The 51480-nt window shown below is 40.0% G+C and carries 49 protein-coding genes and 1 pseudogene; 21 read left to right on the forward strand and 29 right to left on the reverse strand.

What is annotated here, in order from left to right:
• Nucleotides 1-132, forward strand: a pseudogene (locus tag BKL51_RS12055) (WD40 repeat domain-containing protein); the annotation flags it as partial.
• 172 nt (nt 133-304) lie between these two features.
• Here BKL51_RS12055 and BKL51_RS03860 read toward each other — a convergent pair.
• Nucleotides 305-1177: an AraC family transcriptional regulator gene (locus BKL51_RS03860; RefSeq protein ID WP_077465425.1), complete on the reverse strand. Its 873-nt coding sequence runs from the start codon at nt 1175-1177 to the stop codon at nt 305-307.
• Nucleotides 1178-1284: 107 nt separating this feature from the next.
• Here BKL51_RS03860 and BKL51_RS03865 point away from each other — a divergent pair, with 107 nt between their 5' ends.
• The gene (locus BKL51_RS03865; RefSeq protein WP_077465426.1) at nt 1285-1716 is read left to right on the forward strand and encodes an organic hydroperoxide resistance protein; all 432 of its coding nucleotides are present in this window, start codon (nt 1285-1287) and stop codon (nt 1714-1716) included.
• 259 nt (nt 1717-1975) lie between these two features.
• Here BKL51_RS03865 and BKL51_RS03870 read toward each other — a convergent pair whose 3' ends face one another.
• The 3 genes from BKL51_RS03870 to BKL51_RS03880 are packed head-to-tail and all read right to left on the reverse strand — an operon-like array spanning nt 1976 to nt 5361.
• Entirely contained in the window at nt 1976-3931 is a 1956-nt protein-coding gene (locus BKL51_RS03870) for an LTA synthase family protein (protein ID WP_077465427.1), read from the reverse strand.
• Between the two features lie 33 nt (nt 3932-3964).
• Nucleotides 3965-4633 carry a tetratricopeptide repeat protein gene (locus BKL51_RS03875; RefSeq protein WP_077465428.1) on the reverse strand — a complete coding sequence of 223 codons (669 nt, stop codon included), beginning with the start codon at nt 4631-4633 and terminating at the stop codon, nt 3965-3967.
• Between the two features lie 5 nt (nt 4634-4638).
• Nucleotides 4639-5361: a YwiC-like family protein gene (locus BKL51_RS03880; protein WP_077465429.1), complete on the reverse strand. Its 723-nt coding sequence runs from the start codon at nt 5359-5361 to the stop codon at nt 4639-4641.
• Between the two features lie 115 nt (nt 5362-5476).
• Between BKL51_RS03880 and BKL51_RS03885 the strand changes: the two genes are divergently transcribed.
• Both BKL51_RS03885 and BKL51_RS03890 read left to right on the forward strand, forming a co-directional pair.
• Nucleotides 5477-5827 carry a RidA family protein gene (locus tag BKL51_RS03885; RefSeq protein ID WP_077465430.1) on the forward strand — a complete coding sequence of 117 codons (351 nt, stop codon included), beginning with the start codon at nt 5477-5479 and terminating at the stop codon, nt 5825-5827.
• Nucleotides 5828-5932: 105 nt separating this feature from the next.
• Nucleotides 5933-6334, forward strand: coding sequence for a YhcB family protein (locus tag BKL51_RS03890; RefSeq protein ID WP_077465431.1), 402 nt, complete (start codon nt 5933-5935; stop codon nt 6332-6334).
• A 6-nt stretch (nt 6335-6340) separates the two neighbouring features.
• On the opposite strand, the gene BKL51_RS11855 is transcribed toward BKL51_RS03890, so the two are convergent.
• Nucleotides 6341-6481, reverse strand: a complete 141-nt coding sequence (locus tag BKL51_RS11855) for a hypothetical protein (RefSeq protein WP_158074916.1) — start codon at nt 6479-6481, stop codon at nt 6341-6343.
• A 28-nt stretch (nt 6482-6509) separates the two neighbouring features.
• Here BKL51_RS11855 and BKL51_RS03895 point away from each other — a divergent pair, with 28 nt between their 5' ends.
• Entirely contained in the window at nt 6510-7901 is a 1392-nt protein-coding gene (locus BKL51_RS03895) for a DegQ family serine endoprotease (RefSeq protein WP_077465432.1), read from the forward strand.
• Nucleotides 7902-8047: 146 nt separating this feature from the next.
• Nucleotides 8048-10687 carry a DNA topoisomerase (ATP-hydrolyzing) subunit A gene (gyrA, locus tag BKL51_RS03900; protein ID WP_077465433.1) on the forward strand — a complete coding sequence of 880 codons (2640 nt, stop codon included), beginning with the start codon at nt 8048-8050 and terminating at the stop codon, nt 10685-10687.
• Between the two features lie 55 nt (nt 10688-10742).
• Here gyrA and BKL51_RS11945 read toward each other — a convergent pair whose 3' ends face one another.
• A complete protein-coding gene (locus tag BKL51_RS11945) occupies nt 10743-10886 on the reverse strand; it encodes a hypothetical protein (RefSeq protein ID WP_164703637.1) in 144 nt (47 codons plus the stop codon).
• A 261-nt stretch (nt 10887-11147) separates the two neighbouring features.
• On the opposite strand from BKL51_RS11945, the gene queC reads away from it, so the two are divergent.
• The 6 genes from queC (at nt 11148) to rnb (ending at nt 16686) form a co-directional block, all read left to right on the forward strand.
• Nucleotides 11148-11834 carry a 7-cyano-7-deazaguanine synthase QueC gene (gene queC / locus BKL51_RS03905; protein WP_077465434.1) on the forward strand — a complete coding sequence of 229 codons (687 nt, stop codon included), beginning with the start codon at nt 11148-11150 and terminating at the stop codon, nt 11832-11834.
• Nucleotides 11827-12252 carry a 6-carboxytetrahydropterin synthase QueD gene (gene queD, locus BKL51_RS03910; RefSeq protein WP_077465435.1) on the forward strand — a complete coding sequence of 142 codons (426 nt, stop codon included), beginning with the start codon at nt 11827-11829 and terminating at the stop codon, nt 12250-12252. The genes queC and queD overlap by 8 nt, the downstream gene beginning before the upstream one ends.
• 6 nt (nt 12253-12258) lie before the next feature.
• The gene (locus BKL51_RS03915; protein WP_077465436.1) at nt 12259-12888 is read left to right on the forward strand and encodes a 7-carboxy-7-deazaguanine synthase QueE; all 630 of its coding nucleotides are present in this window, start codon (nt 12259-12261) and stop codon (nt 12886-12888) included.
• Between the two features lie 118 nt (nt 12889-13006).
• Nucleotides 13007-13762 carry a Nif3-like dinuclear metal center hexameric protein gene (locus BKL51_RS03920; RefSeq protein ID WP_077465437.1) on the forward strand — a complete coding sequence of 252 codons (756 nt, stop codon included), beginning with the start codon at nt 13007-13009 and terminating at the stop codon, nt 13760-13762.
• Nucleotides 13763-13854: 92 nt separating this feature from the next.
• A complete protein-coding gene (locus tag BKL51_RS03925) occupies nt 13855-14643 on the forward strand; it encodes an enoyl-ACP reductase (RefSeq protein ID WP_077465438.1) in 789 nt (262 codons plus the stop codon).
• A 63-nt stretch (nt 14644-14706) separates the two neighbouring features.
• Nucleotides 14707-16686, forward strand: coding sequence for an exoribonuclease II (gene rnb, locus BKL51_RS03930; protein WP_077465439.1), 1980 nt, complete (start codon nt 14707-14709; stop codon nt 16684-16686).
• A gap of 83 nt (nt 16687-16769) precedes the next feature.
• Here rnb and yfbR read toward each other — a convergent pair whose 3' ends face one another.
• From yfbR to BKL51_RS03975, 9 genes are all read right to left on the reverse strand, one after another.
• A complete protein-coding gene (gene yfbR, locus BKL51_RS03935) occupies nt 16770-17363 on the reverse strand; it encodes a 5'-deoxynucleotidase (protein WP_077465440.1) in 594 nt (197 codons plus the stop codon).
• Nucleotides 17364-17370: 7 nt separating this feature from the next.
• Nucleotides 17371-18393 (reverse strand): outer membrane-stress sensor serine endopeptidase DegS, encoded by a 1023-nt coding sequence (gene degS / locus BKL51_RS03940; protein WP_059365377.1) that lies wholly within the window; start codon nt 18391-18393, stop codon nt 17371-17373.
• Nucleotides 18394-19515 (reverse strand): bifunctional diaminohydroxyphosphoribosylaminopyrimidine deaminase/5-amino-6-(5-phosphoribosylamino)uracil reductase RibD, encoded by a 1122-nt coding sequence (ribD, locus tag BKL51_RS03945; RefSeq protein ID WP_077465441.1) that lies wholly within the window; start codon nt 19513-19515, stop codon nt 18394-18396. It abuts the gene before it with no gap.
• Between the two features lie 2 nt (nt 19516-19517).
• On the reverse strand, nt 19518-19967 hold the full coding sequence (gene nrdR / locus BKL51_RS03950; protein ID WP_077465442.1) for a transcriptional regulator NrdR: 450 nt from the start codon (nt 19965-19967) through the stop codon (nt 19518-19520).
• 62 nt (nt 19968-20029) lie between these two features.
• Nucleotides 20030-23425 (reverse strand): exodeoxyribonuclease V subunit gamma, encoded by a 3396-nt coding sequence (recC, locus tag BKL51_RS03955; protein ID WP_077465470.1) that lies wholly within the window; start codon nt 23423-23425, stop codon nt 20030-20032.
• 51 nt (nt 23426-23476) lie between these two features.
• Nucleotides 23477-23764: a DUF5374 domain-containing protein gene (locus tag BKL51_RS03960; RefSeq protein WP_077465443.1), complete on the reverse strand. Its 288-nt coding sequence runs from the start codon at nt 23762-23764 to the stop codon at nt 23477-23479.
• Complete coding sequence (locus tag BKL51_RS03965; protein ID WP_077465444.1) at nt 23757-24446, reverse strand: DUF2572 family protein; 690 nt, start codon at nt 24444-24446, stop codon at nt 23757-23759. The genes BKL51_RS03960 and BKL51_RS03965 overlap by 8 nt, the downstream gene beginning before the upstream one ends.
• Nucleotides 24446-25150 carry a type II secretion system protein J gene (locus tag BKL51_RS03970; RefSeq protein WP_077465445.1) on the reverse strand — a complete coding sequence of 235 codons (705 nt, stop codon included), beginning with the start codon at nt 25148-25150 and terminating at the stop codon, nt 24446-24448. The genes BKL51_RS03965 and BKL51_RS03970 overlap by 1 nt, the downstream gene beginning before the upstream one ends.
• Nucleotides 25151-25154: 4 nt before the next feature.
• A complete protein-coding gene (locus BKL51_RS03975; RefSeq protein WP_077465446.1) occupies nt 25155-25670 on the reverse strand; it encodes a type II secretion system protein in 516 nt (171 codons plus the stop codon).
• A gap of 198 nt (nt 25671-25868) precedes the next feature.
• Here BKL51_RS03975 and suhB point away from each other — a divergent pair, with 198 nt between their 5' ends.
• Nucleotides 25869-26672, forward strand: a complete 804-nt coding sequence (suhB, locus tag BKL51_RS03980; RefSeq protein WP_077465447.1) for an inositol-1-monophosphatase — start codon at nt 25869-25871, stop codon at nt 26670-26672.
• A gap of 204 nt (nt 26673-26876) precedes the next feature.
• Nucleotides 26877-28265, forward strand: coding sequence for a cytochrome-c peroxidase (locus BKL51_RS03985; protein ID WP_077465448.1), 1389 nt, complete (start codon nt 26877-26879; stop codon nt 28263-28265).
• A gap of 48 nt (nt 28266-28313) precedes the next feature.
• Here BKL51_RS03985 and BKL51_RS03990 read toward each other — a convergent pair whose 3' ends face one another.
• The 11 genes from BKL51_RS03990 to BKL51_RS04040 form a co-directional block, all read right to left on the reverse strand.
• Nucleotides 28314-29099 (reverse strand): Cof-type HAD-IIB family hydrolase, encoded by a 786-nt coding sequence (locus BKL51_RS03990; RefSeq protein WP_077465449.1) that lies wholly within the window; start codon nt 29097-29099, stop codon nt 28314-28316.
• A 55-nt stretch (nt 29100-29154) separates the two neighbouring features.
• Nucleotides 29155-29622 (reverse strand): rRNA maturation RNase YbeY, encoded by a 468-nt coding sequence (gene ybeY / locus BKL51_RS03995; protein WP_077465450.1) that lies wholly within the window; start codon nt 29620-29622, stop codon nt 29155-29157.
• 1 nt (nt 29623) lies between these two features.
• The gene (locus tag BKL51_RS04000) at nt 29624-30706 is read right to left on the reverse strand and encodes a PhoH family protein (RefSeq protein WP_077465451.1); all 1083 of its coding nucleotides are present in this window, start codon (nt 30704-30706) and stop codon (nt 29624-29626) included.
• 91 nt (nt 30707-30797) lie between these two features.
• Nucleotides 30798-33077 carry a bifunctional glutamate--cysteine ligase GshA/glutathione synthetase GshB gene (gshAB, locus tag BKL51_RS04005; protein ID WP_077465452.1) on the reverse strand — a complete coding sequence of 760 codons (2280 nt, stop codon included), beginning with the start codon at nt 33075-33077 and terminating at the stop codon, nt 30798-30800.
• 125 nt (nt 33078-33202) lie between these two features.
• Nucleotides 33203-33916, reverse strand: coding sequence for a TerC family protein (locus BKL51_RS04010; protein WP_077465453.1), 714 nt, complete (start codon nt 33914-33916; stop codon nt 33203-33205).
• A 69-nt stretch (nt 33917-33985) separates the two neighbouring features.
• Nucleotides 33986-35812, reverse strand: coding sequence for an excinuclease ABC subunit UvrC (gene uvrC, locus BKL51_RS04015; RefSeq protein ID WP_077465454.1), 1827 nt, complete (start codon nt 35810-35812; stop codon nt 33986-33988).
• A gap of 1 nt (nt 35813) precedes the next feature.
• Nucleotides 35814-36578, reverse strand: coding sequence for a 3-deoxy-manno-octulosonate cytidylyltransferase (gene kdsB / locus BKL51_RS04020; RefSeq protein WP_077465455.1), 765 nt, complete (start codon nt 36576-36578; stop codon nt 35814-35816).
• Between the two features lie 51 nt (nt 36579-36629).
• Nucleotides 36630-36797 carry a Trm112 family protein gene (locus tag BKL51_RS04025; RefSeq protein ID WP_198930107.1) on the reverse strand — a complete coding sequence of 56 codons (168 nt, stop codon included), beginning with the start codon at nt 36795-36797 and terminating at the stop codon, nt 36630-36632.
• Nucleotides 36798-36801: 4 nt separating this feature from the next.
• On the reverse strand, nt 36802-37800 hold the full coding sequence (lpxK, locus tag BKL51_RS04030; RefSeq protein ID WP_077465457.1) for a tetraacyldisaccharide 4'-kinase: 999 nt from the start codon (nt 37798-37800) through the stop codon (nt 36802-36804).
• Nucleotides 37801-37995: 195 nt separating this feature from the next.
• Nucleotides 37996-39744, reverse strand: a complete 1749-nt coding sequence (gene msbA / locus BKL51_RS04035) for a lipid A ABC transporter ATP-binding protein/permease MsbA (RefSeq protein WP_077465458.1) — start codon at nt 39742-39744, stop codon at nt 37996-37998.
• Between the two features lie 41 nt (nt 39745-39785).
• Nucleotides 39786-42167, reverse strand: a complete 2382-nt coding sequence (locus BKL51_RS04040) for a DNA internalization-related competence protein ComEC/Rec2 (RefSeq protein ID WP_077465459.1) — start codon at nt 42165-42167, stop codon at nt 39786-39788.
• 261 nt (nt 42168-42428) lie between these two features.
• On the opposite strand from BKL51_RS04040, the gene dksA reads away from it, so the two are divergent.
• The 3 genes from dksA to folK all read left to right on the forward strand — a co-directional run bounded on the left by dksA (nt 42429) and on the right by folK (nt 44886).
• The gene (dksA, locus tag BKL51_RS04045) at nt 42429-42866 is read left to right on the forward strand and encodes an RNA polymerase-binding protein DksA (RefSeq protein ID WP_077465460.1); all 438 of its coding nucleotides are present in this window, start codon (nt 42429-42431) and stop codon (nt 42864-42866) included.
• Nucleotides 42867-42957: 91 nt separating this feature from the next.
• Nucleotides 42958-44397: a polynucleotide adenylyltransferase PcnB gene (pcnB, locus tag BKL51_RS04050; protein WP_077465461.1), complete on the forward strand. Its 1440-nt coding sequence runs from the start codon at nt 42958-42960 to the stop codon at nt 44395-44397.
• 3 nt (nt 44398-44400) lie between these two features.
• The gene (folK, locus tag BKL51_RS04055; protein ID WP_077465462.1) at nt 44401-44886 is read left to right on the forward strand and encodes a 2-amino-4-hydroxy-6-hydroxymethyldihydropteridine diphosphokinase; all 486 of its coding nucleotides are present in this window, start codon (nt 44401-44403) and stop codon (nt 44884-44886) included.
• 42 nt (nt 44887-44928) lie between these two features.
• On the opposite strand, the gene BKL51_RS04060 is transcribed toward folK, so the two are convergent.
• Both BKL51_RS04060 and BKL51_RS04065 read right to left on the reverse strand, forming a co-directional pair.
• Nucleotides 44929-45909 carry an SEL1-like repeat protein gene (locus tag BKL51_RS04060; RefSeq protein ID WP_077465463.1) on the reverse strand — a complete coding sequence of 327 codons (981 nt, stop codon included), beginning with the start codon at nt 45907-45909 and terminating at the stop codon, nt 44929-44931.
• Between the two features lie 361 nt (nt 45910-46270).
• The gene (locus tag BKL51_RS04065) at nt 46271-46624 is read right to left on the reverse strand and encodes a DUF496 family protein (RefSeq protein WP_077465464.1); all 354 of its coding nucleotides are present in this window, start codon (nt 46622-46624) and stop codon (nt 46271-46273) included.
• Nucleotides 46625-46804: 180 nt separating this feature from the next.
• On the opposite strand from BKL51_RS04065, the gene serC reads away from it, so the two are divergent.
• The 3 genes from serC (at nt 46805) to tpx (ending at nt 49584) form a co-directional block, all read left to right on the forward strand.
• Nucleotides 46805-47899, forward strand: a complete 1095-nt coding sequence (gene serC, locus BKL51_RS04070) for a 3-phosphoserine/phosphohydroxythreonine transaminase (protein ID WP_077465465.1) — start codon at nt 46805-46807, stop codon at nt 47897-47899.
• A gap of 69 nt (nt 47900-47968) precedes the next feature.
• Complete coding sequence (gene hisC, locus BKL51_RS04075) at nt 47969-49078, forward strand: histidinol-phosphate transaminase (RefSeq protein ID WP_077465466.1); 1110 nt, start codon at nt 47969-47971, stop codon at nt 49076-49078.
• Nucleotides 49079-49086: 8 nt separating this feature from the next.
• On the forward strand, nt 49087-49584 hold the full coding sequence (gene tpx / locus BKL51_RS04080; protein WP_077465467.1) for a thiol peroxidase: 498 nt from the start codon (nt 49087-49089) through the stop codon (nt 49582-49584).
• 80 nt (nt 49585-49664) lie between these two features.
• Here the strand turns inward: tpx and serS are convergent, their stop codons facing one another.
• Entirely contained in the window at nt 49665-50954 is a 1290-nt protein-coding gene (serS, locus tag BKL51_RS04085; RefSeq protein WP_077465468.1) for a serine--tRNA ligase, read from the reverse strand.
• 248 nt (nt 50955-51202) lie between these two features.
• Between serS and BKL51_RS04090 the strand changes: the two genes are divergently transcribed.
• A complete protein-coding gene (locus tag BKL51_RS04090) occupies nt 51203-51421 on the forward strand; it encodes a YdcH family protein (protein ID WP_077465469.1) in 219 nt (72 codons plus the stop codon).
• The last annotated feature ends 59 nt before the right edge of the window (nt 51422-51480 follow it).

The raw sequence follows: 51480 nt of genomic DNA on the forward strand, positions 1-51480 counted from the left end.
TCCCAAAGCAATTTAAGTGCAGGTTCATCTCCTAAAGCGGGTATTTTGGTAATAAGTCAAGGTAGTGGAATTGCAGTTTTTCGCTATCACCCTGCAACAAAAGAACTAGAAAAAATCTGGGTGGCGGATTAATTAAAAGTGCGGTTGAAAATGAGGGTATTTTCTCGATATTATGTAAGCAGTTGTACAACACTGATTTAAAAGAAAGACGGCTTTTAGTCGTCCTAATTTTTTTACCATTGTTTAATCAAGGCTACCCCACTTTTAAAAGTATCTATAACATACAAACTCGATGATTTTACGTCTATGTGATGAGTCTTACTTCATCTTTTGGGCAACAGCCAAACAACCGTTTATATTCGCGACTAAATTGACTGGCACTTTCATATCCCACCTGAAATGCCGATTCACTTACCAAGCGATTTTCTTGCACAATCAACCGTTTGGCTTCCATTAAACGTAAAGATTTTTGATATTGAAGTGGCGACATCGTTGTGATTTTTTTGAAATGACTATGAAAACCTGAAACCGACATACCACATAATGCTGCAAGCGAATCAATCGTAATGAATTCTTGAAAATGTTTTCGCAGATACTCCGTTGCTCGGGCAATTTTATGCATATTTGAATCAATACTTGTCATTTGTTTGAGCTTTTTACCTTGTTCACCTGTCAGCAAACGATAGTAAATTTCTTGTTGAATTAAAGGTGCAAGAAAATTAATATCTTTTGGATTTTCATGTAAAAGCAAAAGTCGCTCAAAAGCCAGTTCTAGATTTTGATCGAGTTCCCATCTCCCAAAACCTTCCTTATTTTCATTTTTCGATATAGAAAGTGCGGTTTGTTCCAAAAGAATTTTTTGAACTGTTGGAATATCAATCTTCATCGACATCACTAAAAACGGTTCATTTACTGTTGCATGCTTAATTTCACCGCACATCGGTACATTTACAGGGCAGAACATATAATACCGACTATTAAATTGGTAATATTGATCACCAAGTTGAATGAACCTTTCACCATTTAATACAATGCAGATACTGGGTTCTTGAATAATACCTTCATAAGAAAAAGGTCGATCCGAATGACGGATAATCAAACCGTCAATCGGAGAAACATAGTTCTCATTATGAGGTATGACATTTAAAACTCGCTGAATAAATGAGGATGAAAACATAATAATTTGTAGAAATAGGCAAGAATCTTATAGAAATGTTATATCACTTCAAGCTTAAACTCAATAAAATAACCGCATCTTAAATGACTTAACAAAGAGGAAAAACGATGAAAATCTTTTACAAAACTTCAGCTACAGCAACAGGTGGACGTGATGGACACACTCAAGTCGATGATAGTTCAATCGGCTTCGATTTAGTTAGTTTCCAAAATGAAAGCGATAAGCACGGCACGAATCCAGAACAGCTTTTTGCGATGGGTTATGCTGCGTGCTTTGATAGTGCAATGAACCACATTGCACCAACACTGGGCTTAAAACCAACTAAATCTTCTACCAGCGTTGCCGTGGGAATTGGTCAGAAAGCAGATGGTGCGTTTGGATTGGATTTAGACATCTCTATTACTGTTGCAGGCTTAGACGAAGAAGAGGCGAGAAAGCTAATCACTCGTGCTCACGAGGTCTGCCCTTATTCTAATGCTATTCGTGGTAATGTTGATGTTCGCTTGCATGTGAATTTAATTCAAACATTTAATTTATAAAGTTATCATGGTGGGTCTTAATGCCCACCATGACATACAGAATCACTCGCGATATATTCTGCCGGAGTGAAAGAAAGCAAAATTAACTATCGATTAAATATAAAGATGGGTTACAGTTCCTTTTGCAATTGATAAATGAATAGTTATATAGATTAAAAAATCTCCATTGAGATAAATTTCAATGAAGATTCTCATATTTTTTAGTCGGTTAAATACTTGTGCAACTATACAATACTGTATTTTCTGACCGCACTTTATTTTATCTCACCAATTTACTCATTTTCATCTCCTGCTTTTCGTCTCCCGCTTGATACAAGCGGTTTTTATATAGATAACTTCCCAGCAAAGCATACGCCAGTGCTTCTTGTTTCATTTCTTCCGATACGCTTTTTTCCTTCAGCGTTTCAGTGGCTTTATCGTAATAATAACCTTGTGTAGCTTTATTTGGCATTTGAATAACCACATCACGGTTTCCTTTCATTAAAGCCTGTGTTTGATCAAATTGCATAATGGCACGATCAGGGTTGGTATTTTTGGTTAAATCATAACCAATCATAGGGTGATTACCGCTTACTCCCGCTAAGGATAATAACGTTGTCGGCATATCAATTTGGCTCACTAGACGCTGATCACGGCGTGGCGCAATTCCCTCTCCTAAAATAAGTGCCGGAATATGAAAATTTTTAATCGGTATTAATCCAGCGCCTGCGGCTCGTGAATCGTGATCGGCAATCACCAAGAAAATGGTATCTTTCCAATAGTTAGATTTTTTCGCTAAATTAAAGAAATGGCCAACGGCATAATCTGCATACTTTGCACTATTATTTCGTGTTGCTTTGGGTTGTTCATACAATTCGATTTTCCCATCGGGAAATTCAAAAGGATCATGATTACTTGAGCTAAATACAAGACTGAAAAAAGGTTTTCCTTCGTTTTGCAGCTTTGTAAAGGTTTCATCCGCTTTATCAAACAAATCCTCATCACTCACTCCCCAAGTAGCAGTAAATTTCGGATTTTTATAATCTTGCTGATCAATAATCGTTTTAACCCCATTGCCGTAGAAAAAACTTGCCATATTATCAAAATGCTTTTCACCACCATAAATAAATGAGGTGTCATAGCCCTGTTTACCTAAAAAATCGGCAATGGTGAAAAAATTATTTTGTGCATTATTGAGTTTAACCACAGCACGTGACGGCGTTGGTATAAAACCTGTGGTTACCGCTTCAATTCCCCGTACGGAACGAGTTCCCGTGGCATAAATATTTTCAAATAACCACCCTTCTTTGGCTAATCGATCAATATTCGGCGAAAGAGGTTTACCGCCTAAATTACCGATAAACTGTGCACCAAGGCTTTCTTGCAATATGATGACAATATTTTTAGGCTTGCCTTGATAGCTTGCGGTATTTTTAGTTAAGGTTGGGAATTTTTCAGAAATATAATCATCTACGGTTCTGCCCCGATTTAATTTCACAATACGTAACATTTCATTTGTATCCATTTTGCCGTATATTTCCGAGGATTTTTCTTCGTCCTTAAATTGCTGTGCGGCATAAATCACCGAATAGCCGGAATTTAATACTAAAGAATTCACCAAGGCATCGGAAGAAAACGCCACCATCGCAGGATTAATGCCGCGGTGCTGAAAGCTTGAACGAGCTCCGATAAAGCTCACTGCAACCACCAACAATGCCATAATCGGGCGAACTTTCCAGCTCATTGGGCGTAAGTTTTTGACCGTCCAGCCGGCAAGTTTCCAGTAAATCATTACAGCTAAAGCAGTAAAAACAAGGCTAAAAACGACCGCACTTAAATGCCCTTCCATCAGCATAGAAAAGACTTCTTTAGGATAAATTAAATACTCAATAAACAGGCGGTTCGGTCGATAATCATAAGTTTCAATAAATGCCGGTGTAGCAATTTCCATAAAAATAATGAAAACACTACACAATGTCAGCCAAACCCGTAGGATCTTTTTCCATAAATCACGAGTGTGGAACACCACTGTCAATAATGCCGGAACGCCGAATAAGTAGCATAGCGCCACCACATCAATACGTAAACCTTGTAAGAATAGCTTCCCCCAACCCTGTACGGCGGAAACCCGTTCCATTTGCCATAAAGATAAACCCAAGCGGGACAAGGAAAAAACAATGAGGTTGATAAATACAAAAATGATGATTGGAAACAGGGGGGAACGTGTGTTTTTCATAAAAAATATTCCTATTATTAGGGTACACTATGCTCAGTAAAGATTCTTTAATCTTTGCTCAGCAGCTTGTTTGATTTCATTCGGTATGTTGCTTGAAACCAAAATCTCACGATAAATTAATGCCGAAAGATGTTTATTCATTGAAGTGCCAATACCTTTTTCGTAATAAATGCCCAAACGCAATTTAGCATCGGGATTTTCTAAATCAGCGGCTTTTTTCACCCATTCAAAAGATTTTGTTTCATCTTTTTGTTTCAGGTAAATTTCAGCCAACATCATCATGGCATCCAAATCTTTTGCCTTTGCCGTGGTTTCAAATAATTTTATGGCTTGCGGAATATCCTTTTTCACATAATCGCCACTGTAGTACATCATCGCCAAATTATTAATAGCTCGAATGCTTCCCATCTCTGCGGCTTCACTAAACCACCAGTAGGCTTTCTCTTTGTTTTCTTCTACGCCGCGACCAAGGTTATAAAGCATACCTAAATTCCCCTGTGCTTGGATATTTCCTTCCAAAGCGAGAGGCTGCATAATTTCAAATACGGATCGCCAATCTTGTTTGTTAGCAAAATTCTGTGCCATATTCATGCGCTGTTGATCCGTTAATTTGGGATTCGTTTTCAGTTCTTCCGAATGGCTCGAAAAAGTCATTGAAAGCCCCCCCAAAAGTGCGGTAAAAATAACGAGAGTTTTTTTCATCAAATTCATCCTGTTAATGTGCCGAGTAAAAGAAATACAAAGAAAATAGCCGTTATTAAGAACTCTATTAGACCGACTTGTTTGACAGAAAGTTTCTTACGCGGTAAATAAATTGCACGAGCCCAACCAACCAAAAATGCCAGTGCGAGATAAAATTGTCCCGTTCCGACGAAATACGCTACAAGGAAAGAATGAAAAAGAATTGATGACCGTAAATATTTCTTATTTTTCCGCTCACGCATCATTGATTTCACATAGATTGTCGTACCGACGAAAAATAACGAAGGATAAATGGCAACCCAGCAAATTTTCATATCAAAAGTGCGATCGGGAAAATAATATGCTGCCATTCCTGCAAGAGCAAAAATGGCAATGCCGGCAAGATCATTCAGAAAATTACGTTCGTCTTTTTGTTTAATGTAATAAATATTCACTAAAACAAAAGGCAGCATTGCTACGATAAAATAAAGAACTTGCCAGTTATAAAATAATGCAGGGAGAGCGGAAACAAGCGTCGCTGCCCCATAAATGAAAGTCCATTTTCGATATTGTTCGATATTTTTACCTTTAAACAAATTTAACAAAGGGTAGGACATCAAATAAAGAGAAAACCATGCAATTAATAAAAAAGTATGTGCCCATACAGAATGATTAAGCAACATACCGTAAAAGAAAGGTAATAATGCCATGACAACGGCGCCATGTTGATTAGAAATTAACAGCTTCATATTAGCCTCATATAAGTGAGAATAATTCTCGAGCATTTTACTCGGATAAACGAGAATTTACAAAGTGTTAGCAGCACTTTAAAATGCAATCGGTTTATTGTTAAAGGAAAATATTATGACTATCCAACGAATTCATTCCAGCAAACGTTTTTGCGAAGTTTCCATTTATAACGGCACTGCTTATCTCGCAGGACAAGTACCGGAGAAAACCCTTGAAAAAGATGCTTACGAGCAAACAAAAGAGGTGCTTTCACTTATTGATAAATTGCTTGTAGAAATAGGATCGCACAAAGGTAATATTCTCAATGCGCAAATCTTTCTTGCCGATATGAAGGATTACAAACAATTAAATCAAGCTTGGGACGAATGGGTTGATCATTCAAACCCGCCAAGCCGTGCGACCGTGGAAGCTAAATTAGCCTTGCCAGAATGGAAGGTAGAAATTGTGATTACAGCGGCAGTTTAAATATTAAATTTGTGATCCGTAGCAAAGAAATTTTTTTTCATTTTTCTTACAATGCTCTTTACAATTCAAAGAGCCTTAATAAACAACAAGTATAGGGAGTAAACTATGCAAGCATGGACAACTGAAATGTGGCAGGCTGCCGGTATCGGTTTAGCGGTAGGCGTTATCCTCGGCTATTTAATTTTACGTTTAACCAAAGGATCGGTAAAACATCAAGTTCAAACAGAAAATGAGCTAAAAGCGGTAAAAACCAGACTTGAAAGCCAAAACCAACAACTCGAAAAACATTTCGCGGAAAGTGCGGAATTGTTTAAAACCCTCATCAGCGATTACCAAAAGCTCTATCGTCATTATGCCAACTCTTCCAATACGTTATTGGGAGAAAATCCAAAAGGTTTATTCACGCAACAACTAATCACTGCTATAGATAAACCACAAAATGAACCTCCGCTTGATTATTCTGAGGGCTCGTCAGGGCTACTTAAAACAGAAAAAGAAAATCATTAAACGATTTTAAATGCGGTCAGAAAAAACAATTTCAATTCTGACCGCACTTTTTTTAATTTTTTTCTCAAATACCTTGTTTTTCTTGAACATTTCATTTATTCCTTTGTCTGATGAAACACCATTTAGGTATGAACTTTTCTCTTTCATAAGAAAGATCGTTTTACTTGGAGATTCTATGAAAAAAAGACATTTTATATTAACCAGTATTGCATTAGGTTTAAGCGTTTTGGGCACGTCTATGAGTACGCAGGCAGACTTGCCAAGTATTGTCATTCAACAAAATAGCCTTGCCCCTATGCTTGAAAAAGTACAACCCTCAGTAGTCACAATTTCAGTGGAAGGTAAAGCAAAAAATAGCGGTCGTTCTTTCCTACCCGATGATATTCCTGAAGAATTTAAATTTTTCTTTGGCGATCAATTCGCCGAACAATTTGGCAATCGTGGCAGTGGGCGCAACTTTCGCGGTCTGGGCTCCGGTGTCGTGATTAATGCGGATAAAGGTTATGTACTCACCAATAACCATGTAATTAACGATGCAGATAAAATCAACGTGACCTTACAAGACGGACGTGAATTTAAAGCAAAATTAGTAGGAAAAGACGAACAGTCAGATATTGCGTTAATTCAAATTGAAAAACCATCAAATTTGACAGAACTTAAATTTGCCGACTCCGATAAGCTACGCGTAGGCGATTTTACGGTTGCTATCGGTAACCCATTCGGATTAGGGCAAACCGTGACTTCCGGTATCGTATCCGCATTAGGTCGTTCAACAGGTTCCGACAGCGGTGCTTATGAAAATTACATTCAAACGGATGCGGCGGTGAACCGTGGTAACTCCGGCGGTGCGTTGGTGAACTTAAACGGTGAATTAATCGGTATCAACACTGCGATTATTTCACCAAGCGGCGGTAATGCAGGCATTGCATTTGCAATTCCAAGTAACCAAGCAAACAATATCGTTCAACAAATTTTAGAATTCGGTGAAGTACGTCGTGGTTTACTCGGTATTAAAGGCGGTGAGTTAAATGCCGATTTAGCCAAAGCATTTAACATAAATGCTCAACAAGGCGCATTTGTGAGTGAAGTATTACCTAATTCCGCTGCGGAAAAAGCCGGCATTAAAGCCGGTGATGTGATCACCGCAATGAACGGTCAAAAAATCTCAAGCTTTGCGGAAATGCGGGCTAAAATCGCCACTTCCGGTGCCGGCAAAGAAATTGAGCTAACCTATTTACGAGACGGCAAATCACAAGATGTGAAAGTGAAATTGCAAGCGGATGACGGTAAAGGGTTGAGCGCAAGCAATATTGAATTGCGAGCCTTAGACGGTGCGGAATTAAATAACTACAATGCAAAAGGGATAAAAGGGATTGAAATCACTAAAGTTCAACCTAATTCCCTTGCCGCTCAACGCGGTTTGAAAGCCGGTGATATTATTATCGGAGTAAACCGCCAGGCAGTAGAATCAACCCAAGATTTACGTAAAATTTTGGAGGGAAAACCTTCCGCCGTGGCATTAAATATCTTACGCGGAGAAAATAATTTTTATTTATTAGTGCAATAAGTTTAAAAGAGCGGTCCGTTTGACGGCAATTTTACCAAAGCGGTGTTTTATCAAAGATAAAGCACCGTTTTTCATGGGAAAAACTAGGGAAAAATCCTCTCTTATGCTATAATTCTTACAATTTTTTGATCGAAAAAGGAATACCCATGACGGATTCAATTCAATCCTCAATTACCCCTGTTAATATTGAAGAAGAACTCAAATCCTCCTATCTTGACTATGCCATGTCTGTGATTGTCGGACGTGCTTTACCTGATGTACGTGACGGTTTAAAACCCGTGCATCGCCGCGTATTGTTTTCGATGGATCGCGAGGGCAATACGGCAAATAAAAAATATGTCAAATCAGCTCGTGTAGTGGGAGACGTTATCGGTAAATATCACCCTCATGGTGATTCCGCCGTGTATGACACTATCGTCCGTATGGCACAACCGTTCTCACTTCGTTATATGTTGGTGGACGGGCAAGGTAACTTTGGTTCGATTGATGGCGATGCACCTGCGGCAATGCGTTATACCGAAGTACGTATGCAAAAAATTACACAGGCATTGCTCACGGATTTGGATAAAGAAACCGTCAATTTTTCACCAAACTATGATGGCGAATTAATGATCCCTGACGTATTGCCTACCCGTATTCCGGCACTACTTGCAAACGGTTCGTCCGGTATTGCCGTAGGGATGGCAACCAATATTCCGCCTCACAACCTAAATGAAGTATTAAACGGTTGTTTAGCTTATATTGATAACAACGACATCACTATTGATGAATTAATGCAATATATTCCGGGACCGGACTTCCCTACCGCCGCCCTAATCAATGGTCGTAAAGGTATTGAAGAAGCCTATCGCACAGGTCGAGGTAAAGTCTATGTTCGCGCGCGGGCAACTGTCGAAACTAATGATAAAGGTCGCGAACAAATTGTCGTGTCCGAATTGCCTTACCAAGTAAACAAGGCAAAACTGGTGGAAAAAATTGCCGAGCTTATTCGCGAGAAAAAAATTGAAGGGATCAGCAATATTACCGATCTTTCAAACAAAGAAGGGATTCGCATTGAGATAGATATCAAACGCGATGCGGTAGGAGAAGTGGTATTAAACCACCTTTATTCTCTCACCCAAATGCAAGTGACTTTTGGGATCAATATGGTTGCCTTGGATCACGGCCAACCGCGTTTATTCAATCTTAAAGAAATTATTGAAGCCTTTGTGTTACACCGCCGTGAAGTGGTCACACGTCGCTCAATTTTTGAACTTCGTAAAGCACGCGAGCGTACCCACATTTTAGAAGGTTTAGCGGTGGCGCGTTCTAATATTGATGAAATGATCGCCATTATCCGCAATTCTAAAAACCGAGAAGAAGCCGCCAACGCCATAAGTTCACGTTCTTGGGCATTGCACAGCGATATTATCAATCTACTTGATATTACTGCCCGTCCGGATGATCTTGAAGAAAATCTAGGCATTCAGGGCAAACAATATTATTTATCAGCGGCACAGGTCAATGCGATTTTAGAACTTCGCTTACACCGTTTAACCGGCATCGCTTTTGAAGAAGTGGTTAAAGAATACCAAGAATTATTGGTAAAAATTGCCGACCTTCTTCATATTTTAGGTAGTGCCGAACGTTTAATGGAAGTGATCCGTGAAGAATTAGAAGAAGTGAAATCACAATTTGGTGACGAACGTTTAACGGAAATTACCACTGCCTCAGGGGATATTGATTTAGAAGATCTTATCGCTCAAGAAGATGTAGTTGTAACACTTTCCCATGAAGGTTATGTGAAATATCAACCGTTGACCGATTATGAAGCGCAACGCCGTGGCGGTAAAGGAAAATCCGCCACGAAGATGAAAGAAGAAGATTTCATCGAAAAACTACTGGTTGCCAACACCCATGATACGATTCTCTGTTTCTCAAGCCGAGGACGTTTATATTGGCTAAAAGTGTATCAACTTCCACAAGCCAGTCGTGGGGCCCGCGGTCGTCCAATTGTGAATATTCTGCCGTTACAAGAAAATGAACGTATCACAGCCATCCTACCGGTTTCCGCCTATGAAGAAGATAAATTTGTGGTGATGGCAACGGCCGGCGGTATTGTGAAGAAAATCGCCCTCACAGAATTTAGCCGCCCACGTTCAAGCGGTATTATTGCCTTGAATTTACGTGATGAAGATGAACTGATCGGCGTAGATATTACGGACGGCAATAATGAAATTATGTTGTTCTCTTCTCAAGGTCGCGTGGTGCGTTTCTCCGAAGCCGCCGTGCGTACAATGGGGCGTTTAGCAACCGGCGTTCGAGGTATTAAACTTGCCCTAACAAACGATATTTCAGAAGATGAAAGTGCGGTCGAAATTGAGGACATTTCCGATGAAAATACGGAAGATACCTTGGATCTCAATATCGACAAAGTGGTTTCCTTAGTTATTCCAAAAGGTGAAGGCGCGATCTTAACCGCTACACAAAACGGTTACGGTAAACGCACTCAATTAAACGAATATCCGACAAAATCACGCAACACCAAAGGGGTTATTTCTATTAAAGTGAGTGAGCGTAACGGTAAAGTAGTTGCCGCAACCCAAGTGGAAGAAACCGATCAGATTATGCTAATCACTGATGCAGGAACACTTGTGCGCACCCGTGTAAGTGAAGTCAGTATTGTGGGTCGAAACACACAAGGTGTGCGTTTAATCCGTACCGCAGAAAATGAAAATGTGGTGAGTCTTGAACGTGTATGTGACGTAGATGAAGAAGAACTATCACAAGATAGCGATTCCGAATAATAATTCCAAGTAGTAAAAAGTGCGGTCAAAATTGACCGCACTTTAAACATCCGTCTTAACGATTTACTCCCCAATGACGGGTATCTTTATCAAATTTCATACCTGAATGAGATCCTTCCGAACCGTTAAAATACACGTCTTTATTGGCACAAGCAGAAATAAGCAATGCTCCCACAACAACGAATAATAATTTCTTCATGACATCTACCTTTGTTTACTATAATTAGAACGCTTCAAATTGTAACATAATCTCGGCACGCCAACCACTTCCGTAAAAATCCGACTATCCACAAAATCATCTTATCGTTCATTTTCAAATAGCTTGTATTTGCCGCAAAAGCACTGTAATAACTTGATAAAATATGCCATCCCCTCTACAATGCACGGCCTATGTAGTTCGCAAACCTCCTACATGGACGCATTAAAATATGACTGCGCCCTAACAAAACTAGGTACTAAAATGAATATTTCAAATCCAAACCGTAACCGTAAAGCGGTTGTGATCTTTTCCGGCGGGCAAGATTCCACCACCTGCCTATTTCAGGCCATAGCCGATTACGGCAAAGAAAATGTCGAAACCATCACCTTTCAATATGGTCAGCGACACGCCATTGAGCTAGCAAAAGCACAGTGGATTGCCCAAGATCTTGACATAAAACAAACCTTAGTTGATACATCCGTTATAAAAGCTATTACCCATAACGCTTTAATCGATCAACAAACTAAAATCGAACAAAAAAATAACGAACTGCCAAACACCTTTGTAGACGGCAGAAATGCCTTATTTTTACTTTATGCGGCGATTTATGCGAAGGGGCAAGGAATTCAAGACATCATCACAGGGGTATGCGAAACAGACTTTAGCGGCTATCCGGATTGCCGGGATATTTTCATCAAGTCTATGAATGTTACGCTCAATCTTGCCATGGATTATCAATTCAATATTAAAACGCCTTTAATGTATCTCACCAAAGCCCAAACTTGGCAACTTGCTGATGAATTAGGCGTGTTAGATTACGTTCAACAACATTCCCATACTTGTTATGAGGGAGTGGAGGGCGGCTGTGGCTGCTGCCCGAGTTGTGAATTGCGCAACAAAGGTTTACAACAATATTTGCGACAAAAGTACGGTGAAAAAAATGTTTAAAATTTCCAAAGAGTTCAGTTTTGATATGGCGCATTTATTAGATAATCACGATGGTAAATGCCAAAATCTGCATGGACATACTTACAAATTACAAGTAGAAATCAGCAAAGATTTAGTGAATTACGGTGAGAAAAAATCTATGGTTATGGATTTTTCCGATTTAAAAAATACTGTGAAAAAAGCCATTTTAGATCCCATGGATCACGCCTTTATTTACGATCAAACCAGCAAGCGGGAAAGTAAAATTGCCGCATTATTGCAAGAATTAAATTCAAAAACCTTTGCCGTACCTTTTCGCACTACCGCCGAAGAAATGGCTCGATTCATTTTTAACCGATTGAAATATGATGAAAAACTCGCTATTTCGGCAATTCGTTTATGGGAAACGCCTACTTCTTTTTGTGAATATTCGGAGTAAAGTGCGGTGAAAAATCAAGCTGTTTTAGAACCGCACTTTAATATTGTGGAAATTTTTGAAAGCCTGCAAGGGGAAGGTTTCAATACGGGTATGCCCAGCATTTTTGTTCGTTTTGGTAAATGCAATCTCGCCTGCCCTTGGTGCGATACGCCTTATAATCAATTTGAACGTCAATCAGCCTCGCAAATTTTGGCAAAAGTGCGGTCGTTTTCGGCAAAAAATATTATCATCACCGGTGGCGAACCGACCATTGTACCCAAAATTGAATTTCTACTCGATCAATTCAAAGCAGACGACTATTTTCTTGCCATTGAAACCAACGGTTTAAAAGCAATTCCGCCACAAATCGACTATATTGCCACCAGTCCAAAGCGTCTTTATATGTACAAATATGAACAACGTTGCATTGAATCTGCCGATGAGGTACGCGTTGTAGCAGATGAAAATGTATTACCTTTTTGTGAACTGATGGAACAAAAAATTCGTGCGCAACACTATTATCTCTCCCCTTGTGACATTGACGGCAAAATGAATTTACTGGAAACCATCACCCAGTTAGGCAAACTCAATCAGCGCACGAATAAGCCCAAATGGCAATTAAGCTTACAAACGCATAAACTAGTGGGTATTGAATAAAAAAGTAAACGGTAAAACAGAGCTGATACAATGTTCCCAATGAACTTTTTATACTAGCCATTTTTTTTTAAATTTCGTACTATACGCTATCTTTCTTTTTCCCATTTCTCTTTTATTTATGAATAATCTTGAACTCGAGCAACTTCTCAACCAAACACTCAATTCAAATCAAATTTCCGACTATGCCCCAAACGGCTTACAAGTGGAAGGCAAAACAGACATAAAAAAAATCATCACGGGTGTGACCGCCAGCCAAGCCTTAATTGATTATGCGGTTGAACAACAAGCCGACGCCTTGCTGGTACATCACGGATATTTTTGGAAAAGCGAAAATCCTTGCATTCGAGGAATAAAAGGTAAACGAATCAAAACTTTATTAGTTAATGACATCAATTTATATGGCTATCATTTGCCATTAGACGTACATCCTGAACTTGGCAATAATGCACAACTTGCCAAACTACTCGGTATCGAAAATTTACAACCGTTAGAAAATACCCCGACAAGTATTCCCGTTTGGGGAGAATTAAACAAACCAATAACAGCAGAAGAATTTACCGCCCGTATTGAGCGGGTTCTTCAACGTAAACCGTTAATTTGCACCGAAAACGGACCGCACTTTATGCGCAAAATCGGTATCTGCACAGGGGGAGGACAGGGTTATATCGACCTAGCGGCGGCACAAGGTTGCGATGCATTTATTACCGGAGAGGTATCTGAACAAACCATCCACTCCGCCCGTGAACAAGGTATCCATTTCTTTGCAGCCGGCCATCACGCCACCGAACGCTACGGTATCAAAGCACTCGGCGAGTGGCTGGCAAAAGAATATGGCTTTGATGTGGAATTTAAGGATATTGATAATCCTGCATAATATACTGGTTCAACCAAAAAGCCGCTTCATTGCTCAAAATAAGCAAAACAGGTATAATTCACACAATTTTTATTCAACCAATAGGAAAAAACATGGGTTTCTTAACAGGTAAACGAATTTTAGTCACCGGTCTCGCAAGCAATCGTTCCATTGCTTACGGGATTGCAAAATCAATGAAAGAGCAAGGTGCAGAACTTGCTTTCACTTATCTAAACGAAAAATTACAACCGCGCGTAGAAGAATTTGCTAAAGAATTCGGTTCTGATATTGTCCTTCCTTTAGATGTGGCAACCGATGAAAGTATCCAAAACTGCTTTGCAGAATTAAGTAAACATTGGGATAAATTTGATGGTTTCGTGCACGCCATTGCTTTTGCACCGGGCGATCAATTAGACGGTGATTATGTCAATGCCGCAACCCGTGAAGGCTACCGTATCGCTCACGACATCAGTGCATATAGCTTTGTGGCAATGGCGCAAGCCGCACGCCCTTATTTAAATCCAAACGCTGCGCTATTAACCCTTTCTTATTTAGGTGCAGAACGTGCTATCCCTAACTACAATGTAATGTGTTTGGCAAAAGCCTCATTAGAAGCGGCAACCCGTGTGATGGCTGCAGATTTAGGTAAAGACGGTATCCGTGTTAATGCGATTTCTGCCGGTCCGATTCGTACATTGGCCGCCTCAGGCATTAAAAACTTCAAGAAAATGCTTTCCGCTTTTGAGAAAACCGCCGCATTACGCCGCACGGTAACCATTGAAGATGTCGGTAATTCCGCTGCGTTTTTATGTTCTGATCTCTCCTCCGGTATTACCGGTGAAATCGTTCATGTTGATGCCGGTTTTAGCATCACTGCAATGGGCGAATTAGGCGAAGAATAATTTTTGATTCATTTATTTTGGGCAGACTTATCGTCTGCCTTTTCTCTTTTTTAAAATATAACTATGTTCCAAGACAATCCATTACTCGCACAACTTAAACAACAAATTCACGAAACCAAAGAACGTGTAGAAGGTGTAGTGAAAAGCACCGACAAAGCCTATGGTTTTTTAGAATGTGATAAGAAAACTTATTTTCTTGCTCCGCCTGCGATGAAAAAAGTGATGCACGGCGATAAAATTACCGCCACTATTGAAAAACAAGGCGATAAAGAACAAGCCGAACCGGAATCCTTGATTGAACCTATGCTGACCCGTTTTATAGCCAAAGTGCGGTTCAATAAAGACAAGAAATTACAAGTGCTGGTCGATCACCCAAGCATTAATCAGCCTATTGGTGCGCAACAAGCCAAGTCTGTAAAAGAAGAATTGCAAGAAGGCGATTGGGTTGTTGCTAATCTGAAAACCCACCCATTACGTGATGATCGTTTTTTCTATGCCACGATTAACCAATTTATCTGTCGTGCAGACGATGAATTTGCACCTTGGTGGGTCACACTTGCCCGTCACGAACAATCCCGTTATCCGGTACAAGGCGCCGAACATTATGAAATGCTTGATCAACAAATGCGTGAAGATTTGACCGCACTTCATTTTGTTACCATTGACAGTGAAAGCACACAAGATATGGATGATGCCCTCTATATCGAGCCTGTTGAGCAAAATGGTGAGCAAATTGGTTGGAAATTAGTCGTTGCGATTGCCGACCCGACAGCCTATATCGCGCTTGATTCACAAATCGAAAAAGATGCGAAGCAACGTTGTTTCACCAATTATCTCCCCGGTTTTAATATTCCCATGTTGCCACGGGAACTCTCCGATGAACTCTGTTCTTTAATGGCAAATGAAACCCGCCCTGCCCTTGTTTGCTATATTGAAACGGATTTACAAGGCAATATCGCGACAAAACCGCATTTTGTTTCGGCCTATGTGCAATCAAAAGCCAAACTTGCCTATAACAAGGTCTCCGATTATTTAGAACAAGTAGCCAATGCATGGCAACCGGAAACCGAAGAAATCAGCGAACAAATTCGGCGTTTATACCAATTTACACAATCACGTATTAACTGGCGTAAAACCCATTCGCTATTATTCAAAGAAAAGCCGGATTATTCTTTTGTGCTGGCTGAAAATGGTAAAGTACAAGATATCAAAGCGGAACACCGCCGTATTGCGAATCAAATTGTAGAAGAATCAATGATTATTGCGAATATTTGTGCGGCACAATTCTTAAATGAACAGACAAAAACCGGTATTTTCAACACTCATAGCGGTTTTGATAAAAAATTCTTGGAAAACGCCCATCATTTCTTAATGGCAAATTTGGCTAACGAAGAAAATCAAGCGGAACTTAATGAGCGTTATTCTACGGAAAATTTATCAACATTAAATGGCTATTGCCAAATGCGCCACGATATCGAACCGATTGACGGTGATTATCTCGAATTGCGTCTGCGTCGCTATTTAACCTTTGCCGAATTTAAGGCTGAATTAGCACCGCACTTTGGTTTGGGTTTGGAAGGATATGCCACTTGGACATCACCAATTCGTAAATATTCCGATATGGTAAATCACCGCTTAATCAAAGCCGTACTCACACAACAACCTTATGAAAAACCACAAGACGAAGTGTTAGCACGCTTGCAAGAAGCCCGCCGCCAAAATCGCTTGGTAGAACGTGATATTGCCGATTGGTTATATTGTCGCTATCTTGTCGATAAAGTGGCTGAAAATGCAGAATTTGATGCTGAAGTGCAAGATGTTACGCGGGGAGGATTACGGGTTCAATTATTAGAAAATGGTGCGTCAATGTTTGTGCCGGCCTCTACTCTTCATAATAATAAAGAGGAAATCCAAGTGAATACCGATGAACTCGCCCTCTACATTAAAGGTGAACGGGCATACAAAATCGGGGATATTGTGCGTGTAAAACTCACGGAAGTAAAAGAAGCAACCCGAAGTATTGTTGGTTCGGTGATAATCTAGCATAAAAAATGGCGTTTTCATTAACGCTATTTTTGTTTGGAAAATTAACCACACTTTCCAAAAGTGTATGTATATAGCAATTTCTACAACGCAATCTCATCCAACGAACGTCCGAAACTCGGCATAAAGACTTGCAAGAAATAATCCATTTCTTGGCTATGCCATTGTTGCATTAGGGCTTCCAATCTGGTTTTTGCGACTTTAAATTCTTGATTGCCATTCTCTAGCTCAAATTGTGCTTTAATATAAGCACAAATTAAATCCGCCTGTTTAACCAAATGCTTTTCCTCATCAGAAAAGGTTTCACTGTCTAAATAAGGGGCAAAATCACCTTGCAGTTCTTGCGGTAAAAGACTGATTAAATGAAGTTCCGCCGCGCTCTCAATTTGTTTATAGGCTTGAGTGATTTCAGGGTTGAAATATTTAATCGGTGTCGGCAAATCACCGGTAAAAATTTCAGATGTATCATGATACATCGCCATAACGGCGATCCGTTCCGGATTAACCCGACCGTCAAAAAATTTATTTTTAATAATCGCTAACGCTTGTGCGACAAATGCGACTTGCAAGCTATGCTCTGCCAGATTTTCTTTTTCAATGTTGCGCATTAATGACCAACGTTGAATCAAACGCAAACGATCTAAACAAGCAAAAAAATGACTGGTTTTAATCTCCATATCTCCTCTAATTAGACGGAAGCTCTTCCACCATCACAGACAAATCAAACACTCGTCCTAAACGCATTACTGTTACCGTTACTCTTGTATTCGGTTTGGTATTGGAGATAATTTGCATCATTTCACGGGTTGAAATGCCCTCTTGATTATTGAGTTTTAAGATAACATCGCCCACTTGAATACCGGCTTTTGAGGCAGGACTATTAGGGGTAACGCCCGTAATCAAAATTCCTTGTTCCGCACTGGAATTAATCTCGCTTTGTACGCCAAAATAGCCTCGAATGACACGTCCGTCGCGGATAATTTTATGCAAAACATCATTTGCAATATCCATCGGAATGGCGAAATTTAGACCTTCGGCAATTTCTGTTGACGTTTTACCGATACTCAAGGTGCTGATTCCAACCAACTCACCGGCTGAATTAATTAACGCACCACCTGAATTACCACGATTAATTGAAGCATCCGTTTGAATAAAATTTTGTCTGCCAAGAGAATCCCCCACCGCACTTCGTCCTACGGCACTAATAATTCCCTGAGAAACGCTTTGCCCAAGATTATAAGGATTGCCAATCGCCAGAGCGACATCCCCGACATGAACTTGGCGATTCGCATTTTGTGGGATAGTAGAAAGATTATCGGCATGAATTTTCAACACTGCAAGATCCGTTAAATTATCGGAACCGATCAGGTTTGCTTCATAAATATTACCATTCTGTAATGCCACCACAATCTGATCGGCATTTTGGATCACGTGTTTATTGGTGAGAATATAGCCGTCTTTACTCATAATAACGCCCGATCCCAAATTATTCACTTGCAGTTGATCATTATCGTTAATACTGGCTGATGAGAAAGAGCGATTGTACACATTGACTACCGCAGGCGATGCGATACGAACCGCATTTTTGAAAGAAACAATGTCATCAGAGGTAAAAATATTGCTGCTATTTATTCTTGGCACAGCAAAGAGAATTATGCCGGCAGCGGCTAATCCCCAAAGAGCGGAATAAACAAGTTTTTTAAGCATTTAAGATCCTTTTGGCGTATAAGTTAATTTTATATCATCGCCAATTTGTTGAAATTCGTTAAGTTGCCATAGAGGAGCATCGGCTAATTGTATCAAATGAGGCAAGTTACATAGACCACGAGCTTGTTCGCCCAACAATTTGGGGGCAATATAGAGAATCAGTTCATCCACCAATTTTTGCTCAATCAAACTACCGGCTAAATTTTTTCCCGCTTCGACCCAAAGACTATTAATTTGACGTTTTCCTAATTCAACCATTAAGTCGGATAAGAGATTATCTTGAGGCAAGACAATTTGCTCACAAAACTCAGGAAAACCCGTAAGATCACGCACTTCACTTGAAACCAACCACACCGGTGACACGGTTTCAAATAATTTATGGCTTGGCTGAATGCGATGTTGTGAATCTAAAATAATACGCACAGGCTGCCGCACCGTTTCTTTCGCATATTCTTGCTTGAGATCAACAGGAAAATCGTCCCACCGCACATTTAGGCTGGGATCATCAGCTAAAACGGTAGCGGAAGTGGATAAAAGTGCGGATGATTTTGCCCGCATTTTTTGCACGTCGGTACGTGAGGCGGAACCGGTAATCCATTTGCTTTCTCCGCTTGCCATAGCCGTTTTACCGTCAAGGCTCATCGCTAATTTAAGCTGTACAAAAGGCGTTCCTTCCCGCATACGCTTTAAAAAACCTTGATTAAGCTTTTCCGCAGAATCTTTTAGTAAATTGACCGCACTTTCAATACCTGCTTCGGCAAGCATTTTCAGTCCCCTACCCGCCACCTGCGGATTTGGGTCTTCCATTGCAGCGATAACTTTCACGACACCGGCTTCAATTAAACCCAATGCACAAGGCGGCGTGCGTCCATAATGGGAACAAGGCTCCAAGGTAACATAAGCGGTTGCCCCCTTTGCCTTTTCACCAGCTTGAGCCAGAGCAACCCGCTCCGCATGAGGTTGCCCCGCCTTAAAATGAAAACCTTCCCCTACAATCTCGCCATCTTTCACTAATACGCAACCCACTGCGGGGTTTGGCGTTGTGGTATAAATTCCTTTTGCAGCCAAATCTAAAGCCCCTTGCATAAATTGCTCGTCTTGAACGGTAAATTTATCAGACATCACTAATCCTTCAGACTTTCTATTTCTTTGGTAAATTGATTAATATTATCAAAACTCAAATACACCGAAGCAAAGCGAATATATGCCACCTTATCCATTTCTTTTAATTCATTCATCGCCAATTTGCCGACTAACTGGCTAGGCACTTCACGCTCACCGGTCGCACGTAGCTGCAAAATAATATGGCTAATGGCTTTTTCCACATCATCCGAGCTTACAGGGCGTTTTTCCAAAGCATGCTGAATACCACTGCGAAGTTTGTCTTCATTAAAAGGCTCCCGTGAACCATCGCTTTTAATAATTTTCGGTACGACCAACTCGGCGGTTTCAAAAGTGGTAAAACGTTCATGACAGTGACCGCACTCACGGCGGCGGCGAACTTGATAACCATCGGATACTAACCGACTATCAATGACCTTAGTTTCTTCAGTAGAACAAAATGGGCAACGCATAGGAGATCCTCTCAAAAACGGGCGTCTATCTTAGCAAAAAAAGTCCGTTTTGACGATTGACTTTATTTTTTATTACTTGACATCTTACCTTCTTTTGCAAATAGTAGACCAAACCAATCTGTCGTTTGTTTTACTAATTTCATCAGGTTTTCCTGCTGATCAAATTTTGTCGTTTGAGCCAGCACCCGAGCCCAATAAGGATCGGCTTTCTTTGTATAATGTCTTTGCTTTTCATCTTCGGCTAATTTTCTTAATTTCTCCCAAATAACCTCAAAATTGACCGCACTTTCATCTTTTTCAATAAATTCGGTGATTTTGTTAATCGTTGGAACGAGCTGGATTTCCAACTGACTTTGCAAATACGCCTGTGCGTAAATTTGCAACTGGGTTAATGCCATCTCCCGCTCCACTTGCGGTAATTCAACGGTTTGATCTTGCGTAATTAATTTTGCCGGCATAGTGTTTTCATGTGTGACGGATTGGATCAAATAATAAATCCAAGGGCGAATGCAATAACGCTCTTTATAGTTCGCAAAACGCCATTCAATTACTTGATTTGTTTCACCGAAAAGATTTTGCATATAACCAAATAGGCGAATCGATTGTGTTTTGCCTTGCCAAGGAACATTCAATATGAAATCGACAGACGCATTGTGCGGTTGATCAAGATTCGTGATTTTATTTTTAAATTCCAATACGGTCTCACGCACGGTTTCCGCCGCGACTTGGCCAAATTGCGCACGAGGCAATACACCTTTCACATTAGCTTGGACAAAATATCGATCGAACTCACTTTCATCAAAATACACAAGATGATTATTAAGCGCATATTTATCCAATCCGGTTAAGGTGAAATTTTCGCTGTCGGCGATACGATCGTCTTCATTACGAAAATACACCCCAAGCTGCTTTTCAAAGAAAAATTTCACCGGATTTTGCACAAAACTCACAAACCGATCTAACTCGATTTCCGTTATGGATTCCGTATTTTCCATCAGCGTAACAAATTCTTTTTGTGATTTATTTCCTGTCATCTTGGCTATCGGCAACCATTTAGAGGCAAAAGAGCAGTTAAAATTATCGCTATTTTTAAAATTATTCGGGCTAAATGCCGTCATCGTATGTTGTTGAATAGACAATTTTTCCTCGTCCGTTTGTCCCTGATTGAGATAATCCAATAATTGGCTGACCAGTATGGAGGGTTCTTTGCTTTGGTTATCAATAATTGAACGACCAATATAACTGATGTAGCAATAATCCCGTGCGGCAAGCAAGGCTTCAAGGAATAAATAACGATCGTCATCACGCCGTACCCGATCACCTTTTTGATGATGATATTGCATTAGATCAAAACTGTTTGGCGTTTGTCTGCGAGGGTAATCCGCCTCGTTCATCCCCAATAAACAAACCACCCTGAACGGGACGGCTCGCATTGGCAATAAGGTACAGAAATTTACTTTACCGGCTAAAAATTTCAGACTATTGGGTGTATCTTCCAACTTTATCCTCATCACATCGGCAATCACATCCGCTTGTAATAAAGTATTAAAATGAAGTTCGTCCAGCTGTTCCGCCACCTCGTTAATTTTTTCCTGAATATAAAAGAGGGTGTCGTGGGTTTCTTCATTTTGCACAAAAAAATCTATCAAAAGTGCGCTTAATATTTGCTGCCATTTTTTCATAGAATGGGCTTCTTGAAGCATTTCATACCAAGCGGAAAGCATCGTGAAAAAATGCGATAAATGCCCGGCTAACACGCCCTTCAAACCATAACTGCTGTCAAACCCAAGGCTGTCTTGCCAAATACCGTGTTCTTCACGCATAGCATAGCCCAATAGCATACGTTCCAGGCCGGCTTGCCAAGAATTAAAATTCGTCCCGTCTTGATTTTTTTGTAAACCGAAACGAATTCCCGCCCCGGCTACCCATTCACGGACTAGGGGTAAATCGGAAAGCGAAATGTTAAAACGCTGATGTACGGCGGGAATATCCAATAAAGCGAGTATTTGTTCCGCACTAAAAGTACTTTCTTTTAAATGTAATAGCGAGAGATAACAAGACACCAAAGCGTCACTTTCCGATAATTTGTTATCGGAAATAGAAAAAGGAATCAGCGGCACATCACCATTTTTATGGCCGAAAACGGATTGAATATAAGGGATGTAATGATTAATATCCGCCACCATTACCACAATATCTTTCGGTGTAAGCAATGGATTTTGATTAAACAAATCCAGTAAATAATCATGCAACACTTCCACTTCACGCATTGCGCTATGACAAGAATGTATGCTTAAAGTGCGGTCGTTTTTTTCAATGTTTAAAGGTTGATTGGTTAAATGCAAAATATGGGATTGCAATTGCCCGAGTAACGTCCTATTCGGAATTTCCTCATAAGCGTTCAGTGCATAAGTGGGAATTCGTTCTTCATCCTTAACCAAGATGTAAAGAAAATCACGCCCCATTTTCCCCCAAGCGGCAAGCAGCGGATTGCCGTTTTGCAGTTTTTCCTCATAATAGGTAGTTTCAAGATTGTTATCTGTCAATGCAGAAATCCGACTATCGGAAAAGAGCGGTTGGATTTCCTCTTGTTTTTGATAATGACGGCGTGCACGATTGCTAAGGTAATCCGTCCGTAAATCACGAACATCCCCCCAATATTCCTGACTAGGATTATTAAAAAACAGATGAATATCCAGCTCTAATGACATTGCTTGTAAAACGGATAAATAAGCCGTTGGCAATGCAGAGATACCAAAAATAAAGAGACGATTAGGCAGTTTTTTAGCTTGACTTTTATCGTTTAATAAGGTGAGAAATTTCTCGTGTAAGGCGGCGCGATGTGTGGCTTGTTCACCAATGTCCGCTTTTACCTTTGCAACCAATGCCCGCCATAATATTCCCTGCCAAGTCACATTTCCTTGAATTTGCTGCAACAACACATCGTTTAAATGTGCTTGTTGCATTTTTATTTGTACGGCAATTTGTTCATCTTCATTTCTTTCCCAAGCAAAAATCCATTCGGGACGATAAACTAAATATTGGTCAAATAAATCGGCAATTTTGCTACTTAATTGATAGAGCTTGTATTGTTCCGAATAAGGTGAAGAGGACAAATAATGACGTAAAGGATCGAATTCTTCCCGCTCTAAAAAATGAGGTATTAATCCCATTAAATGCCACATCATACTGTCCTTATCAAAAGGATTCTGTAAAGAAACGGAGGGTAAATTATCTCTATAAAGTTGCCAAATAAAGGTCGCCGGCATTGGAAAGATTAAATTGGCGGAAACGCCGTTTTTCTTGGCTAATTCCATCTGTAGCCATTGTGCCATACCCGGACTTTGCACCAGAATAATATCTTGCTGAAAAGGATCTTCTCTCGGCATTGTGTTAAACAATTCGGCAAGAATCTCTTTCTGTTTTTCAAGTTGATTGGAATAGTAAACGATAAACACGGCACAACCTATCAAAAATAAGCCAAAATGAAGAGCCATTCTACCTGTTTTTTACTCGTTTTTCAGGGAAAATTCACCTTGAGAAGAACGAACAATCACTTGATTGCCCCGGCATTGTATTTGAAATTGTAGGTTATTTTGTTTCACTTGTTGTTCACAAGGTAAACCTAAAAATTGTCGTTGCGCTTGATTTTCGGCAATCTGCAATGCTTGAAAATCATGATAAATTTCGACCGCACTTTTGCGCTGACTTGCCGTCCAGCGATTAAATACCAGAAACAATATGCTAAACAACATAATCGTAAACATCACGGAAGTTAGCGACATCCCTTTATTCATTCGAGGCTTTAAAATCACTCCAACTTTTCTCCGCTAATTGCCATTTACTGTATTGTTGCACCAAAGGTTCGATGATCTTTTTACCATAGGCAATGCTAACCCCTTCTAATGTTAGCCTCCCGCCTGTGATCACCGCTCCGCTCACCCGCCCTTTACCCCGTAATATTAAATCCCCTTCCGCGACTAAAATACCTTGTACCGTGCCATTTACCTCCCATTCCGTTTGTTTCTCATTAAACCAATATAATTGCGGAATTTTGTTCGATACTAATGGGGTAGAAGGCATTGAAAAGAGTGGTCGAAATTCATCAAGATTTTCTAAGCGAATAAAGTTTGCCAACAAACCTTGATTACCCCCTTTCGTCGGCGATTTTTTAAATATAGTAACGCGCCGACACCACAAAGAATACTGAATCGAATCTTCTGCCTTCTCAATATTTATAAAAACTTGCCGAACAGAATCCGAATTATCCAAAGGAAGATTTGAACAGGCATTCTGCCGTTCTAATAAGGTGATTTTTTGTAAAGTTAAAGTTTGTTCTACATAGTTTTTACGTTGCATTTGCTGCGCACGAAAAAAACTCAAGGTGCTATCGTCAAAGAGTAATATCACTGCCAAAAAACCAGAAAGAAAAATCAAAATTGTGAGCGTCACAACGCCCTTTCTTTCCTTTTGTTTCATTACTGATTCCACAATGCCACCACCATTGATGTTTCATATCGAATAGCAGGATTCCCTTTTAAATTACCGGCAAGTTGAATTTCAATGCCTTTTCTTTCTGCAATAAAATTAAATTGCAAATGAGTGATCTCATATTCATTTTCATCAAGTAAATCCGTCCAACCTCCCCCAGCGTTACAGGCTGTTTGTCGAAGTGCTTTTTGGCATTCATTTGATTGACACTTGGCATTGATTGCGCTTTTGTAAGTTTGCTTGGTTTCAACCATTTTGTTATTCAATTTGTAACCGAAAAGTTCTTTTTCGATCCCTTTTGCCACATTTTGATGTCCGTTCAAACAGGTATTTTTAGTATATTTTTCGCCAATACATCCGTTCGCATTGAGATCATAAAAAAACAGGGCGCAGCTATTTTTAGGCGCATTATCCGCTTGTGAAATAATTAACGAAGTGCCTTCTTCATCTAGCTCGAACAAACCGATATTGGTTTCAATCAACTTATTATTTAATGCTCGAAATCCTACGCGACGAAGATCTTTTCCTATAAGCTGAACCGTTCGTTGTAATTCCGCCTGCAATTTTAATTTCAATAAAAGCTGCCGATTCTGAATTTGTATAGCGGTATAAAACTGTGAAACCACTAATAAAAGTGCAGATGAAATTGCTAATGCAATCATTAATGCGAGTAATGTTTGCCCTTTTTTCATGATGTCATCTCGTGCACGCACTAGCGGACTGATTAGGTTTCAACTTTAAACTACCCACATTAAAAAAGGAAAATAATGTACTCTCATCACCTGATTGTAATAAAAAACAATTGGAATCTATCGTATTGCGTATGCCATTAAAACGAGCCACTTCCGTAGGATAAATTTTGGGGCTAATAATCATCGTTTTCTGAGCAAAATAAGGATAGTAAAAATGCGCATAAACCTCTTTTGGGCAACTTGTGGGAGTAAAACAATCGCAAAGTTTGTCATTTTTGACCTGAGCTGTCATACACCATTGCTTTGTCGTGGGATGACGATTTGCCAAAATAAACCAGATTTCAGAAGAATTTTCCGCCCGCCCCTGAATCTGTCGCAAAAATAAATAAAGGCGATGCTGCTCTTTTGCTAAAATCGTCTTAGGGCTATCGGTTTGCCAAAGCGGAACGCTGAAACTCAATGCGATACTGATAATAGCTAAACCAATTAATAATTCCACCAATGTTAAACCTTTGTGCATAAAAACTTTCCTCATTTTTACCGCACTTTAAGGTATTTTTTCATCGTCACAACAACGGTAAATCGCTTTTTCGATCTTGATCGCAAGATTATGAAAAGGATAAGAAAAAATTGTGGTTTTATGATTTTCAGCTGGTTATTTTTACAAATGTCGTTATAATGGCACACAAATTTCGGTTCTTTAAAATCTGGTGAAATTATGAATCCAATGTTGAATATCGCTATTCGCGCGGCACGAAGAGCGGGCAATGTCATTGCTAAAAATTATGAACGCCGTGATGATATCGAAACGCTACAAAAAGGTATCAATGACTACGTTACAAACATAGATAAAGCTGCGGAAGCAGAAATTATTGAAATTATCCGTAAATCTTATCCCGAACACACCGTCATCACCGAAGAAAGCGGTGCAATTGAAGGGAAAGACAGCGATGTTCAATGGATTGTCGATCCACTAGACGGCACTCGCAATTTCATGAACGGCTTGCCGCACTTTGCCGTATCCGTTGCTATCCGCGTAAAAAATCGTACGGAGGTTGGAGTGGTTTACGATCCTATCCGCAACGAATTATTTACCGCCGTACGCGGTGAAGGTGCAAAATTAAACGAAGTACGCTTACGTGTTGATGCAAAACGCGAACTTCAAGGCGCTATTCTTGCTACCGGTTTCCCATTCAAACAACCAAAACTTATGCCCACTCAATTTGCTATGATGAATTCACTTATTGAGAATGCTGCGGATTTCCGTCGCACCGGCTCCGCGGCCTTAGATTTATGCTATGTAGCGTCAAATCGTGTTGACGGCTATTTTGAAATGGGCATAAAAGCATGGGATTGTGCCGCAGGTGATTTAATCGTACGTGAAGCCGGCGGTTTGGTTTGTGATTTTGAAGCGGGCAATAGCTATTTACGTAGCGGAAATATTGTTGCCGCACCACCCCGAGTACTAAAAGAAATGTTAAATAAAATTCGTCCTTGCTTAGGCGATAATTTTAAAAACTAAAAAACATAAAAAAATAACCGCACTTTTTGCATAATAAAAGTGCGGTTATTTTTTTCGTTTACTCCTTATAAAATAAATATATCTTTATTTCAAACAATCAAATCTATAGTTTTAACAAATTAAATTTTTTGATTTTTATCAAAAAACCTCATCTTTTTATCAGTGATAATTAGTAGAATTTATTTATCTCTACCGGAGGATTACATGAAAAAGTGGATACTTGGCATTGGAGCCTTGAGTATTATTGGTTATTTAGGTGTTGTGGGTTATCTTCATCAATTCGATAAAGGGCAAGCTACAAAATTATTAGTGGAAAATCACTATTCCGGCGACCAACAAAAAGTCGCAGAAACCTTGTTCGGCAACGGATGCCAATATTGCCATAGTCCTAATGCCACACTTCCGTTCTATTCAACACTACCCGTTATAAGTAATAAAATGCAAAATGACATTGAACTAGGGCTTCGTGCATTTCGTACGGATCGTTTACTTGAAGGGGCAAAAGATCCAAGCAAATTATCGCAAGCGGATTTAGCAAAATTACAGCGTGTGATTGAAAATAATGAAATGCCATTACCTGAATTCACTCATTTGCACTGGGGCTCTAAACCTGATGATCAAGAAAAAGCATTTTTACTCGATTGGATTCGTGAAAAACGCCAAATGCTATTACCGCAAGGAACGCCTAATGCCGATGCAAATCGTCTCGTTCAGCCCATTCCGGATAGTATCCTGACAGATGCCGCAAAAGTCGCTCTCGGTCATAGTATTTTCTTTGACGGACGCTTATCGGGCGACGGAAGTATTCAATGCCACACTTGTCACCAATTGGATAAAGGTGGCGTCGATCGTCTTGCCACCTCAACCGGCATTGATGGAAAAAAAGGCCTGATTAATGCGCCGACAGTGTTTAATGCCGCCTTCAACTTTGTTCAATTCTGGGATGGTCGTGCAGCGGATTTAGCCGATCAAGCAAAAGGCCCTCCAACGAATCCTCTTGAGATGGGTTCGAATTCTTGGGATGAGATCGTAGCACGCTTTGAAACGGATGAAGATTTCAAGAAACGCTTTTTAAAAGAATACCCACAAATCACAAAAGAAACGCTGACTCATGCTATCGGAGAATATGAAAAAACTTTGATCACCCCAAATAGTGATTTCGATCGTTACCTGAAAGGCGAACAAACTGCATTAAATTCACAACAACTTCGCGGTTACGAATTATTCAAACAAAATAAATGCGATACTTGTCATACCGGTGTTTCCCTAGGCGGACAATCCTATGAATATATGGGACTTTACGGCGATTACTTTAAAGATCGCGGTACGCCTTTAACAGAGGCTGACGAGGGTCGTTTTGCTCAAACTAAAGATCCTTACGATATGCATCGTTTTAAAGTACCGACACTCCGTAATATTGCTCTCACAGCCCCTTATTTCCATGATGCTTCGGCAGCAGATCTTAAGGAAGCCGTTCGAGTTATGCTAAAATATCAAAGCAATGTTCAGCAACCAAAACAACAAGACATTGATGATATATCCTCATTCCTAGAAAGTTTAACCGGAGAATTCAACGGTGAGAAACTAAAATAGTTTTATAACTTGAAATGACCGCAAGTGCGGTCATTTTTTTATCTATTTTTATTCGGGGAAAATTTCGTCCAGAATCAGGGCTAATCCATCTTCATTATTCGTTGCGGTGACACGCTTAGCGACCTGTTTGATCTCTTCAGGGGCGTTGCCCATTGCCACGCCTAGACCGACATTTTCCAGCATATCAAGATCATTAAAGTTATCCCCAAAGGCGATTGCCTCTTCTTCTTTTACGTTAAAATAACTTTCTAAAAAGCGTACAGCATTGCCTTTTGTCGCTGATTTTTCCATAACTTCTAAGAAATTTGGGTGGGAACGACAAATACTCAAATACGGAAACGCAGTTTTTAAACGATTTTCAACATCAATGATTTCATCCGCCTCACCGATAATTTGAATTTTATGCGGTGAATAGCGCATATTTTCATCGTAAGGATCAATTTGAATTTTCGTCACACTCTTCTCAAAAGCAACCCATTTGTTATTTACATCACGAGCCACACAATCATTATTAGTGTAATAATTCACCCCTAACGCAGGATACTCTGACAAAACACGGTTAATTTTTTGAATATCTTCCGCAGAAATATTTACGGAATAAAGAGCGTTAAACTGACGATCTAAAATTAACGCACCGCTAAATGCCACAATGACATTGTAATGTTCAATTTGCTTGGCATAAGGCAAAATACCAAGAGGAGAACGGGCTGAAATGGGTACAAAAGGAATACCATTTCGGGTAATACGCTGAATAGCAGCTAAGGTTCTTGGGGAAATTTTATGATCGGAGGTTAATAGCGTTCCGTCAAAATCACTGAATACGGCTTTATACATTGTTACTCCAAATTACTGGCAACGGTATTCCCACTAAAAAGTAAAAATACGGTCGCTATTCTTTTTCCAATAAATAAGGATCGGCAAAACCTAAATTTTGCATAATCTGTGTTTCCAGGTGTTCCATTTCTTCGGCTTCTTCATCTTCAATATGATCATAGCCCAATAAATGCAAACTACCGTGCACCACCATATGTGCCCAATGTGCCATAAGTGGTTTTTCTTGTTCTATGGCTTCTCTCTCCACTACTTGGCGACAAATAACCAAATCGCCCAACAAAGGAAGCTCAACTTCATCGGGACAATCAAAGGGAAAAGAAAGTACGTTTGTCGGGCGATCTTTCCTACGATAAATGAGATTGAGTTTGTGACTTTCCGCCTCATCCACAATACGCACTGTCATTTCCACATTATCGCTTTCCGGTTGCACTGCCACTGTTGCCCATTGTGTAATTTGACTTTCCGTTGGTAAACCTTGTGTATTTTCAGTGGCGATCTGTAAATCAATTAATATATTTCCCATACTATCCTGCTAAATTCTCTGTGAAAACCGACCGCTCTTTTTCCCGCTCTACCTTACGTTGTTCGGCTAACGCTTTGCGGCGGGCTTCATCTTTTATTTCCCATGCCTCATAGGCTTGTACTACTTTTGCCACGACTGGATGACGCACAATGTCTTTACTATCAAAATAATTGAAACTCAACTCGGGGACGTTTTCCAACACTTCAATGGCATGGCGCAAACCTGATTTCGTGCTACGAGGTAAATCGATTTGAGTAATGTCGCCGGTAATCACCGCCTTAGAATTAAAGCCGATACGGGTAAGGAACATTTTCATCTGCTCAACGGTAGTATTTTGGCTTTCATCTAAAATAATAAAACTGTCATTGAGTGTTCGCCCACGCATATAGGCTAAAGGGGCGATTTCAATCACATTACGCTCCATCAATTTTTGTACACGTTCAAACCCTAACATTTCAAACAGGGCATCATACAGCGGTCGTAAATAAGGCTCTATTTTTTGCCCTAAATCCCCCGGCAAAAAGCCTAATTTTTCACCTGCCTCTACCGCCGGGCGGGTTAATAACACACGGCGGATTTCTTGTCTTTCCAAGGCTTCTACCGCAGCCGCAACCGCTAAAAAGGTTTTCCCCGTACCTGCCGGCCCGATACCGAAACTAATATCGTGGGTTAAAATATTATGTAAATATTGAATTTGATTTTCACCGCGCGGCTTAATCATACCCCGTTTAGTTTTAATTGTGGTGCTGTAAACCTTGCTTTCTGTACGATTGAGATCCGCCTGAGAAAGCATTCGGCTTTCTTGTAACGCAATATGTACGTCTTCTAAATCTAATTCCGTGACTTTACCTTTAATAGGGGCGGTTTCCAGATATAAATCTTGAATTAATTTGACCGCACTTTGCACAAGTTTTTCGTGGTGAGGTTTAGGGTTTTCCTCATTTGATTTGATAGTAAACGTGAAGTTATTTCGAGAAATATTGAGATTAAATTCTGTTTCAATCAACTTAAGATGCTCGTCAAATGCACCGCAAAGTGATTGAAGACGTGTATTGTCTTGGGGTTCGAGAGTGAATGTTGTCATTAAGATTGCTTATGGTTAATTTTCAGTTGGAGATTATTTTAATCAATTATTGGGAAGTGCGGTCAAAATTAACCGCACTTTTTAACAACGTTTAACGTACTTTCAGTTCCGGAAATAACATTTCCAGTACATTCAAAGTGACACGACGGGATTTTCCGGCATAAGGGAAAATATGCATCATCATCATCGGATTGAAGTTTGCTTCAATCACCCCCCACGACTGCAAATTATTTTCCGCCGGTTTGGTTAAATCCGGAATAATCAAATCCACGCCGCAAACGGTAGCCCCCATCGCTTTGGCAATACCAACCGCAAGTTGTTTATAACTTTCATGCATTTGTTCCGTCACATCAATAGAATCGCCGCCGGTACTAATATTTGAATTAGCTCGTAGCTGCACAATCAGATCTCTTGGCGGGATAGAATCGACCGTCCATCCTTGTTCTTTTAATTGAAGTTTCTCAATATCACCCAGAACAATTTTTTTCAATGGGGTACGACTGCCGTCTCCACGCAAAGGATGATCGTTTTTCATTGCGACCAATTCTTTCACAGTATGTTCGCCGTCACCTACGACATTTGCCGGCACTCGTAATAATACCGCCAAGGTTTGCCCGCCCAGTACAAAGAAACGATATTCGGTACCGATTAAATAATCTTCGATCATAATTTCGTTATCTTCACGGAAAGCGATTTCTACCGCTTTGGCAAAATCATCGCGGTTTTGTACACCTTGTTGGAAAATCGTGATACCCAGACCAAAATTCGTGGATTTCGGTTTAATCACTACCGCACGGTTTTCAAAAAGCGGAAAACTTTCAACCGCAGTTTTCACATCCGTAAATTCAACACTTTGCGGCACATTAAAACCGGCTTTTGCCAACACTTTTTTGGTAACCACTTTATTTTCCATAATTAACGGAGAAATATAACTATCATGTGAAGTCATATTGCCGTTTTTCACATATTCAATATGATCACCGTATTGCAAACTGAGGAATTGATCACGCTCGTCCAGAATTTCGATCTTCAGCCCTTTTTGAATTGCATCAAACATTAATGCCTGTGTCGAAAGTTCCATATTGTCAAAAGCGGACAAGGCATAGAAACGTTCAAACGCATTTTTCTTATTGCCTTTCGCAATATCCGCCCCTAACTGCTGATAGCCCCCGAATTTATCAATGGCAACGACGATGTTAGCGCAGAGTGTGTCGCGCGGATTCGCAAATTGTGCAAATTTTTCTTTTACGATAGCTTTAATTTCATCACTTGCTTGAAGAACGTTAAGCATATTCATCATTTCAAGTAATACTAACTCCCCTTCCACAGCGTAAGCCGTTGGTGATAAAGGGTCTTCCCAAGACACTTCGGCAAGGCGGGTTTTACCTAATTCTATGTCACCTTGATCAGCAGTGTGATCCAGCCATGCCATCAATAAAATGAAATAATGGACGAACTTCGCATCTTCCAACGTAATGCCATACGGTGTAAAAGGATTGAGATCAAAAAGACGGAACTCAAGATATTGGATACCCGTTTTGAGTAAATCACGGGCTTTTGCCGCACCACGCAAACGCACATTAGAATAGAATTCTTTTTCTGCAATCAACTTACCGCTATTTACCCAGTACTCAAGGCTATCAGCGTAGGATTGTAAACTATTGAAAGAAACCTTGATTTCAGGATCATTCACATAACCGAAAGGACTTGAACGCAAACTACGCACATATTGATTGGGCTGAAGCGGTGTTCCGTCACGAAAATAATTTTCATCAACCGTTGGCGTAGCAGAGAAGAAATAAAGCAGAATCCATTGATAGCGAAGGAAATTTTTCGCAATTTTTAGATATAAATCATTCTGAAAATCCACCGCACTTTTTTGTTCCGTTTGAGCTTCAAAAAGCGCTTGAACAAACGCCGGATCCAATTGGAAATTATAGTGAATGCCACTGACCATTTGTTTATATTTGCCATAGCTTTTCACTAAATGCTCACGATATGCTACATCTTTCGGATTATCCAATTGTGCAACCTTAATTTGCTTTTCCGATGGCAACCCTGCCGGCATACTGAATGGGAAAATATATTCACTTTCGGGAAGGGTACGCAATGTCACTTCATGAATAGCCGAAAGCCAACGCAGCGCATCTTCCAATGTTTTAGACGGTGGCGTGATCAATTCAAGCTGGCTTTCTGCAAAATCAGTTTGAATATAAGGATGAAAACTACGATTACCAAAGGCTTTCGGATGTTCGGTAGTGACAATAGAGCCATCCGCATAGACACGTTGGCTTTCTTTTTCAATACCAAATAAACCTTGTTGAAAAAGTAATTCGAGATGATGTTGTTTAATGATGTTCTGGATATTCATAGTAAGCCCTTTTAGAAAAGAACCATTATGGTTCGATTCTTCAGAAAAATAAATAAGAAAATTGAATATAACGAAAATATTAATTTATATAAAAAATGCGCTCATTTCTGACCGCACTTTTCTTACTATTTTATTAATTTTCTCATTCGAATATTCAACACTTCTACTACTACAGAAAAACCCATTGCGAAATAGATATAGCCTTTTGAGATATGTATATCAAGGCTTTCTGTAATGAGGCTGATTCCCACTAAAATTAAAAATGCTAAAGCGAGAATTTTTAACGTCGGGTGAGTATCCACAAAATCACCGATTGGTTTCGCTGCAAATAACATCACTCCGACAGCAATGATGATCGCTAAAATCATCACCGGTAAATGCTCTGCCATACCGACGGCGGTAATGACCGAATCAAGGGAAAATACAATATCTAATATGGCTATCTGAATCAATACACCAAGATAACTGACTTTCTTTTCATTTTCATTTTTATGATGATCTTCAGGATGAAGCACTTCTTTAATTTCACCGATACTTTTTACTACTAAGAACAGCCCACCCAAGAATAAAATTAAATCCCGTCCGGAAATCTCTTGATTAAATAAAGCAAACAGCGGTTCGGTTAATTTCATCATCCAAGCAAGCGACATCAAGAGTAAAATTCGAGAGATCATCGCTAAAGATAAACCGATAATACGCCCGGACTGACGCTGATGTGCCGGTAAACGTCCTACTAAAATACTAATAAAAATAATATTATCGATCCCTAAAACAATTTCAAGTGCGGTTAATGTCGCAAGAGAAAGCCAAGCTTCGGGATCACTAAGCCATTCAAACATGATTTGTTCCTATAAAAATTCAAAAAGCGGATCATAATCACTTTATAAAGAAAAGCAATGAGTATTTCATCAACTTCTCAAGGTTTCATAGATCGTTTCCGCCAATTTTCTTGAAATTCCCGGCACGGAAGCAATCTCGTCCACGGTGGCATTTTTCACGCCTTGCAAACCGCCCAAGTATTTCAATAAGGCTTGACGGCGTTTCGCACCGACCCCCTCAATACTTTCCAACCCACTGTGAGTAAAAGCGTTTTGACGTTTTTTGCGGTGCCCGCTAATGGCGTGATTATGACTTTCATCACGAATATACTGGATTAAATGCAGAGCTAAACTATCATCGGGTAAATGAATCTCACGGTTTTGTTTGCTGATAATCAGCACTTCTTGCCCTGCCCGGCGATCTACTCCCTTCGCCACACCAATTAAGTGCGGTCGGTTTTTATCCCATTTTACATTCAAATGAAGAAATACATCTAAAGCACGATTAAGTTGCCCTTTTCCCCCGTCAATAAGGATCACATCAGGGATTTTTTCCTCTTCTAAATCACGGTCATAGCGTTTTTTTAGCGCTTGTTCCATTGCCGCATAGTCATCGCCACCGGTAATCCCCTCAATGTTAAATCGCCGATAATCGGATTTTAGCGGGCCTTCTTGATTGAACACCACACAAGATGCCACCGTTTGATTTCCCATCGTATGACTAATATCAAAACATTCCATTCGCTTAATTTCCGACACGTTAAGTAATTCGCATAAGGCTTGATAACGCTCGGACATTCGTGAGGATTGCTTGAGTTGGGTGGCAAGCGCCGCTTTCGCATTCACTTGTGCCAGCTGTAAATATTTTCCTTTATCCCCTTTTACGCTTTCTTGGATCGTAACTTTTCTACCTGCTTGCTCCGTAAGTAGTGTTTCCAATTCTGTTTTTTCAGCGAGTTTTCGATCCACAATAATGCTATTTGGAATACTTCTGCCCTGATGCCCCTGTAAATAAAATTGCCCGACGAAGGTTTCCGTCAACTCGGAAAGATCCGTATTTGCCGGCACTTTAGGGAAATAACTGCGATTGCCCAATACTTTTCCTTGGCGGATAAACATCACTTGCACACAAGCTAAACCATGTTGATAAGCAATAGACATAATATCCATATCGTCCAATCGCTCGTTAGACACAAACTGTTTTTCGATGACAGAACGCACCGCTTGAATTTGATCGCGATAACGTGCCGCTTGCTCAAAATCCAAATCTTGGCTTGCCTGATCCATTTTGCCGATCAAATAATCCAGCACTTGTTGATCTTGACTTTGTAAAAATAAACGGGCCAGTTCCACTTGTTGAGAATACTCTTCATCAGTTACATAGCCTGCCACACAAGGGGCGGAACAACGCCCGATTTGATATTGCAAGCAAGGGCGGGAGCGATTGGCATAAACAGAATTTTCACACTGGCGCACCGGGAATAATTTTTGGATCAAAGATAAGGTTTCCCGCACAGCCCCTGCGTGGGGATAAGGGCCAAAATATTCACCGGCAATTTTTTTTGCCCCACGATAAGCGGTAATACGCGGATGACGATCTTTAGTCAATAAAATAAAAGGATAGGATTTATCATCACGCAGCAACACATTGTAACGGGGCTGATACAGTTTGATGTAATTATGCTCTAATAACAGCGCTTCCGTTTCGGAAGAGGTGATCGTGGTGTCAATATGATGAATGGAGGCGACCAACGCTTCCGTTTTCTTACTACTGAGATTGGATCGAAAATAACTTGACAGACGCTTTTTTAAATCTTTCGCTTTCCCCACATAAATAACCTGATCTTTATCGTCATACATACGATAAACGCCGGGTTCATGAGAAACATTTGTTAGGAATTTTTTTGCCTCAAACATCTTAATTCGCCGCTAAAATCGACCGCACTTTTTCTAAATCCGCTATCGTATCCACGCCCACCGCAGGCACTTCCTTCGCCAGTTCCGCATGAATTCTCGCCGCATTCCATAGCACTCGTAGCTGTTCCAATTTTTCTAAATTTTCCAACACGGTAGGTTCCCACTGCACATATTTCTTGATAAAACCGGTACGGTAAGCATAAATACCGATATGACGCAAATATACATCCGTCAATGCTACTTTCGCGACATCCTGCAAGTCCATAAATCGGTCTCGATCGTAAGGTATTACCGAGCGAGAAAAATACAGCACATAGCCGTCTTTATCCATCACCAGTTTAACCACATTAGGATTAAATAATTCTTCCGCTTCGTGAATTTTCACTGCAAGGGTTGCCATATTCACGTTAAATTTTGCTAAATTTTCCGCTACTTGTCGAACAATCACCGGCGGAATAAGCGGTTCATCACCTTGAATATTCACGATAATTTCATCATCGGGAATAGCAAGTTTTTCCACCACCTCGGCTAAACGCTCTGTGCCGGAATTATGCCGTTCCGATGTCATACAAACTTCCGCCCCAAAACCTTGTGCAACTTTCTCCACATTTTCGTTATCGGTCGCAATAATCACGCGACTTGCCCCTGATTGTCGGGCTTTTTCAAATACGTGTTGAATCATCGGTTTTCCGACAATTTCCGCAAGAGGTTTCCCCGGCAAACGGGATGAAGAAAAACGAGCAGGGATAATGACAGTAAATGACATAAAATATTCCTTGTTATCTTTAATAATCCTAAAGGTTTAATAGCCTAAAAGTTAATCAGTGATCTTTTCCGCTTTTTCGGCAAGCAATATCGGTATGCCGTTTTCGATAGGATAAGCTAAATGTTCATAGCGACAAATGAACTGTTGGTTTTCGGCATCATATTGCAAGCGGGCTAGGCAACTAGGGCAAGCGATGACTTCAAGTAACTTTGGGTTTATTCGCTCAGACATTTTTGTATCGCTCCACCAATTCGCCAATTTTCTGCCAAAAGTGCGGTAAATTTTCGCCTTGTTTTTCAACCTCTGTTATTTCCGCCTCTACCGGCACATACCACCAATTTTCTTTTGCAAACTCTCGGCATTTTACCGCATCTTTTTCCGTCATAAAGAGCGGTTGGTTTTGTGAGAATTTTTCTAACTGAGCCAGTTCAAAATGTTGATGATCCTGAAAACCTTGGGTTTGTATTAATTTGATTCCTAATTTTTCCAACATTGTAAAAAATCGTTGCGGATGGCCAATTCCCGCAATTGCAGCCCCGGCGGAAAATTCACTTAATAAGCGTTTTTCGCTCGTTTTTAAATTAATTGCATAGCGAGGAAGTAAGCTCATCACTACATCGGAATAGCGGTTTTTCCCCCCGTTAGTAATAATCAGATCTACCTTTTTTAATCGGGCGGGTAATTCCCGCAATGGTCCGGCAGGCAATACAAAACCATTGCCAAGCCCTCGTTCGGCATCCATTACTACAATTTCAACATCCCGTTGTAACTTATAATGTTGTAATCCATCATCTGAAATAATGATGTCGCAATCCCCCTGCTTCAAGAGTAATTCAACGGCTTGCCGGCGATTTGGCGAAATCACCACAGGCACACCGGTGCGTTTAGCAATGAGAACTGGTTCGTCTCCTCCTTCAAAGGGATGCGTATCCGTTGTAACCAGCAACGGATAAGTTTTAGCCTGGCTACCATAACCACGAGAAATAACACCGACACGCCATCCGTGTTTTTTCATTTCTTGCACCAACCACACCACAACCGGCGTTTTGCCATTACCGCCTACAGACAAATTTCCAACAATCACAACAGGTTTCGGCGCACGATAAGAAGCGATGAAACCTAAAGAAAATAACACTCGGCGAGTTTGGCTAATTAACCAAAATAACAGCGAAAATGGTAGAAGAAACCAAGCAAGTTTGGAATGAGAATACCAAAATGGCATAAATGTTCCTCTCAAAAGTGCGGACAAAACAACGCGGGTTTTTTAACCCGCGTTTTAGGGGCTTTGAACATTTTGTTTTTTACCTGCCTTGTTACCAAAATTGCCATAGACACAGAAGAAAGTACCGTAAATAGCGGGACTATTTACAAGCTTTCCGAGGCAATATGTAGCAACTTTTACCACAGCCACTCAAACCTAGCTGCTAAACTGCATACTATGGAGTTGCTTGTATGCCCCTTCCAAAGCGAGTAGCTCATTATGACTACCCCGTTCGCGAATTTCCCCATGTTCGACCACAAGAATTTCATCCGCATTTTCAATCGTAGATAAACGGTGCGCAATCACCAATACCGTACGATCTTTTTTCAATTCGTCAAGTGCTGATTGAATCGCTCGTTCGGACTCCGTATCAAGGGCGGAAGTCGCTTCGTCTAAAATTAACACCGGTGAATTACGAAGTAAGGCTCGGGCTATCGCCAAACGCTGACGTTGTCCGCCGGAAAGGCTCGTGCCGTTTTCACCAATCATAGTATCGAACCCGTTTGGTAATTTTTCGATAAATTCTAATGCATAGGCGGCTTTTGCAGCGGCGATAATTTCCTCACGCGAATATTTATCGCTTGCTGCATAAGCGATGTTATTTGCAACCGTATCATTAAATAAATGCACTTGTTGTGAAACGACCGCACAATTTTTACGCAAATTTGATAGACGATAATCTTGGATATTCACACCATCAAGCAAAATTTCACCTTGTTCAACATCATAAAAACGGGTAACAAGATTTGCGATGGTGGATTTCCCCGAACCGGAACGCCCTACCAAAGCAACGGTTTTTCCGGCGGGAATCTTGAATGAAATGTGATTTAAAGCAAGATCGGCTTTAGCTTGATAAGCAAAACTAACATTCTTAAACTCCAATTCGCCTTTTGCCGGTTCCGCTTTATAAGTGCCGTTATCTTTTTCCGATTCTAAATCCAAAATTGCAAACAACGTTTGACAAGCAGCCATCCCTCGTTGAAATTGGGAATTAACATTGGTTAAAGATTTAAGCGGTCGCATCATCGCTAACATGGATGAAAAAACGACGGTAAAAGAACCCGCACTTAGATTATCATTGGCAATTAATGGCGTAGTGGCCAAATAAAGCACGGCGGCTAAAGCAAGCGAGGCAATAATTTGTACTATAGGATCAGAAATAGCATCTGCAGTAACCATTTTCATTCCCTTGCGACGCATATCATTACTGATGTGATTAAAACGCACTTCTTCCACGTTTTGACCGCCAAAAGATAAAACGACTTTATGCCCTTTCAGCATTTGTTCCGTGGTAGAAGTCAATTCTCCCATTGAGTCTTGGAGATTTTTACTGAGTTTGCGGAAAATTTTTGACACTATACGAATCAATATGGCAATAATCGGCCCGATAATGAAAAGTACTAAAGTTAATTGCCAACTGGTATAAAACATCACAACAAGTAAGGAAATGATATAAGCTCCTTCACGCACAATGGTAACAAGAGAATTGGAAGATGAATTAGCGATCATTTCGGAGTCGTAAGTAATCCGAGAAAGTAATTTTCCTGAGGGGTTACTATCAAAAAAACTAACCGGCATAAACATTAAATGTTTAAATAAACGGCGACGCATTGTCATCACAACCTTGCCGGAAACCCATGCCAGACAATAGTTAGAAATAAAGCTACTCAGTCCGCGTAGAAAAATCATGCCGACAACAACAAAAGCCATAATTTTTAAAAAAGAATGATCGGCTTTACCAAATCCATCGTCAAGCAAAGGTTTCAACAAATAAATTAAGCCGGAATCCGCCAAGGCATTCAGCACAAGGGCAACCGCAGCAACTACCAGCCCGGATTTAAAGGGTTTAATCATTGGCCACAAACGCTTAAATGTTTGTATGGTGGAAAGATCTTTATCTTGCATATTAATTGGTTATCTTCAAAAAATTCGTCGCATTGTACCTTTTATTTAGGCGAGAATCCAATCGGGCGGGCATACCAAGGCGAAAAAGCACTTTTTTGGCGTGAGATTCTCCATCCGTTATCATAAAAACTAACACGAATTTGCCCCGAAACAGCCGTATTTTCGACCGTACTTTGGTGTCGTTTAAGGCGTTCAATAACTGTTGGATGGGGAAATTTCCAAGGATTCCAACGCCCGCTTGAAATAATCGCAAAATCTGGCTTGGTGAGTGAAACCAAAGTCTCACCGGTAGAAGTTTTGCTACCATGATGTCCGACTTGTAACACATTGATTTTTCCTAAAGTACGGGAAAAAACTTGCTCGTTTTTCGTCTCTGCATCGCCGGTAAGCAAGACACGATATTTGCCATCCTCTAATAAAATGACACAAGAACTCGAATTATCCGCCCGTATGACAACTTTCTGCGGAGAAAGAATACGAAAATGAATTCCCTGCCATTCCCATTCTTTTCCGGCAATACAAAAATCCCGATGAAGTTCACCATAGTTTTTTTCAGACGAAGTGATGAGTTCTGCATTCGGATAATTTCTTAAAATGACCCTTGCCCCACCGGAGTGATCATTATCGTCATGGCTTAAAACTAGTTTATCCAAACTTATTCCTTCTCGCTGTAAATAAGGCAAGATTTCTAATTCAGCCATTGAACCGCCTTTCCATGCCGAACCGGTATCGTATAAAATCGCCCGACTATTTTTTACAATCAAAGTTGCCAGCCCTTGTCCCACATCTAAGGTATCCAACTGCCAAATCGGTTTCTGATATTGTCGAATAGCAACAAACAACAAAGATGAAACGGCAATACCGACAGAACCCCAAACGGCTTGTTTTTTCCAAATTATCGGCAATGCGCTATTAATATCTAATGTAAAATATTTCGCTGCTTTTATTTTCCAAGATTTTTGCAAAAGGCTTTTTTCACGGTAGATCCCAAGAATGATCAGAAGAAAAAATAGGCTGAAAAGTGCGGTTAAAATGAATGATAAATTCAATGAAACACTAAGCCGATTACCCTGAAAAAAGGAAATAAGTTGTGTAATACCTTCTGCCAAACTATTTGCCAATTGCCAAGAATACATCGTACCATCGCTTAACACGGCAAATAAGATCACGGGGACAAGAAAAAAACTGTATAAGGGAACCGCTACCAAATTGGCGAAAAAACCGCTCGGCGATATTCCATTAAATAAAAGAAGTTGTAACGGCGTAAATAACAGCAATAAACCGAACTGCAAATGAAATAAGCCAAAAATCCACCTCACTTTAGATGAAAAAGGTTTAAACTGCCATTGAAATAAAGAAAGAGGTAGGTAACGATACCAAATAATTAAACAAAATACCGCTCCTATCGAAAGCCAAAAACTTGTTGAAAGAGGCATAAGAGGGTCACACAGTAGAAGAAAAGTGATGATTAGGATAAAAAGCCGGAAAGCGGAATAATAACGGCGTTGTGATTGTATTGTTAAAACCAAAAACAAGGCGGAAATTGCCCGAAAAGTAGGAACGTTAAAGCCCGCCAAATAAGCATAAAATAAGGCAAAAAGAGCGCCGAACCACAGAGGAAAAGCAGGTTGAATATACTTTGTCGGAAAGAAAAACTGCGCTAATCTAGCCAATAGAAATCCCATCCCCATAGCTAACCCGATATGTAAACCGGAAATCGCAATTAAATGTCCCGTATTCGTCTGCTGATAAATTCGCCACGTAGTTTGATCCAACCACGCCCGCTCCCCAAAAGCTAAAGCTATCAGTAAACCTCGTAAAGAAAGCGTTTCGGTTTGTTTTAATGCCTGCCATAACTTTTTTTCCCGCCATGAAAAATTACTGTCGATTTTAACCGCACTTTTTAAATTTCCGGTTGCCGTCACACCTTGAGAAAAATACCATCGTTGGCGATCAAATCCTCCCAAATTCAATCTTGCAGAAAGCGGTCTTACAGAAACTTCGCCTTGCCATTTTTCGCCTAGAAAAGGCTTTGCTTGCGCTTTCCAATTAAGAAAAATTCGTTGTTCCTTGTTATTTAGTATCGTACGAGCTATCACGGTTTGGTATTCTTGCTGATGTAACAAACCTTCAATTTGTAAAACTAAATTTTGTTTTTCAGGCAAAATTTCATCGGCTTGTTGTAATAAATTCAATGCAACAGAATGTGTATAGCCGAATGCCAAAACAACAACATTCAAAATAATGAAACAATGAAACAGCCATATTTTTTTGAACCAATAGAATAAAAATGCGGTCAGAGTGAAAATTAAATTACATAGTAACGTTTGTTTCCAACCGAACAGCATAAAATCAGGTAGGAATACTAACGATAACGAAGCACAAATAAGACTTATTGCCAAGGTAAATAAATTTAAAGGCATGGGAATAAGAGTAATGAATGAAATGTGCGCACACTATTATTTTTAAATTAATAAACAATCTTTTTTTCTAAATTTTGAGAGCTTGATCGCAAAATAAAATTTTAGTGAGGAAATTTTGTTTGCTAAAAGAGGCAACATCTGATATTTATATCGCCTTCAAAAAGGTCGGGTTCTCAATAAAAATTGAGAATAAATTATTAATGATAATGACAGGAAGTAGTGAAGTTCGCGCTTAAATTCTGTTTGTATTAGGAGTGAGATATGTCAAAAGCAACATTAAGCTTATTAGAGCTGGCAGGCGTAAAACCATATCAACCAAAAAAAGATGAAGAATACATGAATGAAAATCAACTTCTTCACTTTAAAAAAATCTTAACGGCTTGGCACGAACAAATCGTGGAAGAAGCATCGCGTACGGTTGCTCATATGCAAGATGAAGCGGCTAACTTTCCGGATCCTGCAGATCGTGCGACACAAGAAGAGGAATTCAGCCTGGAATTGCGCAATCGTGATCGCGAGCGTAAATTAATGAAAAAAATCGAAGCCACATTAAAAAAATTGGATACCGGTGATTTCGGTTATTGTGATTCTTGCGGTGAAGAAATTGGGATTCGTCGTTTAGAAGCCCGTCCGACGGCAGATTTGTGTATTGACTGTAAAACCCTTGCAGAGATTCGCGAGAAGCAAGTTGCGGGTTAACTTACCATTCATTTAGAAAAAGTGCGGTCAAAACAACCGCACTTTTCGCGTTTTAAAAACGGAGTTTATTATTCTTACTTATATTAAAAATTTGTTTGGCAAAAAGAAAAAAGTGCAGCCGCAAAAGGCACACCAAACAAAAGCTCATTCTAGACGAGTTGAGCAACCTACCGGGCAATATGTAAATAAAAAAACAGCCAATCAGTCTCATCGTTATGATAAGACTGTGATTAAGGCGACAAACTTTGGCATTCATCCATGTATGTTTAGCCGTAATGCACTTTCTGTGGTTGAAAAATTACAACGCCAAGGATTTGAAGCCTATATTGTTGGCGGTTCTATTCGCGATATGTTATTGGGCAAACATCCAAAGGATTTTGATGTGGCCACCAATGCCCGTCCGGAACAAATCCAAAATATTTTCCAACGTCAATGCCGATTGGTCGGTCGTCGTTTCCGTCTCGCGCATATTATGTTTGGTCGCGATATTATTGAAGTGGCGACTTTTCGTGCCAATCATAATGACGCACGTAATGAACGCCAAGCCAAACAAAGCCATGAGGGAATGCTCCTACGTGATAACGTATATGGCACCATTGAACAAGATGCAGAACGCCGCGATTTCACGATAAATGCCCTTTATTACAATCCGCAAGATAATACGCTACGCGATTATTTTAACGGGATTGAGGATTTAAAGGCTGGTAAATTACGCTTAATTGGCGAACCGATAACCCGTTATCAAGAAGATCCCGTACGAATGCTACGTGCCATCCGTTTTATGGCAAAATTGGATATGTTTCTTGAAAAACCAAGCGAACAACCTATTCAGGAATTGGCTTATTTGCTAAAAAATATTCCGCCGGCACGTTTATTTGATGAAAGTTTAAAATTATTACAAACAGGTCATGGTGTGAAAACCTACCGTTTACTCCGCCAATACGGCTTGTTTGAACAACTATTTCCCAGCCTCGTACCTTTTTTTACGGAAAAGGAAGACAGTTTTGCCGAACGTATGATCATTACTGCGCTCACCTCAACGGATGAACGTGTTGCCGATAAATTGCGTATTAATCCAGCATTTTTATTTGCCGCATTCTTTTGGTATCCGTTACGTGAAAAAGTAGAAATATTAAAAAATGAAGGCGGATTAAACAACTATGATGCCTACGCCCTTGCCGGCAATGAAATACTAGATTTATTCTGTCAAGCCTTGGCTGCACCGCGCCGTCATACCACAGTGATTCGTGATATTTGGTTTTTGCAATTACAATTGCTTAAACGTACCGGTTCTGCACCTACGCGCGTGATGGAACATCCTAAATTTCGTGCGGCTTTCGATCTATTAGCGATGCGTGCAGAAGTTGAAGGTGGGGAGACTATTGAGCTTGCTAAGTGGTGGCATGAGTATCAATTCAGTAATAGTGATCAGCGCAATCAACTTGTAAAAGAACAACAATCTTTACATCCAAAACCGAAGAAAAAATACTTTCGTTCCCGTAAACGCCTCAAACCGAAACCGATAGAATAGCATATGATAATCGTATATATTGCCCTTGGCAGCAATTTAAACACCCCTATTGCGCAACTCAATAGTGCGTTAAACACCATTGAAAACTTACCGCAAACCAAACTTCTTGCGGTAAGTTCGTTCTATCAAAGCAAGCCACTTGGTCCTCAAGATCAGCCGGATTATGTCAATGCGGTGGCAAAAATAGAAACCTCTCTTTCGCCATTATCATTGCTAGATGAATTACAACGCATCGAAAATGAACAAGGACGGGTGCGTTTGCGCCGTTGGGGTGAAAGGACATTAGATTTAGATATTTTGCTCTACGGCAATGAAATTATTCAAAATGAACGCCTAACCATCCCCCATTATGATATGCATAATCGGGAATTTGTCGTCGTCCCCTTGATGGAAATCTCGCCGAATCTAACCCTTCCCGATGGAAAGAATATCACAGAGTTAGGCGAGTATGTCACCCATCATTCAATGAAAAAAATCAACATTATCTAACCATTGCATAAAGTTGACTTTTATTTGTCGTCCCCTTCAATATTAGGGAGTTGTATTTAGCCTACGGTATTCATCACAAGCGTTCTGTAGACCATTATCACAAGCTTTGCCAAACCACTCTTTTGCTTGAGATTTACTTTGCCGAACACCATACCCGTTTTCATAAATCACTCCCAAATTATATTGTGCATCCGATGCATCTTGCTCTGCTGCTTTTTTATACCATTTTACCGCTTGGAGGTAATCCTGTTTTACACCGTATCCATTGACATACATCCCAGCAAGATTATATTGCCCGTCAACATCACCCTGTTCTGCCGATTTTTGATGCCATTTGACAGCTTGGTGGTAATCCTGTTTTACACCTAACCCATCGGCATACATCATGCCTAAACTAGTCTGAGCTTCAGCAAACCCTTGCTCTGCCGCTTTTTGGTACCACTTCACCGCTTGGCCATAATCCTGCCTCACACCTAGTCCGTAATAATACATCCATGCTAAATTCGATTGAGCCTCTGCAAATCCTTTTTCTACCGCTTTTTGATACAGCATTACTGCCTGATGATAATCTTGTTTTACACCTAGCCCATTGGCATACATCATACCTAAATTATTCTGGGCTCTTTCATATCCTTGTTCTGCTGATTTCCGATACCATTTCACCGCTTGGTGATAATCCTGTGCCACAACCTGTCCGTAGAAATACATCACCCCTAAATTATTTTGAGCCTTTGCATCGCCTTGTTCTACTCCTTTTTGATACCATTTGAGAGCTTGCTGATAATCCTGTTTTACGCCATGTCCCTGGTAATACATCACTCCTAAACCATTTTGCCCCCGAGCATCCCCAAGCTCTGCCAAGGATTTAAATAAATTAAAAGCACTTTTGTAATCTTTTTTCCCATCAGCAATTTTCGCTTGTTTATATAAACTATCTGCCGAATTGATATCGGTTAATGCGTGGATACTTGCGCTTGAAAAGGTGAAAAGTGCCGCAATAAGCAGTTTTTTTTCTAATTTCATTGAATTTTCTCTTTAAAAAATGGATAGGGGCAGTGTTTTTATCATAAGCTTATAAGGTCAATTATACGCCCTAAACTTCGTTACATTGAGTTAGACTACATACAAATTTACCAGTATGCTCTACATATTAAAGTGCATCTTACGACCTTAACTAACCTTAACCAGACTTGCTCATTGATAAAAACGTTTCCTTTCAGTAGAATTCACTAAACAACGAACTCATACTTAATATCGATTGTATGAAAATCTCTACTAAATAAAATTCGAATAGGAATTTTAAAATTTTTTAATCGGTTTAACGTTTTGTATAACAACAATGTAACAAAAAACAACCATACTTGCCCTCAATGTGAGGTCGTTTTTACACCATAACCTTATTCGATTTTTTCAATAATTCGGCGTGAGATTTCTTTTGGTCTTTCATTTTTCCACTGATTTCACGACGTTGCGTAGAAAGTTCCGCACTACGAATAGTGTAATCATCAATACGAGTTTCATAATCATCACGCATATTTTCAATAATGGCGCGCACATCTGCAATATCCATATCATCACGAATATATTGATTTAAGTTATCAAGCAATAACACCCGTTTTTGATTGTCACGAATTTTACGGCTGATATCTTCAATATCACGTTTTAGCTTATTCTTTAAACGATACATACGCACATATTCCAACACTTCTTGAAAAGATTGTTTATTTACGGTTTCCATAGTTGCTCTCCCAACAAAATTATTGGCTGTAATTTAGCTTTTTTTTCTCTATTCGTCAAAACCTTAAATTTAAATTTTCCGACCGATGTAAAAAAGCAAAGATTTTTCGAAAAAACGTTGATTATCCACTTTTATAGTGATAAAACATGGAACATTATTTTCTAAAAATGAGGCAATACGATGTCACAAGTCTTCAATTTTAGTGCCGGTCCGGCAATGATTTTTCCCGAAGTATTACAGCAAGCCCAATCAGAACTGACTAACTGGTTAGGGCAAGGTGTTTCCGTGATGGAAGTCAGCCACCGCGGTAAATATTTTATGGAACTCATCTCAGAAGCAGAAAAAGATTTACGTGAAGTCTATAACATCCCGAATAACTATCGTGTATTATTTTTACAAGGTGGGGCTCGCGGTCAATTTGCGGCATTGCCAATGAATCTCATCGGCAAAAAAGGGAAAGCGCTTTATTTAAATAGCGGGCATTGGTCTGCAACTGCCGCCAAAGAAGCCCGTAATTTTGCGGAAATTGATGAAATTAGCATTATTGAATATGTTGATAAAACCCGTACTACCGGCCTTGATTTTACTAATATCGCCGATCAATATGACTACGTCCATTATTGCCCTAATGAAACCATTAGCGGCGTAGAAATTTTTGACATACCGGAGGTCGGAAATACTGTACTCGTTGCGGATATGTCCTCTAATATTCTTTCTCGTGAAATTGATATTAACAAATTCGGCGTGATTTATGCCGGCGCACAAAAAAATCTCGGCCCCGCCGGTATTACCTTGGTGATTATTCGTGAAGATTTGATTGGCAATGCGCGCCAAGAAACGCCTTCTATTTGGAACTATGCCATACAATCCGATGCGGATTCTATGATCAATACCCCACCAACTTTTGCTTGGTATCTCTGCTCTTTAGTATTTAAACACATTAAAGCACTTGGTGGCTTGAAAGTACTTGCCAAACGAAATGAGTTAAAAGCTAAAACCCTTTACGATTATATAGATTCCAGCAAACTCTATCAAAATGTTGTAGCAAAAGAAAACCGCTCCACAATGAATGTAACCTTTGTTACCGGTAATCCCGAATTAGATGCAAAATTTGTGGCGGAATCCACCGCAGCCGGTTTACAAGCCCTAAAAGGACACAAAGTATTAGGCGGTATGCGAGCCTCTATTTATAATGCAATGTCGTTGGAAGGCGTGGAAACACTAATCAAATTTATGCAAAAATTTGAAGCGGAAAATTTATCTTACGCACAATAATCAGTTTTTACATCAAATACGGGCGTAACAGTACGCCCTTAAATTTCAATATAAATTCAATATAAAATTATGCAGTACATAAACATCACTAATCAGGGGGTAAAATCCCTCTCACCTTATCAAGCAGGCAAACCGATTGAAGAGCTTGAACGTGAACTCGGCATTTCCAATATCGTCAAACTTGCCTCTAATGAAAATCCATTCGGTTTTCCCGAAAGTGCAAAACAAGCAATTATCAAACAGTTAGATCAGCTTACCCGCTATCCCGATGCAAACGGTTTTGAGCTAAAACAAGCCATTGCAAAAAAATTTGGCGTTCAGCCGAATCAAATTACCTTAGGTAACGGTTCAAACGATTTACTTGAACTTTTCGCCCATACTTTTGCTGGTGAAAGCGACGAAATCATTTATTCACAATATGCTTTTATCGTTTATCCCCTTGTTACAAAAGCGATTAACGCCACTGCAAAAGAAATTCCGGCAAAGGATTGGGGACATAATTTAAGCGGATTTTTGACCGCACTTTCCGACAAAACTAAATTAATTTTTATTGCGAATCCGAACAATCCGACGGGGAATTTTCTAACGGAACAAGAAATTGACGAGTTCTTGGCAAAAGTACCGGAAAACGTACTGGTAATATTGGACGAAGCCTATACGGAATTTACTCTCCCCGAAGAACGGGTAGATTCTTTCGGTTTATTGAAAAAATACCCTAACCTGATCATTTCCCGTTCACTGTCTAAAGCCTACGGATTAGCCGGTTTGCGTATTGGCTATGCAGTATCCAACCCTGAAATTGCCGATTTATTAAATCGCGTTCGTCAGCCGTTTAACTGTAATAGTTTAGCGCTTGCCTCAGCGATTGTAGTGATGAATGATGATGCCTTCGTTGAAAAAGTGGCAGAAAATAACCGTGCTGAAATGGCTCGTTACGAACGTTTCTGCCAACAATACGGCTTGGATTATATTCCCTCAAAAGGCAATTTCATTACAATCAACTTCAAAAAGCCTGCCCAGCCAATTTATGAGGCGTTATTACGAGAAGGCGTGATTGTCCGCCCGATTGCAGGCTACGGGATGCCGAATCATTTACGTATTAGTATTGGATTACCTCACGAAAACGACAAATTTTTTACCGCACTAATTAACGTGCTAAATTTAACTCAAACTAACTAGGAGCTTTTATGACGGCAGTAACCATGATGGGAACACCCATTGAAATTAAAGGCAATTTTCCACAAAAAGGTGAAAAAGTCGATAATTTTATCTTAACCAATAAAGATCTGGCGGATGTCACCTTAGAAAGTTTTGCAGGTAAACGCAAAGTATTAAATATTTTCCCAAGTATTGATACCGGTATTTGTGCGACATCGGTACGTGTATTCAACCAACGTGCGGCAAATTTGGAAGATACCGTCGTATTATGTATTTCAGCGGATCTCCCTTTTGCTCAAGTCCGCTTTTGTGGGGCTGAAGGCATTAAAAATGTGCAAACGCTTTCCACCTTCCGTCATAAGGACGTTCACGAAAACTTAGGCGTAGATATTGTAACAGGTCCGATTGCCGGTTTAACCGCCCGCTCGGTGATCGTGTTAGATGAAAACAACAATGTACTACACAGCGAATTGGTGTCTGAAATTAAAAGCGAACCGAATTATGATGCGGCAATAGCAGTGTTATAGAAAATCGGTATTATGTAGTCTGTAGAAAACAAAAAGTGCGGTCAAAACTAACCGCACTTTTTACTATCCGAATACCGGTATTATTTGCCGATAACCTCTAATCCGCCCATATACGGACGCAACACTTCCGGTACAGTAACTGAACCGTCGGCATTTTGATAGTTTTCAAGCACGGCAACTAACGTACGCCCTACCGCTAAACCCGAACCATTTAACGTATGCACTAAACGGGTTTTCTTATCGCCTTTTGCTTTGCAGCGGGCTTGCATACGACGGGCTTGGAAATCCCACATATTAGAACAAGAAGAAATCTCACGATAAGTATCCTGTGCCGGCACCCACACTTCCAAATCATAGGTTTTACAAGAACCAAAGCCCATATCACCAGTACAAAGTAATACTTTGCGATAAGGAAGATTGAGCAATTGCAATACTTTTTCCGCATGGCCGGTTAATTCTTCAAGGGCTTCCATTGATTTATCCGGCTCAACAATTTGCACCATTTCCACTTTATCAAACTGGTGCATACGAATTAATCCTCTCGTATCACGTCCGTAAGATCCTGCCTCTGAACGGAAACATGGCGTATGTGCGGTCATTTTGATCGGCAATTCTGCGTCATCAAGAATCACATCACGGACTAAATTCGTTACCGGTACTTCCGCCGTTGGAATTAATGCGTAAGGCTGCTCCCCTTCTAAGGCATTGGTGTGAAATAAATCCTCACCAAATTTTGGTAATTGCCCTGTACCGTAAAGGGTCGCATGATTCACTAAATAAGGCACATAGGTTTCCAAATAACCATGTTGTTCTGAATGAAGATCCAACATAAATTGGGCTAAAGCACGATGCATTTTAGCAATTTGCCCTTTCATTACGGCAAAACGCGCCCCCGCCAATTTTGCTCCGGCGGCAAAATCTAAACCGTCAATTTGCTCGCCCAAAGTAACATGATCCTTAATTTCAAAATCAAAGGTTCTTGGCATACCCCAACGTAAAATTTCGAGGTTTTCTGAATCGTCTTTACCAAGCGGCACTTCGTCTGCCGGTAAATTTGGAATGGTTAATGCAATTTGATTGATTTCGCCAAGTACGGCATCAAGCTGCGTTTTCGCTTCGTTTAATTGCTCCCCCATATTATCGACTTCGGCAAGCAATGGGGCGATATCCTCACCGCGGGCTTTTGCCGCCCCGATAGCTTTCGAGCGAGTATTACGTTCCGCCTGCAAGGTTTCGGTTTTAACTTGAAGCGTTTTACGCTGTTCTTCCAACGCCACAAGTTTTTCGGTATCAAGAATGAAGTTACGTTTAATTTTTAGTTTTTCTGCGACTTCCGTTAAATTATTACGGATTAGATTCGGATCAATCATTGAACTTCCTTAGTATTTGTTGAAATGAGAATGACCGTATTCTAGCGTGGATTGACAAAATAAACCAGTTAAAAGCCAAGAGATAGCAAGGATTTTATAAAAATTAAAAAAATTTTAAGCCGTATTTTTCACTTTTAAACAAACTGATTTTATTTTTGATCCAGTTCACACTTTTATCATTCCGCACTATTAATTTTTTTATAAAAAGAGTACAGTGAAGATAGTTTTTATCACTATAGGAGCTTAATATGTTTCCAGAATTCAGAGACTTAATCACTAGACTTAAAAATAATGATGCTTACTTTGAGCGTCTATTTAACAAGCATAATGAGTTGGATCAAGATATTAAAAATAAAGAAGAAAACATTCAGCTTGCAACCCACACGGAAATTGAAATCTTAAAAAAGGAAAAACTACGAATTAAAGACGAACTTTATGCCTACTTGAAACAGAAAGCGATAGAATAGAAAACAAAAGTGCGGTCAAATTTAACCGCACTTTTTTGTTTTTGGGGCTGACGTAGATT

This window comes from Rodentibacter sp. Ppn85 (assembly GCF_001999335.1).
In the GTDB taxonomy this organism is placed as follows: domain Bacteria; phylum Pseudomonadota; class Gammaproteobacteria; order Enterobacterales; family Pasteurellaceae; genus Rodentibacter.

What these genes read in the sequence shown, in the direction of transcription:
- BKL51_RS03860 (WP_077465425.1), bottom strand. Translation starts at nt 1,177, where the DNA reads ATGTTTTCATCCTCATTTATTCAGCGAGTTTTAAATGTCATACCTCAT.
- BKL51_RS03865 (WP_077465426.1), top strand. Translation starts at nt 1,285, where the DNA reads ATGAAAATCTTTTACAAAACTTCAGCTACAGCAACAGGTGGACGTGAT.
- BKL51_RS03870 (WP_077465427.1), bottom strand. Translation starts at nt 3,931, where the DNA reads ATGAAAAACACACGTTCCCCCCTGTTTCCAATCATCATTTTTGTATTT.
- BKL51_RS03875 (WP_077465428.1), bottom strand. Translation starts at nt 4,633, where the DNA reads ATGAAAAAAACTCTCGTTATTTTTACCGCACTTTTGGGGGGGCTTTCA.
- BKL51_RS03880 (WP_077465429.1), bottom strand. Translation starts at nt 5,361, where the DNA reads ATGAAGCTGTTAATTTCTAATCAACATGGCGCCGTTGTCATGGCATTA.
- BKL51_RS03885 (WP_077465430.1), top strand. Translation starts at nt 5,477, where the DNA reads ATGACTATCCAACGAATTCATTCCAGCAAACGTTTTTGCGAAGTTTCC.
- BKL51_RS03890 (WP_077465431.1), top strand. Translation starts at nt 5,933, where the DNA reads ATGCAAGCATGGACAACTGAAATGTGGCAGGCTGCCGGTATCGGTTTA.
- BKL51_RS11855 (WP_158074916.1), bottom strand. Translation starts at nt 6,481, where the DNA reads ATGAAAGAGAAAAGTTCATACCTAAATGGTGTTTCATCAGACAAAGGA.
- BKL51_RS03895 (WP_077465432.1), top strand. Translation starts at nt 6,510, where the DNA reads ATGAAAAAAAGACATTTTATATTAACCAGTATTGCATTAGGTTTAAGC.
- gyrA (WP_077465433.1), top strand. Translation starts at nt 8,048, where the DNA reads ATGACGGATTCAATTCAATCCTCAATTACCCCTGTTAATATTGAAGAA.
- BKL51_RS11945 (WP_164703637.1), bottom strand. Translation starts at nt 10,886, where the DNA reads ATGAAGAAATTATTATTCGTTGTTGTGGGAGCATTGCTTATTTCTGCT.
- queC (WP_077465434.1), top strand. Translation starts at nt 11,148, where the DNA reads ATGAATATTTCAAATCCAAACCGTAACCGTAAAGCGGTTGTGATCTTT.
- queD (WP_077465435.1), top strand. Translation starts at nt 11,827, where the DNA reads ATGTTTAAAATTTCCAAAGAGTTCAGTTTTGATATGGCGCATTTATTA.
- BKL51_RS03920 (WP_077465437.1), top strand. Translation starts at nt 13,007, where the DNA reads ATGAATAATCTTGAACTCGAGCAACTTCTCAACCAAACACTCAATTCA.
- BKL51_RS03925 (WP_077465438.1), top strand. Translation starts at nt 13,855, where the DNA reads ATGGGTTTCTTAACAGGTAAACGAATTTTAGTCACCGGTCTCGCAAGC.
- rnb (WP_077465439.1), top strand. Translation starts at nt 14,707, where the DNA reads ATGTTCCAAGACAATCCATTACTCGCACAACTTAAACAACAAATTCAC.
- yfbR (WP_077465440.1), bottom strand. Translation starts at nt 17,363, where the DNA reads ATGGAGATTAAAACCAGTCATTTTTTTGCTTGTTTAGATCGTTTGCGT.
- degS (WP_059365377.1), bottom strand. Translation starts at nt 18,393, where the DNA reads ATGCTTAAAAAACTTGTTTATTCCGCTCTTTGGGGATTAGCCGCTGCC.
- ribD (WP_077465441.1), bottom strand. Translation starts at nt 19,515, where the DNA reads ATGTCTGATAAATTTACCGTTCAAGACGAGCAATTTATGCAAGGGGCT.
- nrdR (WP_077465442.1), bottom strand. Translation starts at nt 19,967, where the DNA reads ATGCGTTGCCCATTTTGTTCTACTGAAGAAACTAAGGTCATTGATAGT.
- BKL51_RS03960 (WP_077465443.1), bottom strand. Translation starts at nt 23,764, where the DNA reads ATGAATAAAGGGATGTCGCTAACTTCCGTGATGTTTACGATTATGTTG.
- BKL51_RS03965 (WP_077465444.1), bottom strand. Translation starts at nt 24,446, where the DNA reads ATGAAACAAAAGGAAAGAAAGGGCGTTGTGACGCTCACAATTTTGATT.
- BKL51_RS03970 (WP_077465445.1), bottom strand. Translation starts at nt 25,150, where the DNA reads ATGAAAAAAGGGCAAACATTACTCGCATTAATGATTGCATTAGCAATT.
- BKL51_RS03975 (WP_077465446.1), bottom strand. Translation starts at nt 25,670, where the DNA reads ATGCACAAAGGTTTAACATTGGTGGAATTATTAATTGGTTTAGCTATT.
- suhB (WP_077465447.1), top strand. Translation starts at nt 25,869, where the DNA reads ATGAATCCAATGTTGAATATCGCTATTCGCGCGGCACGAAGAGCGGGC.
- BKL51_RS03985 (WP_077465448.1), top strand. Translation starts at nt 26,877, where the DNA reads ATGAAAAAGTGGATACTTGGCATTGGAGCCTTGAGTATTATTGGTTAT.
- BKL51_RS03990 (WP_077465449.1), bottom strand. Translation starts at nt 29,099, where the DNA reads ATGTATAAAGCCGTATTCAGTGATTTTGACGGAACGCTATTAACCTCC.
- ybeY (WP_077465450.1), bottom strand. Translation starts at nt 29,622, where the DNA reads ATGGGAAATATATTAATTGATTTACAGATCGCCACTGAAAATACACAA.
- BKL51_RS04000 (WP_077465451.1), bottom strand. Translation starts at nt 30,706, where the DNA reads ATGACAACATTCACTCTCGAACCCCAAGACAATACACGTCTTCAATCA.
- gshAB (WP_077465452.1), bottom strand. Translation starts at nt 33,077, where the DNA reads ATGAATATCCAGAACATCATTAAACAACATCATCTCGAATTACTTTTT.
- BKL51_RS04010 (WP_077465453.1), bottom strand. Translation starts at nt 33,916, where the DNA reads ATGTTTGAATGGCTTAGTGATCCCGAAGCTTGGCTTTCTCTTGCGACA.
- uvrC (WP_077465454.1), bottom strand. Translation starts at nt 35,812, where the DNA reads ATGTTTGAGGCAAAAAAATTCCTAACAAATGTTTCTCATGAACCCGGC.
- kdsB (WP_077465455.1), bottom strand. Translation starts at nt 36,578, where the DNA reads ATGTCATTTACTGTCATTATCCCTGCTCGTTTTTCTTCATCCCGTTTG.
- lpxK (WP_077465457.1), bottom strand. Translation starts at nt 37,800, where the DNA reads ATGCCATTTTGGTATTCTCATTCCAAACTTGCTTGGTTTCTTCTACCA.
- msbA (WP_077465458.1), bottom strand. Translation starts at nt 39,744, where the DNA reads ATGCAAGATAAAGATCTTTCCACCATACAAACATTTAAGCGTTTGTGG.
- BKL51_RS04040 (WP_077465459.1), bottom strand. Translation starts at nt 42,167, where the DNA reads ATGCCTTTAAATTTATTTACCTTGGCAATAAGTCTTATTTGTGCTTCG.
- dksA (WP_077465460.1), top strand. Translation starts at nt 42,429, where the DNA reads ATGTCAAAAGCAACATTAAGCTTATTAGAGCTGGCAGGCGTAAAACCA.
- folK (WP_077465462.1), top strand. Translation starts at nt 44,401, where the DNA reads ATGATAATCGTATATATTGCCCTTGGCAGCAATTTAAACACCCCTATT.
- BKL51_RS04060 (WP_077465463.1), bottom strand. Translation starts at nt 45,909, where the DNA reads ATGAAATTAGAAAAAAAACTGCTTATTGCGGCACTTTTCACCTTTTCA.
- BKL51_RS04065 (WP_077465464.1), bottom strand. Translation starts at nt 46,624, where the DNA reads ATGGAAACCGTAAATAAACAATCTTTTCAAGAAGTGTTGGAATATGTG.
- serC (WP_077465465.1), top strand. Translation starts at nt 46,805, where the DNA reads ATGTCACAAGTCTTCAATTTTAGTGCCGGTCCGGCAATGATTTTTCCC.
- hisC (WP_077465466.1), top strand. Translation starts at nt 47,969, where the DNA reads ATGCAGTACATAAACATCACTAATCAGGGGGTAAAATCCCTCTCACCT.
- tpx (WP_077465467.1), top strand. Translation starts at nt 49,087, where the DNA reads ATGACGGCAGTAACCATGATGGGAACACCCATTGAAATTAAAGGCAAT.
- serS (WP_077465468.1), bottom strand. Translation starts at nt 50,954, where the DNA reads ATGATTGATCCGAATCTAATCCGTAATAATTTAACGGAAGTCGCAGAA.
- BKL51_RS04090 (WP_077465469.1), top strand. Translation starts at nt 51,203, where the DNA reads ATGTTTCCAGAATTCAGAGACTTAATCACTAGACTTAAAAATAATGAT.